The sequence below is a fragment of the Streptomyces sp. NPDC047072 genome, assembly GCF_040643855.1.
In the GTDB taxonomy this organism is placed as follows: domain Bacteria; phylum Actinomycetota; class Actinomycetes; order Streptomycetales; family Streptomycetaceae; genus Streptomyces.
On sequence record NZ_JBEYVC010000080.1, the window covers coordinates 1 to 44,350 of the forward strand.

39 protein-coding genes and 2 pseudogenes are annotated in these 44,350 nt (G+C 71.2%); 21 read left to right on the forward strand and 20 right to left on the reverse strand.

Going from position 1 to position 44,350, the window contains the following annotated elements:
• Positions 1-101: pseudogene (locus tag ABZ896_RS29230) on the reverse strand (CBS domain-containing protein); the annotation flags it as partial.
• 9 nt (positions 102-110) lie between these two features.
• Here ABZ896_RS29230 and ABZ896_RS29235 point away from each other — a divergent pair.
• Both ABZ896_RS29235 and ABZ896_RS29240 read left to right on the forward strand, forming a co-directional pair.
• The gene (locus ABZ896_RS29235) at positions 111-2,423 is read left to right on the forward strand and encodes a S8 family serine peptidase (protein ID WP_360935647.1); all 2,313 of its coding nucleotides are present in this window, start codon (positions 111-113) and stop codon (positions 2,421-2,423) included.
• Positions 2,424-2,579: 156 nt separating this feature from the next.
• The gene (locus tag ABZ896_RS29240; protein ID WP_360935542.1) at positions 2,580-5,774 is read left to right on the forward strand and encodes a family 78 glycoside hydrolase catalytic domain; all 3,195 of its coding nucleotides are present in this window, start codon (positions 2,580-2,582) and stop codon (positions 5,772-5,774) included.
• A 17-nt stretch (positions 5,775-5,791) separates the two neighbouring features.
• On the opposite strand, the gene ABZ896_RS29245 is transcribed toward ABZ896_RS29240, so the two are convergent.
• On the reverse strand, positions 5,792-7,054 hold the full coding sequence (locus ABZ896_RS29245) for an MFS transporter (RefSeq protein ID WP_360935545.1): 1,263 nt from the start codon (positions 7,052-7,054) through the stop codon (positions 5,792-5,794).
• A gap of 199 nt (positions 7,055-7,253) precedes the next feature.
• On the opposite strand from ABZ896_RS29245, the gene ABZ896_RS29250 reads away from it, so the two are divergent.
• Entirely contained in the window at positions 7,254-8,132 is an 879-nt protein-coding gene (locus ABZ896_RS29250) for a S1 family peptidase (RefSeq protein ID WP_360935547.1), read from the forward strand.
• 7 nt (positions 8,133-8,139) lie between these two features.
• Here ABZ896_RS29250 and ABZ896_RS29255 read toward each other — a convergent pair whose 3' ends face one another.
• Positions 8,140-8,562: a YjbQ family protein gene (locus ABZ896_RS29255; protein ID WP_360935550.1), complete on the reverse strand. Its 423-nt coding sequence runs from the start codon at positions 8,560-8,562 to the stop codon at positions 8,140-8,142.
• A gap of 122 nt (positions 8,563-8,684) precedes the next feature.
• On the opposite strand from ABZ896_RS29255, the gene ABZ896_RS29260 reads away from it, so the two are divergent.
• The 5 genes from ABZ896_RS29260 to ABZ896_RS29280 all read left to right on the forward strand — a co-directional run bounded on the left by ABZ896_RS29260 (position 8,685) and on the right by ABZ896_RS29280 (position 12,716).
• Positions 8,685-8,768 (forward strand): putative leader peptide, encoded by an 84-nt coding sequence (locus tag ABZ896_RS29260; protein WP_349817350.1) that lies wholly within the window; start codon positions 8,685-8,687, stop codon positions 8,766-8,768.
• A gap of 115 nt (positions 8,769-8,883) precedes the next feature.
• On the forward strand, positions 8,884-9,762 hold the full coding sequence (locus ABZ896_RS29265; RefSeq protein WP_360935553.1) for an ABC transporter permease: 879 nt from the start codon (positions 8,884-8,886) through the stop codon (positions 9,760-9,762).
• Positions 9,735-10,472: an ABC transporter ATP-binding protein gene (locus tag ABZ896_RS29270; RefSeq protein ID WP_360935556.1), complete on the forward strand. Its 738-nt coding sequence runs from the start codon at positions 9,735-9,737 to the stop codon at positions 10,470-10,472. The genes ABZ896_RS29265 and ABZ896_RS29270 overlap by 28 nt, the downstream gene beginning before the upstream one ends.
• A 40-nt stretch (positions 10,473-10,512) precedes the next feature.
• The gene (locus ABZ896_RS29275) at positions 10,513-11,535 is read left to right on the forward strand and encodes an ABC transporter substrate-binding protein (RefSeq protein ID WP_360935559.1); all 1,023 of its coding nucleotides are present in this window, start codon (positions 10,513-10,515) and stop codon (positions 11,533-11,535) included.
• A 41-nt stretch (positions 11,536-11,576) separates the two neighbouring features.
• The gene (locus ABZ896_RS29280; protein WP_360935562.1) at positions 11,577-12,716 is read left to right on the forward strand and encodes an NAD(P)-binding domain-containing protein; all 1,140 of its coding nucleotides are present in this window, start codon (positions 11,577-11,579) and stop codon (positions 12,714-12,716) included.
• Positions 12,717-12,847: 131 nt separating this feature from the next.
• On the opposite strand, the gene mltG is transcribed toward ABZ896_RS29280, so the two are convergent.
• Both mltG and ABZ896_RS29290 read right to left on the reverse strand, forming a co-directional pair.
• Complete coding sequence (gene mltG / locus ABZ896_RS29285; protein ID WP_360935565.1) at positions 12,848-13,708, reverse strand: endolytic transglycosylase MltG; 861 nt, start codon at positions 13,706-13,708, stop codon at positions 12,848-12,850.
• Positions 13,709-13,771: 63 nt separating this feature from the next.
• Positions 13,772-15,574: an ABC transporter ATP-binding protein gene (locus tag ABZ896_RS29290; protein WP_360935568.1), complete on the reverse strand. Its 1,803-nt coding sequence runs from the start codon at positions 15,572-15,574 to the stop codon at positions 13,772-13,774.
• Between the two features lie 94 nt (positions 15,575-15,668).
• Here ABZ896_RS29290 and ABZ896_RS29295 point away from each other — a divergent pair, with 94 nt between their 5' ends.
• Positions 15,669-16,106 (forward strand): MarR family transcriptional regulator, encoded by a 438-nt coding sequence (locus tag ABZ896_RS29295; protein ID WP_360935570.1) that lies wholly within the window; start codon positions 15,669-15,671, stop codon positions 16,104-16,106.
• Positions 16,107-16,369: 263 nt separating this feature from the next.
• Positions 16,370-17,218 carry a hypothetical protein gene (locus ABZ896_RS29300; protein ID WP_360935572.1) on the forward strand — a complete coding sequence of 283 codons (849 nt, stop codon included), beginning with the start codon at positions 16,370-16,372 and terminating at the stop codon, positions 17,216-17,218.
• Positions 17,219-17,315: 97 nt separating this feature from the next.
• Here ABZ896_RS29300 and ABZ896_RS29305 read toward each other — a convergent pair whose 3' ends face one another.
• From ABZ896_RS29305 to ABZ896_RS29315, 3 genes are all read right to left on the reverse strand, one after another.
• On the reverse strand, positions 17,316-18,746 hold the full coding sequence (locus ABZ896_RS29305; protein WP_360935575.1) for a cation:dicarboxylase symporter family transporter: 1,431 nt from the start codon (positions 18,744-18,746) through the stop codon (positions 17,316-17,318).
• A 172-nt stretch (positions 18,747-18,918) separates the two neighbouring features.
• Positions 18,919-20,550, reverse strand: a complete 1,632-nt coding sequence (locus ABZ896_RS29310) for a peptide-N4-asparagine amidase (RefSeq protein ID WP_360935577.1) — start codon at positions 20,548-20,550, stop codon at positions 18,919-18,921.
• Between the two features lie 57 nt (positions 20,551-20,607).
• Positions 20,608-21,330: a hypothetical protein gene (locus tag ABZ896_RS29315; protein ID WP_360935580.1), complete on the reverse strand. Its 723-nt coding sequence runs from the start codon at positions 21,328-21,330 to the stop codon at positions 20,608-20,610.
• Positions 21,331-21,509: 179 nt separating this feature from the next.
• On the opposite strand from ABZ896_RS29315, the gene ABZ896_RS29320 reads away from it, so the two are divergent.
• The 4 genes from ABZ896_RS29320 to ABZ896_RS29335 all read left to right on the forward strand — a co-directional run bounded on the left by ABZ896_RS29320 (position 21,510) and on the right by ABZ896_RS29335 (position 26,785).
• A complete protein-coding gene (locus tag ABZ896_RS29320) occupies positions 21,510-23,462 on the forward strand; it encodes an ABC transporter ATP-binding protein (RefSeq protein ID WP_360935583.1) in 1,953 nt (650 codons plus the stop codon).
• Positions 23,459-25,240, forward strand: a complete 1,782-nt coding sequence (locus ABZ896_RS29325; RefSeq protein WP_360935586.1) for an ABC transporter ATP-binding protein — start codon at positions 23,459-23,461, stop codon at positions 25,238-25,240. Before ABZ896_RS29320 ends, ABZ896_RS29325 begins: the two co-directional genes overlap by 4 nt.
• Positions 25,241-26,008: 768 nt before the next feature.
• Complete coding sequence (locus ABZ896_RS29330) at positions 26,009-26,479, forward strand: DUF5709 domain-containing protein (RefSeq protein WP_360935589.1); 471 nt, start codon at positions 26,009-26,011, stop codon at positions 26,477-26,479.
• 45 nt (positions 26,480-26,524) lie between these two features.
• On the forward strand, positions 26,525-26,785 hold the full coding sequence (locus ABZ896_RS29335) for a type B 50S ribosomal protein L31 (protein ID WP_360935592.1): 261 nt from the start codon (positions 26,525-26,527) through the stop codon (positions 26,783-26,785).
• Positions 26,786-26,807: 22 nt separating this feature from the next.
• On the opposite strand, the gene ABZ896_RS29340 is transcribed toward ABZ896_RS29335, so the two are convergent.
• Both ABZ896_RS29340 and ABZ896_RS29345 read right to left on the reverse strand, forming a co-directional pair.
• Entirely contained in the window at positions 26,808-27,524 is a 717-nt protein-coding gene (locus ABZ896_RS29340; protein WP_360935595.1) for a hypothetical protein, read from the reverse strand.
• A gap of 14 nt (positions 27,525-27,538) precedes the next feature.
• On the reverse strand, positions 27,539-28,333 hold the full coding sequence (locus ABZ896_RS29345; protein ID WP_360935598.1) for a metal-dependent hydrolase: 795 nt from the start codon (positions 28,331-28,333) through the stop codon (positions 27,539-27,541).
• Between the two features lie 145 nt (positions 28,334-28,478).
• Between ABZ896_RS29345 and ABZ896_RS29350 the strand changes: the two genes are divergently transcribed.
• Positions 28,479-30,992, forward strand: coding sequence for a DUF3516 domain-containing protein (locus tag ABZ896_RS29350; RefSeq protein WP_360935601.1), 2,514 nt, complete (start codon positions 28,479-28,481; stop codon positions 30,990-30,992).
• Between the two features lie 19 nt (positions 30,993-31,011).
• Positions 31,012-31,878 carry an acyl-CoA thioesterase II gene (locus ABZ896_RS29355; protein WP_360935604.1) on the forward strand — a complete coding sequence of 289 codons (867 nt, stop codon included), beginning with the start codon at positions 31,012-31,014 and terminating at the stop codon, positions 31,876-31,878.
• Positions 31,879-31,896: 18 nt separating this feature from the next.
• On the opposite strand, the gene ABZ896_RS29360 is transcribed toward ABZ896_RS29355, so the two are convergent.
• Positions 31,897-32,769 carry a DUF6397 family protein gene (locus ABZ896_RS29360; protein WP_360935607.1) on the reverse strand — a complete coding sequence of 291 codons (873 nt, stop codon included), beginning with the start codon at positions 32,767-32,769 and terminating at the stop codon, positions 31,897-31,899.
• Between the two features lie 125 nt (positions 32,770-32,894).
• Positions 32,895-33,308 (reverse strand): roadblock/LC7 domain-containing protein, encoded by a 414-nt coding sequence (locus ABZ896_RS29365; RefSeq protein ID WP_360935610.1) that lies wholly within the window; start codon positions 33,306-33,308, stop codon positions 32,895-32,897.
• 95 nt (positions 33,309-33,403) lie between these two features.
• On the opposite strand from ABZ896_RS29365, the gene ABZ896_RS29370 reads away from it, so the two are divergent.
• Entirely contained in the window at positions 33,404-33,832 is a 429-nt protein-coding gene (locus tag ABZ896_RS29370) for a PPOX class F420-dependent oxidoreductase (protein ID WP_360935613.1), read from the forward strand.
• Between the two features lie 29 nt (positions 33,833-33,861).
• On the opposite strand, the gene ABZ896_RS29375 is transcribed toward ABZ896_RS29370, so the two are convergent.
• From ABZ896_RS29375 to ABZ896_RS29395, 5 genes are all read right to left on the reverse strand, one after another.
• Complete coding sequence (locus ABZ896_RS29375) at positions 33,862-34,467, reverse strand: ATP/GTP-binding protein (protein ID WP_360935616.1); 606 nt, start codon at positions 34,465-34,467, stop codon at positions 33,862-33,864.
• A 204-nt stretch (positions 34,468-34,671) separates the two neighbouring features.
• Complete coding sequence (locus ABZ896_RS29380) at positions 34,672-35,088, reverse strand: DUF742 domain-containing protein (protein WP_360935619.1); 417 nt, start codon at positions 35,086-35,088, stop codon at positions 34,672-34,674.
• 25 nt (positions 35,089-35,113) lie between these two features.
• Positions 35,114-35,551, reverse strand: a complete 438-nt coding sequence (locus ABZ896_RS29385; RefSeq protein WP_360935622.1) for a roadblock/LC7 domain-containing protein — start codon at positions 35,549-35,551, stop codon at positions 35,114-35,116.
• On the reverse strand, positions 35,548-38,082 hold the full coding sequence (locus ABZ896_RS29390) for a nitrate- and nitrite sensing domain-containing protein (RefSeq protein ID WP_360935625.1): 2,535 nt from the start codon (positions 38,080-38,082) through the stop codon (positions 35,548-35,550). The genes ABZ896_RS29385 and ABZ896_RS29390 overlap by 4 nt, the downstream gene beginning before the upstream one ends.
• A gap of 62 nt (positions 38,083-38,144) precedes the next feature.
• Complete coding sequence (locus ABZ896_RS29395; RefSeq protein ID WP_360935628.1) at positions 38,145-38,918, reverse strand: MHYT domain-containing protein; 774 nt, start codon at positions 38,916-38,918, stop codon at positions 38,145-38,147.
• 152 nt (positions 38,919-39,070) lie between these two features.
• Between ABZ896_RS29395 and ABZ896_RS29400 the strand changes: the two genes are divergently transcribed.
• Positions 39,071-39,670, forward strand: coding sequence for a class I SAM-dependent methyltransferase (locus ABZ896_RS29400; RefSeq protein WP_360935631.1), 600 nt, complete (start codon positions 39,071-39,073; stop codon positions 39,668-39,670).
• 23 nt (positions 39,671-39,693) lie between these two features.
• On the opposite strand, the gene ABZ896_RS29405 is transcribed toward ABZ896_RS29400, so the two are convergent.
• Positions 39,694-40,590, reverse strand: coding sequence for an oxygenase MpaB family protein (locus tag ABZ896_RS29405; RefSeq protein ID WP_360935634.1), 897 nt, complete (start codon positions 40,588-40,590; stop codon positions 39,694-39,696).
• A gap of 100 nt (positions 40,591-40,690) precedes the next feature.
• Here ABZ896_RS29405 and ABZ896_RS29410 point away from each other — a divergent pair, with 100 nt between their 5' ends.
• Complete coding sequence (locus ABZ896_RS29410; protein WP_360935637.1) at positions 40,691-40,987, forward strand: hypothetical protein; 297 nt, start codon at positions 40,691-40,693, stop codon at positions 40,985-40,987.
• 135 nt (positions 40,988-41,122) lie between these two features.
• The gene (locus ABZ896_RS29415; protein ID WP_360935640.1) at positions 41,123-41,977 is read left to right on the forward strand and encodes a hypothetical protein; all 855 of its coding nucleotides are present in this window, start codon (positions 41,123-41,125) and stop codon (positions 41,975-41,977) included.
• A gap of 68 nt (positions 41,978-42,045) precedes the next feature.
• On the opposite strand, the gene ABZ896_RS29420 is transcribed toward ABZ896_RS29415, so the two are convergent.
• Both ABZ896_RS29420 and ABZ896_RS29425 read right to left on the reverse strand, forming a co-directional pair.
• Positions 42,046-42,228 (reverse strand): hypothetical protein, encoded by a 183-nt coding sequence (locus ABZ896_RS29420; RefSeq protein ID WP_020137233.1) that lies wholly within the window; start codon positions 42,226-42,228, stop codon positions 42,046-42,048.
• Positions 42,229-42,378: 150 nt separating this feature from the next.
• The gene (locus tag ABZ896_RS29425) at positions 42,379-43,437 is read right to left on the reverse strand and encodes an acyl-CoA desaturase (protein WP_360935644.1); all 1,059 of its coding nucleotides are present in this window, start codon (positions 43,435-43,437) and stop codon (positions 42,379-42,381) included.
• Between the two features lie 238 nt (positions 43,438-43,675).
• Between ABZ896_RS29425 and ABZ896_RS29430 the strand changes: the two are divergent.
• A pseudogene (locus ABZ896_RS29430) lies at positions 43,676-44,290 on the forward strand (ATP-dependent helicase); the annotation flags it as partial.
• Positions 44,291-44,350: the final 60 nt, after the last annotated feature.

Below are 44,350 nucleotides of genomic sequence, written 5' to 3' on the forward strand. Positions count from 1 at the left end.
TCGCGTTCCATGGCGGCGTCGCCGAGCGAGACGACGCCGACGGGCCGGCCGTCCTCGACGACCGGGATCCGGCGTACGGAGTGCTCGCGCATGAGTCCGACACGCTGTTCGTGGTCGCGGCCGGCAACGACGGCGAGTTCGGCGAGGGAACCGTCGGCTCGCCCGGCAGCGCCGACGCCTCGCTCACCGTGGGCGCCGTCGACAAGTCCGACAAGCTGGCCGAGTTCTCCAGCCGCGGCCCGACCGCCGGCGACCGCGGGGTCAAGCCCGACCTGACCGCGCCGGGTGTCGCCATCACCGCGGCCGCGGCGGCGGGCAGCGTCCTGGAGGGCGCGGTCCCCTCCGACGTGCCCGGCTATCTCACGCTCGACGGCACCTCCATGGCCACCCCGCATGTCGCGGGCGCCGCCGCGATCCTGGCCCAGCAGCACCCCGACTGGGACGGCGAGCGCATCAAGGCCGTCCTCACCGGCTCCACCGAGCCGGGGACGTACAGCTCCTTCCAGCAGGGCACGGGTCGCACCGACCTGGTGCGGGCGCTGGACCAGAACGTCATCACCCAGCAGGGGCCGCTCGACTTCGGCGAGCAGCAGTGGCCGCACGACGACGACAAGCCGGCGACCAAGCAGCTCACCTACCGCAACCTCGGTACCGAGCCGGTCACCCTCGACCTCGCCCTCGACGCGTACGCGGCGGACGGAAAGCCCGCCGCCGAGGGCATGTTCACCGTCTCCCCGCGGCGGATCACCGTCCCGGCGGGCGGCGAGGCGACCGCCGACGTCACCGCGGACACCCGGGCCGGCACCGCCGACGGCAGCTTCGGCGGCTCGGTCTCCGCGACCTCCGCCGACGGCAAGGTGCGGGTGCGGTCCGCCTTCGGCGCCGTACGCGAGGTGGAGTCGTACGACCTGACGCTCAGGCACCTCGACGAGAACGGCGCCCCGACCGGCGACGCCGTCACGTCGGTGTCGGGCTTCGCTAACGACTTCTACGCCGACTACGCCGACGCCGAGGACGGCGAGTTGACGGTACGGCTGCCGAAGGGCGACTACGTCGTCAACGGGATGATCCACCCGGACTCCACGTCGGCCACCCACGCCATCCTGGCCGAGCCGAAGGTGCGGGTGGACAAGGACACCACGATCACCGTGGACGCCCGGCAGGCGAAACCCGTGGACATCACCGTGCCGGACCCGACGGCCGAGAACTTCGACGCCACCGTCGTCATCGGCTACGAACGTGGCGAGAACCTGCGCAAGGGACTCCTCGAGTACGTGATGCCGACCTACGAGGGCGCGCGGTTCGGCCGGCTCGGCGGCGGGGAGCCCGTGGACGGGCTCTACTCCCTCTTCTCCGGCGGCTGGGCGGGCAAGGACGCCCAGGGGCGGCCGGTCGGCTACCACCTGGCCTGGCAGCGGGAGAACACCCTCGACGGCATCACCGCCACGGTCACGCCCGACCAGCTCGCCAAGATCGACCTGGAGGTGGGCGAGCCGGTCGACGGCCGTCGCATCCAGGTCATGGTGAGCCCGCATCTCCCGGACGGCGGCTTCGTGTTCCCGTACAGCGACCAGCGCGGTGGCCTGCCGTACCGCAGTACCGAGTACGTCCTCGCGAACGGCGTGAAGTGGTCGGTGCGCACCTGGCAGGTCTCCGGCGAGGGCCACGCCTCCCGCTTCGAGAACTTCCTGATGCACATGCCGCAGAGCTGGCAGGCCGGTCGCACCTACCGGGAACGCTTCAACGCAGGCGTCTTCGGCCCGGTCCTCAACGCCGCCGGACAGCCGGGCCCGCTCAACGGCTATCCCGGTGTCGTCCGCTACGGCGATGTCATCCGCGCCTACGTCCCGCTGTTCGGCGACGGATCCGGGCACTGGGGCATCAGCGACACGACCTCGTCGACGGCCTCGCTGGAGGCCGGGGGGAAGGAGATCCCGGACGGCTACGGCATCTCGCCGGCCGACGACGTCACCGAGTACACGGTCCCGGCCGGGACCGACACGTACAAGCTGACCGTCGACAACACCCGTGATCCCGCGGTCTATCCGACCAGCACCCACGTACGGGCGGAGTGGACCTTCCGGTCCGCGACGACCCCCGAGGACGAGCCCGCCGTACAGCCGCTGTCGGTGATCCGCTTCTCCCCCGCCCTCTCGCTGTCGAGCACGGCGAAGGCGGGCGAACGGTTCAGGGTGCCCTTCACCATCGAGGGCGCGGCGGCCGGACAGAAGCCGAGCAGGCTCGCCTTCCAGGTGTCGTACGACGACGGGAAGACCTGGCAGCCGACCAGGACCGTCGGCAGGCAGCTCCTGCTCCAGCACCCGGCGACGCCCGGCTCGGTCTCCCTGCGGGCCGAACTGGCCGACCGCGCCGGCAACAAGCTGGTGCAGACGATCGAGCGCGCCTACCTCACCACCGGGTAACCCCCGCACGACCCGGGACGGCCTCAGGGCCGTCCCGGGATTTAATCGTTTCAGATCCATGTCGGATCGTGTTCCGCAGACCCATTGACCACATGTGCACCGGAGTCCTAGCCTCCGGGAAACCTTCTTGAAACCTTTCACCAACCGAGGGTGCACATGTCCCAGGGTCTGTCGCGTCGAAGACTTCTCCAGCTCGGGGGCGCCACCGCGGCCTCGGTCGTCCTGACCGGTCCTGCGGCGTTCGCCGCCGACAGTCCGCGCGCCGCCGGCCGGCCTCCGGTGCCGACCGGGACCCTGACCGACCTGCTGCCGCAGGCGCTCACCGCGGGCCCCGGGCAGCGCCCGCGGTTCAGCTGGGAGGTGCCCGACTTCGGCGCCGGCACCCTCCAGCGCGCCTACCAGCTCCAACTGGCCGCCACTCCGGGCGGTTTCGAGGACGACCGGCTCGTCTGGGACTCGGGGAAGCGGACCTCGGCCGCCTCCACCGCCGTACCGTACGAAGGACCGGCCCTCCAGCCCCGTACCGCCTACTGGTGGCGGGTCTCCAGCTGGGGCGAGAAGCGGTCCGCCTGGTCCGCGCCGACCCTGCTCGCCACGTCGGTCGAGGACCAGTGGGAGGCCGACCCGATCTGGGTGCCGGGCGGGCCGGTCATGACCGACGGCACCCTCGCCGCCCGGCTGAAGATCACCGCCGTGGCCGCCGGGGTGTGGTTCCGGGCCGCGAACACCGCCAACAACTACATGTGGCAGCTGCGTGCCGGCAGCCCCGGCGTGCTGCGCAAGCACATATGCGTGAACGGCACGTACACCGTCCTCGGCGAGGTGAAGCTGCCGTTCGCCGTCACCACCGGGGACTGGCTGGACCTCGCCGTCACCATGACGGGCTCGACCTTCACCACCACGGTGAACGGCACCGTCGTCGACACCACCACCGACACCCGCTACGCCTCCGGCAACATCGGCCTGCGCAACGGTCTCACCGAGTCGCAGGTCTACGACCGGGTCACGTTCACCGCCGCCGACGGCACCGTCCTGCTCGACGACGACTTCGCCTCCGACAAGGGCACCTTCTCCGCCGGGACGGTCTCCGGCGGCCTCCTCACCTTCCCCACCGGCGCCTCCTCGCTCTCCTCCTACGGGGCCGACGACACCTGGGCGCTGCTGCGCCACGAGTACGCGACTGCGCCCGGCAAGGAGACAGCGGCCGCCGTCCTGTACGTCGCGGCCACCTCGCCGGACGCCTCACGGCAGTACGTCGCGAAGGTGTGGAGCAACGGCTCGGTCGTCGGCCACGCCTCCGTACGGTCCGGCACCGGCACCGCCTACCAGGCGTTCGACATCACCTCCACCCTGCGCGACGGCGCGGCCAACGCGCTCGCCGCGCTGTGCTGGACCACCTCGGAGCAGAGGTTCCTGGCCCAGCTGGAGATCACGTACACCGACGGCAGCCGCACCACCGTCGCCTCGGGCGACGGGTGGAAGGCGCGCCGCCAGGCCGGACTGCTGCCGTCGAAGGGCAGCGCGGGCAGCAGCTACTACACGGTCCCGCAGGAGTACTGGGACCTGCGGCAGGAGCCGGTCGGCTGGACCCTGCCCGGCTTCGACGACGGCGGCTGGCTCGCCCCGGTCGTCCGTACGGCGATCAACTCTCTCGTGCCCGCCGCGATCGAGCCCGTCCGGCTGCACGACGTCACGCCTGCCTCCGTCACCCAAGTCGCCGCCGGGCGCTGGCTGGTGGACCTCGGCCGGGAGATCGTCGGCGGTCTTGCCCTGGAGGTCACCGGCGCCGCGGGCGACACGATCGAGGTGCGGCTCGGCGAGGAGCTGAACTCCGACGGCACCGTCAAGTACCAGTTGCGCGCCACCAACACCTACCGCGAGGTGTGGACCCTGCGCGACGGCGCGCAGCGCTTCGAGCACTGGGGGTACCGCGGCTTCCGCTGGGCGGAGTTGCGTACCTCGCTGGATCTGTCCGGCGCGGTCGTCAAGGGGCGTTCCTGGAAGCTGGATTGGGACGCCTCCGAGGTCTCCTTCAGCAGTTCCGACCCCGCGCTCGACCGGGTCTGGGAGCTGTGCCGGTACTCCATCGAGGCCACCCGCGGCGACCTCTACACCGACACGCCCACCCGTGAACGCGGCCCCTACGAGGGCGACGCGCTGATCAACCAGCTCTCGGAGTACGGCGTCCAGCGCTCCTTCGCGCTGGCCCGCTGGTCGAACGACTACCTGGTCCGCAAGGGGACTTGGCCCACCGAGTACCGGCTGATGTGCGCGCTGTCCGCGTGGGAGGACTACCTCGCCACCGGTGACGACCGCCAACTGGCCAAGGACTACGACCTGTTGGCGGCGAAGAACCTCACGTCGTTCCTCGACTCGCGGGGCCTGGTGAGCAAGGCGCCGGGCAGCAGCAGCCAGGATCTGGGCGACCTCGTCGACTGGCCGGTCGCCAGCCGCGACGGCTATGTCTTCACCAACGTCAACACCGTCGTCAACGCCTTCCAGTACGCGGCCTTCGACGCCCTCGCCCGCTGTGCGACGGCGCTGGGCAAATCCGCCGACGCCCAGGCACTGCGGTCCCGCGCCGACACCCTCGCCTCGGCCATGCGCACCACCCTGCTCGACAGCACGGCCGGCCGGTTCCTCGACGGCGAGGGCACCACGCACAGCGCCCAGCACGCCACCGCGTTCCCGGTCGCGCTCGGTGTCGCGGACCCCCTGGACGACGCGGTACGGGCCCGGCTCGGCGACACGCTCGCCGCGGGCGGGATGCGGGTGAGCGTGTACGGGGCGCAGTTCCTGCTCGACGCCCTGTTCCGGCTCGGCCGGTCCGACGCCGCGCTCGCGCTGCTCACCTCGACGGCCACCAACTCCTGGCTGCACATGCTGGATTCGCTGAAGGCCACGATCGTCACCGAGGCCTGGGATCCCGCGCTGAAGTCCAACATGACGTTCTCGCACGCCTGGGCCTCGGCGCCGGCCAACGCGATCGCCCGGCACGTGCTCGGCGTCCGGGTCAGCGCGCCGGGTGCGGCGGAGTTCCTGGTCCGGCCGCGCACCGGTGCGCTGACCGAGGTGACGGGGAGGGTGCCGTCGGTGCGCGGACCGGTCGAGGTCGCCGTACGCCGGTCGGCGGACGCTCATACGATCCGGGTGACGGTGCCGCCCAACTCCCGTGCGGTGCTGGAGGTGGAGATCGGCACGGCTTCGGCCGCGGAGTACCGGGTGACGGCTTGCGCCCCGGGCGGACAAGGACAGCCGGCGGTACGGCCGTTCACCGATCTCACCGGCACGGTGCTGCGGATCGGGCCGGTCGGGTCGGGGACGACGACGGCCGAACGCACCGGGGCTTGAGCTCCGGGGCTTGACGGCTAGGTGCTGTCCGCCGTGGCAGCGCTGGGTGCCTCGGTGCCCGCGCTGCCGAACCGGATCCCCTTGGCCTCCTTGCCGACCGCGCTGAGCACGATCACCGCGACCAGGGCGGGGAGGACGGTCCAGGTCATCGCCGCCGGATAGCCGTGGCGGTCCGCGAGGGCCTCCTGGATCGGCAGATTGAGCGCGGCGATGAGGTTGCCGAGCTGGTAGGTGACGCCCGGGTAGAAGCCGCGGATCGTGTCCGGGCTCATCTCCGTGAGGTGCGCGGGGATGACGCCCCAGGCTCCCTGCACGCAGACCTGCATCAGGAAGGAGGAGAGCATCAGCCAGCCCACGGTCGTGGAGAGCACGAAGAAGGGCACCACGACCAGACCGGCGGTCGCCGCGACCATGATGGTGCGACGGCGGCCCAGCTTCTCGGAGTAGGCGCCGAGGAGCACGCCCCCGATGATCGCCCCGATGTTGTAGACCACCGCGATGGCGATGGACGTGTCCGGGGAGAGCCCCAGGCCCTTCTTGACGAAGGTCGGGTAGATGTCCTGGGTGCCGTGCGACATCCAGTTGAAGGCGGTCATCAGCGCCACGAGGTAGACGAAGCGCCGCAGCACGGCCGGGTTCCGGAACACCCGGTGCGCGGGGGTGCGGTTGAGCGCCACGCTCTTCTCCCACACCTCGCTCTCCTCCACCCGGGTGCGCACCAGCAGGGCGACCAGAGCGGGCACCAGGCTGAAGGCGAACAACCCCCGCCAGCCGAAGGCGGGTTCGATGACGAAGAAGGCCACGGCGGCGAGAAGGTACCCCAGCGAGTAGCCACTCTGCAGCAGGCCCGAGAAGAAGCCGCGCCGGGCGACCGGGATCTTCTCCATGGCGAGGGCGGCGCCCAGGCCCCACTCGCCGCCCATGCCGATGCCGTACAGCAGCCGCAGCACCAGCAGCACGGTGTAGTTCGGTGCGAAGGCGCAGGCGAATCCGACGATCGAGTAGAAGACCACGTCGACCATGAGCGGCACGCGGCGGCCGCGCCGGTCCGCCCACAGGCCGAAGACGAAGGCACCGACCGGCCGCATCACAAGAGTTGCGGTGGTCAGGAACGCCATGTCGGTCAGGGAGACGTGGAAGTCGTCGGCGATCTCGCTGTAGACGAGGACCACGAGGAAGTAGTCGAAGGCGTCCATCGCCCAGCCCAGATAGGCCGCGACGAAGGCGTTGCGCTGATCTCTCGTCAGACCCGTCGCCTGTTCCCGGACGGTCTTCAGCATGCCGACCCTCCTGCCGTTTCGCAGGTCAGGCTAGGTGCGGGAGCAAAGCCGGACAACGCATGGAGAGCAAAGCGCGCACCACAATTCCCCAAAACCGCCGGTTCGTCGACTCGGCCGAACTCCACCTACCTCGCGTCGAGCAGGGCTGGGCACACTGAGGCGTTGGACAACATGACCGACCGGCCTCGGGGGGACTTGGGTGATCGGCAAACGCCGTACGGCCAGGAGACGTTCGACGGTAGTCGCCTCGGTGGTGAGTCTGCTCGTCGGGACGGCACTGGCGGTGTCCTCCGGTGGCGCGGCCGCGACACCCGCCGCCTCCGTCTCCGGCGCGGCCGCCGCCCTGGAGTCGCTCGGGATCGCCGGGACGGCCTGGGCCGTGGACGAACGCACCGGGAAACTGCGGGTGCTCGCCGACTCCGCGGTCACGGACGCCGACCTGGCCCGACTGCGCCGTATCGACGGGGACTTCGCCGGTGCCGTCACCGTCGAGCGGCTCGACGGCCGACTGCGCACCCTCCTCTCGGGCGGCGACGGCATCTACACCACGGCCTGGCGCTGTTCGGCGGGGGTGAACGTACAGAGCGGCTCCACCTACTACTTCGTCACCGCGGGGCACTGCACCGACGGCGCGTCCACCTGGTACACCGGCTCCACCATGACCACGGTGATCGGCACCACCGTGGGCACGAGCTTCCCCGGTGACGACTTCGGAGTCGTCCGGTACTCCAACCCGGCCGTACCGCACCCCGGCACGGTCGGGGCCGTCGACGTCACCGGGACCGCGACCGCGTACCTCGGCCAGAGCGTCTGCCGGCGAGGAGCGGCCACCGGTGTCCACTGCGGTGTGGTCACCGGGCTGAACGCGACGGTCGACTACAGCGGCGGAGACGTCGTCAGCGGGCTGATCCAGACCAACATCTGCGCCGAGCCCGGCGACAGCGGCGGCCCGCTCTACGCCGGCGACAAGATCCTCGGCATCCTCTCCGGCGGCTCCGGCGACTGCACCTCCGGCGGCCGGACCTATTACCAGCCGATCCAGGAAGTACTCAACGCCTACGGCCTGTCCGTCTACTGACGAGGCATCAGGAGAGGAACGACAGCCGGACCCGCCTCTGCGGGTTGTCACGGTTCGTGTCGACCAGGCACACCGACTGCCAGGTCCCCAGTTCCAGCCGGCCGTCGAGGACCGGCAGGGTCGCATGCGGGGGCACGATCGCCGGGAGGACGTGGTCGCGGCCGTGGCCGGGGGTGCCGTGGCGGTGCTGCCAGCGGTCGTCCGCGGGCAGGAGGGTGTGCAGGGCGGCGAGGAGGTCGTCGTCGCTGCCGGCGCCCGTCTCGATGATGGCGACGCCCGCGGTGGCGTGCGGGACGAAGATGTTGAGCAGGCCGTCGCGGCCGGCCGCGACCTCGCGCAGGAAGGACTCGCAGTCGCCGGTGAGGTCGACGATCCGTTCGGTGGAGCCGGAGGAGACGTTCAGGACTCGGGTGGTGAAGGCGTCTGACATGTCTCCATCCTCGCCCCTCCGGCACCGCGGACCCGTCATCCAAGGCCCACCTCTCGATACGGCAGGTCCATTCCGCGAGACACCATTGACCGTGGACACACCATCTGGCTACGTTCTGCCCCATGTTGCGTTCAGCCCTGCTCACCACGCGCGGTCACATCGACCTGCTGCGGGTGGCCTCCGCCGCGTGTCGCCGCGGCTGCTGACGCCCTTTTCCCCTCAAGCCTGAACGCCACCGCTCCGGCACGCCCCGTCGCGATCCGGCGCCCCTGACGCGCACCCCCGCACTCCTCCGGCAGCGCTTCTCCCCGTGGAGCCCCCATGAGCATCAGCCACGCCCCACCCAGCCCTCCCGGGCCGGATATTCCCGATATATCGAGTCCGGACACAGTCCCCGTCGACCTCGAACCGATCGTCCCCAGCTCCTCCCGCCGCACCCGCGTCCCCCGCTGGCTGCGCCGCACCACCGGCCCGGTCCTGCTGCTGATCCTGTGGCAACTCCTCAGCTCCACCGGCGTGCTGGCGTCCGACGTGCTCGCCTCCCCCGGCCGTATCGCCCAGGTCGCGGGCGATCTGATCGCCGACGGCTCACTGGCCGACGCCATGACGACCTCGCTCCAGCGGGTCGCGGCCGGTCTCGTCCTCGGCACCCTGATCGGCACCGGACTCGCCCTCGTCTCGGGCCTGTTCCGGATCGGTGAGGACATCGTGGACGCGCCGGTGCAGATGCTGCGGACCGTGCCGTTCGTGGGGCTGATCCCGCTGTTCATCATCTGGTTCGGTATCGGCGAGGCGCCCAAGATCGCCATCATCACGCTGGGCGTGACCTTCCCGCTCTACCTCAACGTGTACGCCGGCATCCGCGGCGTGGACGCCCAGCTGATCGAGGCCGGCGAGTCCCTCGGGCTCTCCCGGTGGGGGCTCGTCCGGCACGTCGTCCTGCCGGGCGCGCTGCCCGGCGCCATGACCGGCCTGCGCTACTCGCTCGGCATCGCCTGGCTCGCCCTGGTCTTCGCCGAGCAGGTCAACGCGGACTCCGGCATCGGCTTCCTCATGGTGCAGGCGCGCGACTTCCTGCGGACCGACGTGATCGTGGTCTGCCTGATCGTCTACGCCTTCCTCGGCCTGCTGGCCGACTTCGTCGTCCGCTCCCTCGAAAGGCTGCTGCTGCAATGGCGACCGACGTTCACCGGCCGGTGACCACGCACGCGGTGCGCGTCGAGGGGCTGACCCGCTCCTTCGACGGCCGCGCCGTCCTCCACGACCTCGAACTCACTGTCCGGCCGGGCGAGTTCGTGGCCCTCCTCGGCCGCAGCGGCTGCGGCAAGTCCACGCTGCTGCGCATCCTCGCCGGTCTCGACCGCGACATCGAGGGCACCGTCCTGGTCCCCCGCCGCAAGGCGGTCGCCTTCCAGGCGCCCCGGCTCATGCCGTGGAAGAAGGTGTGGCGCAACGTCCTGCTGGGCCTGCCCGGCAAGCCCGAACGCGCCGTCGCCGACCGGGCCCTGGAGGAGGTCGGCCTGAGTCACCGCAGCGACGCCTGGCCCAAGACCCTCTCCGGCGGCGAGGCCCAACGCGCCTCGCTGGCACGGGCGTTGGTCCGCGAGCCCGATCTCCTGCTGCTCGACGAGCCGTTCGGCGCGCTCGACGCGCTCACCCGGATCAAGGCCCAGCGTCTGGTCGGGGAGTTGTGGCAGCGCAGGGGGTGCGCGGTGCTGCTGGTGACGCACGACGTCGAGGAGGCCGTCCTGCTCGCCGACCGGGTCCTCGTGATGGACGAGGGCGTCATCGCGCACGAGCGCACGATCGACCTGGACCGCCCGCGCGACCTCACCGATCCGCGCTTCGCCCGGCTGCGCGGTGAACTCCTGGAACTCCTCGGCGTCGACACCGCCGCCGAAGCCGCCTGAACTCCCCCACATCTGACGTACGTTCACAGATCGGATCCCCATGCGACGCCGCCTCGTCCCCGCCGCACTGCTCCTCCCCTTCGCCCTCCTGCTCACCGCGTGCGGCGGCAACGCCTCCGCCGGCGTCGGCTCCGACACCGACGGCAAGGGCTCGGTGACCCTCGACGTCGGTGACCAGAAGGGTGGTTCGGAGGCGATCCTGCGGGCCGCCGGTGAACTGAAGGACCTCGACTACAAGATCAAGTGGTCCACTTTCACCTCCGGTCCGCCGCTGCTGGAGGCCGTCAACGCCGGGGCCGTCGATATCGGCGGAGTGGGCAACACGCCTCCGGTGTTCGCCGCGGGGGCCGACTCGAAGATCAAGGTGGTGGCCGCCTGGCACGGCACGTCCAAGGGGGACGCGATACTCGTACCCAACGGCTCCAAGCTGACGGACACCCAAGACCTCAAGGGCAAGTCCGTGGCCGTGGCGCAGGGTTCCTCCGCCCACTACCAGCTGGTCGCGTCCCTCAAGGCGGCCGGGCTGAGCCTGAGCGACGTGAAGGTCAAGTACCTCCAGCCGGCCGACGCGCTGGCCGCGTTCACCTCCGGCAAGGTCGACGCGTGGGCCGTCTGGGACCCGTACACCTCGCAGATCCTGAAGTCGAAGCAGGGCAGCGTCCTGACCACCGGCGACGGCATCACCAACGGGCTCACCTTCCAAGTCGCGGCGCCGAGCGCGCTGACGGACGCGAAGAAGGCCGCGGCCGTCAAGGACTACCTGGAGCGGCTGCGGCGCGCGTACACCTGGGTCTACTCGCACGAGGACGAGTGGGCCAAGGTCTGGGCGAAGGAGACCGGGCTGCCCGAGGACGTGGCGCTGGCCGCGGTGAAGCGCACCTACACCACCCGGGTCGCGGTCGCCGTCGACCCGCCGCTCATCGCCTCCGAGCAGGAGATCGCGGACACGTTCACCGGTCTGAAGCTGATCCCGCGCAAGGTCGACTTCGCGAAGTTCACGGACACGCGGTTCAACGGAAGCCTTCCGCCGTCGACCTCGGCCGCGCGCCCGTCGGAAGGCTGAGCCCCGGGAAGATCCTCGGCCTCGCGACGGTTGGTAGAAACGTGAACAACACACGCGAGGTCGAGGTCGTCGTCATAGGCGCCGGTCAGGCGGGTCTGTCCAGCGCCTATCACCTGCGTCGCACCGGTTTCGAGCCGGAGCGGGACTTCGTGGTGCTGGACCACGCCCCCGGACCGGGCGGCGCCTGGCGGTTCCGCTGGCCCTCACTGACGTACGGCAAGGTGCACGGCATGCACGCGCTGCCGGGCATGGAGCTGACGGGCGCCGATCCCGGGCGGCCGTCGTCCGAGGTGATCACCGAGTACTTCACGGCGTACGAGGAGACCTTCGGGCTTCGGGTACGACGGCCCGTGGACGTCCTCGCCGTACGCGAGGGCGACGGCGGCCGGCTCCTTGTCGAGACCTCGGACGGGGACTGGTCGACGCGGGCCCTGATCAACGCGACGGGCACCTGGGACCGGCCGTTCTGGCCGCGCTATCCCGGGCAGGAGACCTTCCGGGGGCGGCAGTTGCACACCGCGCAGTACCCGGGGCCCGAGGCGTTCGCCGGGTTGCGGGTGGTCGTGGTCGGCGGAGGCGCGTCCGGTACGCAGCATCTGATGGAGCTCGCCCCGTACGCGGCCGCGACCACCTGGGTGACCCGGCGCGAGCCGGTGTTCCGCGAGGGGCCGTTCACCGAGGAGTTCGGCCGGGCGGCCGTGGCGCTCGTCGAGGAACGGGTCCGGCAGGGGCTGCCGCCGCGCAGTGTCGTCTCGGTGACGGGGCTGCCGCTCAACGATGCGATCCGGCAGGCGCTGGCCGACGGAGTCCTGGACCGACAGCCCATGTTCGACCGGATCACTCCCGACGGTGTGGAGTGGGCGGACGGCCGACACGTGGACGCGGACGTCATCCTCTGGGCGACCGGTTTCCGCGCCGCGATCGACCACCTCACCCCCCTGAAACTGCGCGAGCCGGGCGGCGGCATCCGCGTCGACGGCACCCGCGCGGTCGCCGACCCCCGCGTCCACCTCGTCGGCTACGGCCCGTCGGCCAGCACGATCGGCGCCAACCGCGCGGGCCGGGCAGCCGTACGGGACATCAGAAGGCTGCTGGCGGGAGAGCCGGGCGGAGGGAACGGGCCACGACGGGCACAGGAGCCGGCCGAACCGTCCCGGCCCACCGAACCGGTAGCCGTCTGACAGCCCGCCCGGCGATCGAGGACCGCTCCACCGCGGCCGGTTGGGCAGGGCCGCCCGGCCTCCACAGCGCAGGTGCACGCGACGGCCCTGCCGCCCCGCCCCTCCCCTCCCCTCCTGCGCAGCCCCTCCCGTCACCCCGACGTCTTCGCCCCCGCCCGCTGCACCTTGTTGAACTCGGCCACGTTCCGCTGGTGTTCCTCGAAGCTCGCCGTGAAGCGGGTGTCGCCCGGCTTCACGGTGACGAAGTACAGCCAGTCGCCCGGCGTCGGCGAGATCGCGGCGCGCATCGCGTCCTCGCCCGGATTGTCGATCGGGGTCGGCGGCAGCCCCATGCGCTGGTACGAGTTGTAGGGGCTGTCGACCCGGGTGTCCGCGCCGGTCGTCCGCAGCGTGGAGCGGTTCAGCGCGTAGTTGATCGTGGAGTCCATCTGCAACGGCATCCCGCGCTCCAGCCGGTTGAAGATGACCCGGGCCACCCGCCCCATGTCGGCCTTGGTCGCCGCCTCCGCCTGGACGATGCTCGCGATGGTGACGGCCTGGTAGACGTTCATCGCGTTGCGCTGCGCGCCCGCCGCGATCGGGGCGCCGTTGAACTTCTTGTTCGCCGTGTTGACCATGAACGACAGCAGCGACTCGGGTGTCCTCTTCTTCCCGTTCAGTTCCAGCGGGTACGTCGCCGGGAAGAGGAATCCCTCGGGGTTGCCCTCCGCGTCGTTCGGCAGCTTCAGGGCCGCCTTGCCCACCGCCTTCTTCGCGGTGCCGACGGGCAGGGCGAGCGCCTTGTCGACGGCCTGGTAGATCTGCCCGGCACGCCAGCCCTCCGGGATCATCAACGTGGTGGGTTTCTTCTCGGCGAGCCCGTCACCGCTGTCGAGCGTCAGCAGCGGCACCGCCACGGCGGTACCGGCCACGACGGCCCCGGTCGCGATGAGGACGAGACGGCCTCTGCGCGTCAGTCGAATCGTGCTCCGTGGCGGAGTGTTCTGGTACATGCGGGCACGGTAACCCGCATATCGTCACAAACCCGGCATATTTTCAGTTTGTCGGTTCCAGTTTCAGCTGGTCGGTTCCAGTTGGGCATCTCGGCGTACGAGCGCCGCGTACCGTCCGTCCCGGTCGAGCAGTTCCTCGTGCGTACCGCGCTCGGCGACCCGCCCGGAGTCGAGGACCACGATCTGGTCGGCGCTGCGGATCGTGGACAGCCGGTGGGCGATGGTCAGTGTGGTGCGGTTGGCCGACAACGCGTCGATGGCCTCCTGCACGGCGTGCTCGGTGCGGGTGTCCAGCGCGCTGGTCGCCTCGTCCAGGATGAGGACGGGCGGGTCCCGCAGAATGGTCCGCGCGATGGCCAGGCGCTGCTTCTCCCCGCCGGAGAACCGGTGTCCGCGCTCGCCGACCACGGTGTCGTACCCGTCGGGCAGCGACGCGATGTGGTCGTGGATCTGCGCCGCGCGTGCCGCCTGCTCCAGCTCCTCGTCGGTGGCGTCCGGCTTGGCGAAGCGGAGGTTGTCGGCGACCGAGGCGTGGAAGAGGTACGTCTCCTGCGAGACGACCCCGACGGCCCGGGCGAGGGTGTCGAAGTCGAGGTCGCGGACGTCGACCCCGTCGAGGGTGACCCGGCCGCCCGTCACGTCGTAGAGCCGCGGCACGAGGTACCCGAGCGTGGACTTGCCCGCACCGGTCGGACCGACGACCGCGAGACTGCTCCCGGCCGGGACGTCGATGTCGATGCCGTCGAGGATCGGGCCCCCCTTGCCGTCGTAGCGGAACTCGACGTTCTCCAGCCTGACCTCGCCCTTGACGCGGTCGAGGTGGACCGGGTTCTCCCGCTCGGTGATGTCGATCGGCAGGTCGAGGTACTCGAAGATGCGCTGGAAGAGGGCGAGCGAGGTCTGGATCTGGACGCCGGTCGACAGCAGGCTCACGGCCGGGCGGAACAGGCCCTGCTGGAGCGAGACGAAGGCGACGATGGTGCCGATGGAGATGCTGGGGCCGCCGGCCTGGAGGGTGACCCCCGCGGCCCAGTAGATGACGGCGGGCATCGCGGACATGACGATCCCGATCACGGCCATGCGCCAGCGTCCCGCCATGTTCGACCGCACTTCGAGGTCGACCAGGCTCTCGGACTCGTCGGCGAAGGAGCGGGTCAGCGAGTCGGAGCGGCCCATGGTGCGGCCGAGCAGGATGCCGCTGACGGAGAGCGACTCGGTGACGGTCGCGGCCATCGCGGCCATCTGCTTCTGACGCTGGGTGGTGATCTTCTTGCGTTCGTTGCCGACCCGGCGGCTGATCCACACGAAGAGCGGCAGCAGGAGCAGCGAGACGACGGTCAGCCGCCAGTCGAGGGCGATCATCGCGATGATCGTGGCGACCACGCTGGTCAGGTTGGAGACCAGGGAGGTCGCGGTGGAGGTGACGGTGGCCTGCATGCCGCCGATGTCGTTGGCGATGCGGGACTGCACCTCGCCGGTGCGGGTGCGGGTGAAGAAGGCGAGCGACATGCGCTGGAGGCGGCCGTAGACCGCGGTGCGCAGGTCGTGCATGACGCGCTGGCCGACCGTCGTGGAGATGAGGGTCTGGCCGACGCCGAAGACGCCGGTGAGGACCGCGCTCAGGATCATGCCGAGTGCCAGCAGGGTGAGCAGTCCGGTGCGGCCCTGGGGGATGGCCACGTCCAGCGTTTCCTTCAGCAGGAACGGGGTGGCGACGGTGACCAGGGAGGAGGCGCCGACCAGCAGGCCGACGACGGCGAGCTTGGCGCGGTAGGGCTTGAAGAGACGGAGGATGCGGCGCACCTGACGGGGTTGGTCGGTCGAGGTGCCGGACGAGGGGGTCCAGTCGATGTGATCGCGGGGCATGGTCTCCTGCGGAAGGTGAGGTGATGAGGACCAGCGGAGCCTAGCTCATTGTTACCTATGCTCACAATGAATTTAGTCCTGATATTGTTCCCGTATGACCACGCCCGATTCCGACGGCCTGCTCGCCGAGCAGTTGCTCCGGCTCACGCGCCGGGTGCACCGCATCCAGAAGCGCCAGCTGCACGAGCGCGGTCTCGGTGTGACCCCGGCCCAGTCCCGGCTGCTGCGCACCCTCGCGCACTGGGAGGCGCCACCGCGGATGGCCGATCTGGCGGAGCGCCTTGAGGTGGTGCCGCGCGCGGTGACGACCCTCGTCGACGGACTGGAGGCGAGCGGCAAGGTGCGGCGGGTGCCGGATCCGGTCAACCGGCGGGTGATCCGCATCGAGCTGACGGACGACGGCATGAAAACCCTGCGCGAACTCCGGGACGTACGCCGGGCCGCCGCGGAGGAGATCCTCGCCCCGCTCTCCCCCGCGCAACGCGAGGTGCTCGGCGACTTGCTGGACACACTGGTGGACTGCGGGAACTGAACGGGCCGGAACCCGCTGTCCCCGAAAGCCTCCTTGTGTCACCCCTGTCGCCCCCTGTCACCCAAAGCAGGTACAACCTGGACGAATCCCTCCCATCGGCGCACGCGCCGCTCTACCGTGGAGCGCGAGGACCCTGCCGTCCGCCCGACGGCCGCGCCGGAGGCGACAACCGCCCGCCCGCGCCGTCGCCGCCCGACCGCCGCGTCCTCGACGGGTGGAGGGGGACCGCTCCGCGCGGTCCCCGATCGATCAGGGGGAATCTCATGACGGCGTACGACACACCTGTGCCCGGACAGGGCAATGACCTGAAGATCTCCGGCGATTCGCTGGCGGTGCTGACGAACACCCGGAGCGAGGAGTTCGCGCGGGAGATGAGGGCGAGGGAGGACCGCGCACGCGTCAACGCGGCCCTCATCGAGGCGTCGGCGTCGGCGTCGGCGTCAGCGTCGGCCCGTCCCGCCCTGGCCGACGACGGGGCGGCCGTGGCCTGGCAGGACAGCGTGCGCGCGGCGATGGCACGGACACCGGAGTACACGCGCACGGACGAGACCGCGGTGCCCGACCTCCAGCTGTTCGCGCGCCCGTGGCCGTGGCAGCGGGTCAACGCGTCACCCGGCCAGACGGCCACGGCGGACCTGGGACAGGGAGAGACCCACGTCGGGCTGGGGATCTACTTCACGACCGGCGCCGCGGGCGGCGGTGCGGAGATGGGCGGCGGGTTCCGGCTCGGGAGCTTCGCCGACCACGAGTTCCGCACGACCGTGGACTACCGGTACGACTGGTACTTCTCCACCGCCATCGGCGGAGCGGACAGTCAGGGCTGGGTCTCGGTCATCGTGGACGAACTGCTCGACGCTCCGGGCGCCCAGTGGCACTCCGTACTCAACCGCAGGTTCCAGCTCTGGTCGGACTCCACCGGCAGCGGTGGGTCGGACGGGGCGACCGAACCCGGTAACCGGATCACCGTCAACGAGCGCTTCCGCGGTCGGCCGGACGCGTCCTATGTCTGGTGGGTCGGCGGCAACGAGACGATCCAGACCGAGTTCCAGGCCGCCTCCCAGGCCAACCTCTACGTCGACCTCCACTACCTCGTGGCCGTGGCACGCGTGTGAGCTGAGCGACCGTGCGGAGGCCGTGGCCTTCGGTCCGGGGATCTTTGGACCGAAGGCCACGGCTGTTGATGTTGCCGTTGCCGTTTCGCCGTTGGGGTCAGCCGACCTCGGGAGCCGGCTCCTTCGCCGGCTGCGCCGGTACGACAGCCGGTACGCCAGCCGGTGTGGCGGACTCGGGCTCGGGCTCGGGCTCGGGCTCGGTGCGCGTCTCCACGACCGCGTCCTCCTCCGAAGCCGCGACCTCGCCGTCCAGCACCTTCTTCGCCCTGTCGAGGTCCAGCGCCCCCTCCCAGCGGGAGACCGCGAAGACCGCGACACAGTTGCCGAGGAGGTTCGTCACGACGCGCATCGAGTCCATGATCCGGTCCACGCCGAGCAGCAGCGCCACCGCACCGGCCGGGATCGCGCCCAGCGAGGACGCGGTCGCGGACAGGGCGAGGAAGGCCGAACCGGGGATGCCGGCCATGCCCTTGCTGGTCAGCATGAGCACCAGGACCACCGTGATCTGCTGGCTCAGGCTGAGGTCGACGCCCACGGCCTGCGCGATGAACAGCGTGCCGATGGAGAGGTAGAGCGAGGCGCCGTCCAGGTTGAAGGAGTAGCCGGTCGGCAGCACCAGGCCCACCGCGTCGTCCCGGGCGCCCGCCTTGCGCAGCTTCTGCATCACCCGCGGCATGACGGACTCGGTGGAGGCGGTGCCGAGCGCGAGCAGCATCTCCTCGCGGATGTAGCGCAGGAACTTCCAGAGGCTGAGCCCGGTGACCATGCGGAGCGCCACCGCGAGCAGCGCGATGAACAGGGCGGCGGCGACGTAGCACAGGACGATCAGCTTGGCGTAGGTCTCGATGACGCCGAGGCCGTAGTTGCCGATGAGGACGGCCATCGCGCCGAAGACCGCGATGGGGGCGAGGCGCATGATGAAGCCGACCACCGCGAAGATGATCTCCTGGGCCTGCTCGATCGCGGGCAGCACCTTCGGCACCTTGGTGTGGCCGAGGTGGAGCAGTGCGGCGCCCACCAGGCAGGCCAGGATGAGCACTTGGAGCAGTTCGTTCTCGGCGAAGGCCCCGATGAAGCTCGTCGGGATCGCGTTGACGATGAACTCGGTCGTGGAGGGCAGGTGCCCGCCGCCCGTCTTGGCGTCCACGGCCGCGGAGTTGAGCGTCGAGGGGTCGACGTTCATCCCCGAGCCGGGCTGGACGACGTTGGCGGCGACCAGTCCGATGATCAGCGCGAGGGTGCTCGCGACCTCGAACCAGATCAGCGCCTTGAGCCCGATCCGGCCGAAGGCCTTGAGGTCACCGGCCTTGGCGATACCGACGACCACCACACAGAACACGAGCGGCGAGATGATCGTCTTGATGAGCCGGGTGAAGCCGTCGCCGAGCGGCTGGAGGTCCGCGGCGAACCCGGGCCACAGCTTTCCGACAACGATGCCGAGCACGAGCGCGCAGAGGACCTGCGCGAAGAGAGAGGTACGCAGTATGTGTGCGACGCGTCGCGGCAGGGACGGGACGGACGGCGGCACGGGCACTCCTTGTGGGGGACGTTGACGCACAGAAGCACGGACGGGGAACTTCTGCGATACGGAAAGCGGATTCCGTGTCGATCACTTTGAAGGTGCCGTTGATCCCGCACAAGACCGCCGTGTTTCAGCCAGGTAAATCACGCCGCCTGTGACACATCGCACACAACTGGCCTCAGCAGCGGTCGCGTTCCTCCGTGAGCACCCCCTGGACGGTGGTCAGGGTCCGGTCGTAGCAGCCGCGGGAATCGCTTTGGCCGCCGTACAGCCGATAGTGCTCGCTCGTCGTGCCGACCGCGTGCCGCTGGTCGCGCGGGACGTTGATGGTGTATGTCGCGTCGCCCTTGTAGGTGTCGTCGAGCCGTGACCACGCCGTGCGCCGGCCGCCCCACGTCTCCGTGACGGTGGCCCGGTCACCGAGGGTCAGCACCGTCCGGAGCCGGTCGCCCGCGCCGATGGTGGTCGTGCCGTCCATCGTGTACGTCCGTTGCGTGCGCGTGGTGTGCGCCGGTCCCCGCCCGTCGACGGTGACCGACTCGTCGTCCGTCCAGGTCGCTGTGAGCGCGTCCGGGTTCTCGCCGTCGGCCCACCGGTGGACGGAGGTGTTCGCCAGCGAGCGGCGCACGGTGGTCGTCACCCGCCCGTGCGAGGTGTCGACGTACCCCGAGACCGTCAGCCGGTGGTCACCCTCGGTGTCCACACGGTGCTCCGAACCGGGCGTGTACGTCGAGGAGTTGGCGAGGGCCGAGCTGTCCTGGGCGATCAGCTTCCCGGTGACGTGCGCGCGCTTCGCGTCCTGCCACACGAGGACGTTCACCGGCGCGCTCCACCCGCTCTGCCCCTCGGGCACCCCGACGACCCCGACCTCGATCCGGTGCGGGCGCCCGTCGTTGAGGAGTCCGGCGAAGGGGGTCAGGTCGTATTCGATCGGCTTGACGTCGAAGGCGCGGGGGCCCGGAACGACGTACCAGAGGAAGGGGTTGGACCAGCCGCCGGTCCACACGGTCGGGAACGGCGCGGCGATCCCCGCGAGTTGGCCGTCGACCTTGACCTGCACCTCGCGGTAGGGACCGCCGTCGGCCTGGCAGGAGTACGGCGCTGTCGACGGCACCGTGAGGTACCAGTACTCCTCGCAGCCGCCGCCGGAGCCGGTGGCGTACACCTCGGCGACGACGCGCTCGGTGTTGCGCGGGGTGGTGAGGGTGTTGTCCGCGCCGAGGGTCAGCACCCGGTCCGGAGTGCTCGCGGGAGCGGGCGCGCCCTTGTAGAACGTCAGCGTCACCTTGACGTCGATGATCCCGGTGTACGTGTCGTCCACGACGTTCCCGATGAGCATCTCCACGTCGTGGCCGGAGCGGAGGGTGTCGCTGTAGCGCGTGACGTCCTTCTCGACGGACCACTCGATGCCGTCGGGCGAGGGCTGCGGGGTGGACGTCCGGAAGATCTCGACCCCGCCGATGTGCAGGTAGCCGAGGCGGTCGTACTGCCGCCCCTTGACCTTGCCGTCCATACGCAGCACGACCTTGCTCCAGCGGTCGCCGCAGCCCGTGGGAGGTGTGTAGGTGCCGGTGTACGGGGTGAAGTCGCGGAACTGGGCCTCGGCGACGGTGACTTGGCAGGACTTGCCGGAGGGCTTAGCGATCGGCGGGGCCGCGGTGACCGGGTCGTGCCAGTCGGTGCCGAACTCGGCGGGGACGTCGGCCGATTGGGCAGGGACGTCAGCCGATTGGGCGGGGGTGGCCCCGAGCAGTGTGCTCGCCAGGAGGGTCGCTCCTGCGAGCATGGACATGATGATCCGTCTCTTCATGGCCGGTGTTCTACGGCGAGTCGGGCGCCCCCCGCAATGCCGCCTCCCCCAACGGCCTTACGCCCGCAGGTCCGCCCTGTCCCCCATCACCACCACCGGATGCCGGTCCGGTGCGAGCGTGCGCAGCAGATACGCCATCGCCTCCTTCGGCAGACTGACGCAGGCGGACGTACCGCTGCCGTGATCCAGGTGCAGCCAGATGCCGCCGCCCTTGGAGTAACCGGCGGGGCGTCGCTGGTCGTTGGGCGGGGCGCCCTTGACGCGGTTGTAGTCAATGGCGATGACGTAGTCGAAGTCGTGCCAGTAGGACTTGGGCCACCAGCGGGGGGCTGCCATGGCGGCCGAGCGGGTGTACGGCAACCTGGAGGAGGGGTCAGGGAGCACGCCGCCCGCGTCGGTGAGGGTGAACACGCCCACGGGGCTGCGCTTGTCGCCCTCGCGGTGGTCGAGGGTCCAGCCCTTCTTGCCGTTGTGCGCGGACCACCTGCGGGTGGGCTCCCAGGTGGTACCGCTCTTGCTGTAGAGAACGACCGTCGCGTCCGGGGAGTTCCTGCCGTCGCCGTAGACCGCGACGACCTGCCGGGAGTCGGCGGGGATGCGGCGCCGCCAGCGGTCGCCGACGCCCGGGATGCCGATGGGCTCTTCGATGACCGGCCTTCGAGAGGGTGGCGCGTCGGGGTGCGCCCGGCCGTCCGGGCCGCCGCACCCGCCGAGGACCGTCACCAGAGATCCCAGGGCCACCGCCGTCACCACGACTCGCCGTGTTCCGCGCCTGCGCATCGTTCCATGCTCGCACCGCGCCCCTTCACCGGCCGATCACGACGCACAGCCGGATCTGTACGCCCCGTGGAAAACCGGTTGCCCCCGACCACGCTCCGACGCGAACCTTGCACGGTTTGCAGCCGCCGCGCGCGGCGTCCTCCACCCCCCTGACACGAGCCACTGGGACGTCATCCGTCATGCAGATCCAAGACCTTCCGTATCCCGACCCGGGTGTGCCGGACGCGCGCTCGGGTCCCCGGTTCCTGTGGTGGCTCTTCAGGAACCAGCTGGGCGGACAGCTCAAAGCACTGGCCTGGGGACTGCTGCACTTCCTCTCCGTCTCGGCGCTGCCGTTCTGCGTCGGCGTCGCCGTCCAGGCGGTCGTCGACCGCTCCGGCCGCAGGCTCGCCCTCGCGGGTGGACTGCTGGCGCTGTGCTGTGTCGGCAACGCGCTCGGCGACACCTTCCTGCACCGCACCGCGGTCACCAACTGGATCACCGCCGCCGCCCGCGTCCAGCAGCTCCTGGCCCACAAGACGGCCCGGCTGGGGTCGGCGCTGACCCGCCGGGTCGCGGCCGGTGAGGTGGTGGCCGTGTCCACGGGCGACGTCGAGAAGATCGGCTGGTTCGTGGAGGCCTGGTCGCGGTTCACCGCGGCGGCGGTCACCATCGTGGTGGTCTGCGTCGGACTGGTCTTCTACCAGCCCGCGCTGGGCGTGGTGGTCGCCGTGGGCCTGCCGGTGCTGGCCCTCGCGGTGCTACCGCTGCTGCCCCGGGCGACCCGGCGCGCCGACTTCCAGCGCGAGAAGGCGGGCCGCGCCACCGAGCTGGCCTCCGACACCGTCGCCGGGCTGCGGGTGCTGCGCGGCATCGGCGGCGAGGAGCTGTTCCTCGACCGCTACCGCAGCGCCTCCCAGGAGGTCCGGCACGCGGCCGTGCGCAGCGCCCGGATGTGGTCCCTGATCTCCGCGATCCAGGTCCTGCTGCCGGGACTGCTGCTGATCGCGGTCGTCTGGTACGGCGTCCATCTGGCCCGGCAGGGCCGCGTCGAGGTCGGCGAACTGGTCGCCGTCTACAGCTCGGTGATGATCCTGACCTATCCGCTGCGGCACTTCGAGGAGATCGCCATGGCGTACTCCTTCTCCCGCCCGTCGGCCAAGCGGGCGGCGCGGGTGCTGGCGCTGGAGCGGGCGGTGTCGGCGGAGGGTTCGCAGGGGACGGCGGAGTTGAAGTCCGGCGAGGATTCGGGGAGTACGGCGGGACTGTCGTCCGGCGAGGACTCGCGGGGCGGGGCGGAGGCGCCGGCCGGTGCGGAGTTGTCGGCCGGTTTGGAGTCGTCGGCCGGTGCGGGCTCGCGGGATGCGGTCGCGCTGCCGTCCGGGGACCTCTACGACCCGGCGACCGGGCTGCTCGCCCCCTCCGGTCGGCTGACCGCCGTGGTGTGCGGTGATCCGGACGCGGCGGGGCTGCTGGCCGAGCGGCTGGGCGGGCATCCCGCGGAGGCGGGCACGTCCGTGCTGCTGGGCGGGGTGCCGCTGGACGAGCTGCCGCTCGACTCGGCGCGCACGGCCGTCCTGGTCCAGGACAAGGACCCGGTCCTGCTCTCCGGCACCCTCCGCGACCTGCTCGACGTACCCGCCTCGGGTGACGTCCGCCCCGAGGACGCGCTCGCGGCGGCGCAGTGCGAGGACGTGCTGGCCGCACTGGTGCAGGGATCACTCGATGCCGAGGACGCGATGGACGCGCGGATCACCGAACGCGGCCGGTCCCTCTCGGGCGGCCAGCGTCAGCGCCTCGCCCTGGCGCGGTCGCTGATCACCGACCCGGAGGTGCTCGTCCTGGACGAACCCACCTCCGCCGTCGACTCGCACACCGAGGCACGGATCGCGGACGGCGTACGGGAGCTGCGGACCGGCCGCACGACCGTGGTGTTCACCTCCTCACCGCTGCTCCTGGACCGCGCCGACCGTGTCGTGCTCGTCCACGAGGGCGAGGTCGCGGCGGTCGGCGTGCACCGCGAGCTCGTGCACAAGGAACCGCGGTACCGGGCCGTCGTGACCCGCGAGACGGACGAGGAGACCGCGCTGAAGGACGTACTGGACGAACAAGCCGTACTTCAGGAACTGGAAGAGATCGAGGAGTCAGCATGATCGGCGTGGCGCCACCGGCATACGACCCGGCGGCACCGACGACGGCGAACACCCTGCCCGTCGGCGCCACCGCGACCGTACGCGCCTACGTGGCCGAACTGTTCCGTCGGCACCGCCGTGCCTTCACGCTCCTCGTCGCCGTCAACACGGCCTCGGTCGTGGCCTCCATGGTCGGCCCGTGGCTGCTCGGCGACCTGGTCGAGCGGGTGTCGGACGGGGCGCGCGAACTCCATCTGGAGCTGACGGCCGGCCTGTTCGTGGTCGCGCTCGCCGTCCAGGCCGTCTTCGTACGGCAGGTGCGGCTGCGCGGCGCGATGCTCGGCGAGCAGATGCTGGCGGACCTCCGCGAGGACTTCCTCGTACGGTCGGTCGGCCTGCCGCCGGGCGTCCTGGAGCGGGCCGGGACCGGTGACCTGCTCTCCCGGATCACCACGGACATCGACCGGCTCGGCAACGCGATGCGCGAGGCCGTACCGCAGCTGGCCATCGGCGTGGTGTGGGCGGCCCTGCTGCTCGGCGGGCTCGTGATCACGGCACCGCCGCTGGCGGCCGCCGTGCTGCTCGCCCTGCCGGTGCTGATCGTCGGCTGCCGCTGGTACTTCAAACGGGCGCCGTCCGCCTACCGCTCGGAGGCCGCCGGGTACGCCGCCGTCGCCGCGGCCCTCGCGGAGACCGTGGACGCCGGACGCACCGTCGAGGCGCACCGGCTCGGCGACCGCCGCATCGAGCTGTCGGAGCGGCGGATCAAGCAATGGACCGCATGGGAGCGGTACACGCTGTGGCTGCGGTCGGTGCTCTTCCCGTGCATCAACGTCAGCCACGTCATGATCCTTTCGTCGGTGCTGATGGTCGGCGGGGTGTTCGTGCTCCATGGCTGGATCGACGTCGGCCAGCTGACGACGGGCGCGCTGATCGCCCAGATGCTGATCGACCCGGTCGGGCTGATCCTGCGCTGGTACGACGAGCTCCAGGTGGCCCAGGTGTCGCTGGCCCGGCTGGTGGGCGTACGGGACATCGAGCCCGGCGGCGGGGACACGGAACTCGCCCCCGACGGCCGTGACGTGCACGCCGACCGGATCCACTTCGGCTACCTGGAGGGCGTGGATGTCCTTCGCAAGGTCTCCCTGGAGGTCGCACCCGGCACCCGGCTGGCGCTGGTCGGCCCTTCGGGCGCCGGCAAGTCCACGCTGGGCAGGCTGCTGGCCGGCATCTACGCGCCCCGGGAGGGCCGGATCACCCTGGGCGGCGCCGAGCTGTCCCGGATGTCCGCCGAACGCGTCCGCGAGCACGTGGCCCTCGTCAACCAGGAGCACCACGTCTTCGTGGGCTCCCTGCGCGACAACCTCCTGCTCGCCCGGACGTCCGCGACGGACGCGGAGCTGTGGGCGGCGCTCGGGGCGGTGGACGCGGACGGGTGGGCCCGCGCGCTCGACGACGGCCTCGACTCCGAGGTCGGCTCCGGCGGCCTGACCGTCACCCCGGCCCAGGCCCAGCAGGTCGCCCTGGCCCGCCTGGTCCTGGCGGACCCGCACACGCTGGTCCTGGACGAGGCGACGTCCCTGCTGGACCCCCGCGCCGCGCGCCACCTGGAGCGTTCCCTGTCCCGCGTCCTCGACGGCCGCACGGTGATCGCCATCGCCCACCGCCTCCACACGGCCCACGACGCGGACGTCATCGCGGTGGTGGAGAACGGCCGCATCAGCGAACTGGGCAGCCACGAGGAGCTGGTCGCGGCGGAGGGGGCGTATGCGGCGCTGTGGAGGTCTTGGCATGGGTGAGTGAAGGGGGGCGGGGAGTCGCCGGGTGAGTGGTGAGGGCGGTCCTCGGGGCGGGGGCGCGGGCTTGATCGGGGCCGGTGACGGTGCCGGGGCCGGCCCGGGGGGGGTGAGGTCGGGATCGGTGCTGGGACGGGGCGGCGAGGGGCCGCGGACCGGAACCGGCGCCGGGACCGGCACGGAGCCGGGAGCCGGGATCGAGAGCGCCACGCCGGACCCGGCCTGAGCCCGGCTCCCGGCTCCCGGCGGAGCAGCCCTCGGGGGGGTTCGCCGGTCACACGTCTCTTCCTGTTCGGCCCATTCACATCAGGTCACCCGCACGGATCACACCTCCGTCGCTGCACACACCGCTCTTCCAGCCCTGCAAGCGCCCCGAACCCGGCCGACGTACCCCTCAGCCCGGTCGACTCCTCCGCCCCTGTCGGCACCCCAGCCTGGTCCGCCCTGCAAACCTGTCAGCACCCCCAGCCTGGTCGGCACTCCACCCCTCGGCGCACCATCCCCGGCCCCGCCACCTCCCGGCCCCTCCCGTCCCCCACACCGCCCCACCCACGCCCCCCCCGCGCCACACCCTCCTCGCCACCGCCCACTCAGCGCCTGCCGTTGCGCCCTGGCGAAAGTCGGTGGAAGGCTGGACGCAGCACCGGCTCAGGGAGCGTCCGCGGCCGGCACGGTCGGACGGCGGGCGCGGCAAGTGCCCCGTGACCCCGCGCAGCCCTCGCCAGGGCTGTCGGAGCCGACGGGTCCGTCCCCACCCACCTGGAGGTATCCGTGACCAGCTCCGACGGATGGGGAGACGACGTCTACCAGCCCGACGGCTCCGAGATCCAGGACGACGCGGGCCTGCTCGACTCCGAGGACACCCTGGACTACGACGGAGTCGGCGACCCCCTCGACCGAGGCTGGTCCCCACCGGAGCGCCCCTGGGCGGTGGAGCACACCGGAGTCACGGCCGCCGAAGGCCACCGGGGCGAGACCCTGGACCAGCGCCTCGCCGAGGAACTCCCCGACTACGGCTCCCCCGACGGCGACGGCCTCGGCGACTCCGACAGCACGGACGGCGAACTCCTCGACAACGAGGTCGGCGCCTTCCGCTCCGGACGTCTCGTCGCCCCCGACGAAGGCGCCCACGAGGACGAGGAGAGCGCCCTCATCGCCACGGACGTCGGCATCGACGGCGCCGCCGCCTCCGCCGAGGAGGCCGCGATGCACATCGTCGACGAGGACACCCTCGACGACTGACCCCGCCCGCCCACCTCACCCCGCCGTACGGAGGAGCAGCCAGCCATGCAGCAGGACAAGCAGCCCGACTACCACCCGGTCGTCTTCCGTGACCGCTCCGCCGGCTACGCCTTCCTGACCCGGTCCACCGCGACCAGCGACCGGACCATCGAATGGGACGACGGCGAGACCTACCCGGTCGTGGACGTCGAGATCTCCTCCGAGAGCCACCCCTTCTACACCGGCAAGGCCCGCACCGTGGACTCGGAGGGCCGCGTCGCCCAGTTCGAGCGGCGCTACGGCGGAGGCACGACCCCGGGCGCCTGAGAGCGGACGTGCCGGGGGCCGCTCAGTTCCGCGTGGCCATGGCGTGTGCGGCGCGTATGGGTTCCGGCACCCGCCCCCGGAACGGCCAGTCCAGTGCGTAACCGTGCTCGGCGGCCCACGCCCGTATGACCTCGTAGTCCGGGTCCGGGCCCAGGTCGACCCGGCCCCGGACCGTGTACGCGGGCAGCGCCGCCCGGCGCACGCTCTCCCTGGGCAGGCACCACCCGAAGTGCTCCCCGATCACGGCGAGGGCCGACCGCGCCGAACCGTTCCCGGCCCCGTCCGAGCCCAGCACACCGCCCGCGACCAGCACCGGCAGCAGGTGGTCAGGGTCGTCGCCCCACCGCTGCGACTCCTCCCCGATCCCGAACCCGCACACCTGTCGCCCGTCACGGCAGTACGAGAACTGCGACGGCGGATGCCACGGCATCGGCTCGTAGTGCACGACGTCGACACCCCCACGCGAGGCCGCGATCGCCAGGCTCCCGCTCTCGTAGCCGGTCTGCGGCAGTACCGCGAAGGCCCAGCCGCCGCACTCCCCCACCCGGGCGACCATCGTGTCGGCGATCTCCGCATGCCCGATGAGCCAGTCGACCTCGGCCCCGGTCAGCTCGACACCGCCACCGGGCGTACCGCCCATCCGCACGGCCAGCTCCTCGGCGCCCAGCCCACGGGCGAACACCACACTGCCCAGCTCGTCCTCGTACTCGGACAGCAGGCCGATCCCCTCACCGCACACAGGTGCCCCGCTTCTCAGATGAAGTTCAGGGCGGCCGCGCAGCCCACCCCGCCCAGCAGCATGAACGCCGGCATCAGCACCTTCAGCTCCACCCAGCTGCCCGCCCGGAACCGCATCGCCTTCGGCGGGCCGATCGGGTACCAGCGCTTGCGGCCCACCGGGATCGGCCACAGGATCGGGCAGCCCGAGACCGTCAGCGCGTCCCCGATGTCGTGCACGAGCGCACCCAGCACCACCGGCAGCCCCAGCCACAGGTACTCCTGACCGGGCTGGGTGAACAGCCAGTCCGAGCCGTTGCCGGGCTTGTCGAGGACACCGGCGATGATCCAGGCGCTGGTCGCGGCGAGCAGCCAGACCAGGATGTCGGCGCTGGAGCCGCGCGTGGCCCGCCACAGCAGTCCTTCGATGGCCAGCACCATGTGCACGAACAGGATCGCCAGCACCGCCCAGCGGCCCCCGGTGATCGCCGCGACCGAGCAGCCCGCGCCGATCAGCGCCGCCCACAGCCATGTGTGGGTGAGCGTCCGGTGCCCGCCGGAGCGACGCGGGTCGCCCTGCTTCTTGGTCGCCTTGTAGACGGCGTAGGAGAGTTTGTCCACGATCTCGCACAGCGCCCGCGAGACCGGCCCGAAGGCCCGCGAGATGGTGGCCGCCTTGTGGTCGAGGTCGGGGGCGAGCGCGGCCCCGGCACAGATCAGGGCTCCGGCCAGCAGAACGGGCCAGGGCATAGTGTGCCCCGTCGCGGCGGCGGCCGCTCCGACGCCGAGCCAGGCGGCGGCCCCCGACAGTGAGTGTGCTGGTCCCATCATGGCCGTTGTCCGCCCCATTCCTCGTGTGCCGCTGTCCAGTTGACCGGGTGCGCTGACGCTCCGTCGGCGACACAGCGTACTGGCCGTGATCTTCGTCCCCGCATCCGATTCCCCCCTCGGGCATCCGGGCAGGCAAGATGGGTGGGTGACCCTCATCGATCAGCTGCCTAAGACCGCAGACCCCGACGCCCTCTACGAAGCCTTCGAGTCGTGGGCGCAGGAGCGCGGTCTCACGCTCTACCCCCATCAGGAGGAGGCGCTGATCGAGGTGGTCTCCGGCGCGAACGTGATCGTGTCGACGCCCACCGGCTCCGGCAAGAGCATGATCGCCGCGGGTGCCCACTTCGCCGCGCTCGCCCGCGACGAGGTCACCTTCTACACAGCGCCGATCAAGGCCTTGGTGTCGGAGAAGTTCTTCGAACTGTGCAAGATCTTCGGCACGGAGAACGTCGGCATGCTGACCGGCGACGCCTCCGTCAACTCCGACGCGCCCGTCATCTGCTGCACCGCCGAGGTGCTGGCGTCGATCGCGCTGCGCGACGGCAGGCAGGCGGACGTCGGCCAGGTCGTCATGGACGAGTTCCACTTCTACGCGGAGGGGGACCGCGGCTGGGCCTGGCAGATCCCCATCCTCGAACTGCCCCAGGCGCAGTTCGTCCTGATGTCCGCGACCCTCGGCGACGTCTCGATGTTCGAGACGGACCTCACCCGGCGCACCGGCCGTCCCACCTCGGTGGTCCGCTCGGCGACCCGGCCGGTCCCGCTCTCCTACGAGTACCGCCTCACCCCGCTCACCGACACCCTGACCGAACTGCTGGAGACCAAGCAGGCGCCGGTCTACATCGTGCACTTCACGCAGGCGCAGGCCGTGGAGCGAGCGCAGGCGCTGATGAGCATCAACATGTGCACGCGCGAGGAGAAGGACCAGATCGCCGAACTGATCGGCAACTTCCGCTTCACCACCAAGTTCGGCCGCAATCTCTCCCGTTACGTGCGGCACGGCATCGGTGTCCACCACGCCGGCATGCTGCCCAAGTACCGGCGCCTGGTGGAGAAGCTCGCCCAGGCCGGTCTCCTCAAGGTCATCTGCGGCACCGACACCCTCGGCGTCGGCGTCAACGTCCCTATTCGCACCGTGCTGTTCACGGCCCTGACCAAGTACGACGGCAACCGTGTGCGCACCCTGCGCGCGCGTGAGTTCCACCAGATCGCGGGCCGCGCCGGGCGGGCCGGCTTCGACACGGCCGGGTTCGTGGTCGCGCAGGCGCCCGAGCACGTCATCGAGAACGAGAAGGCGCTCGCCAAGGCGGGCGACGACCCGAAGAAGCGCCGCAAGGTGGTCCGCAAGAAGGCGCCGGAGGGGTTCGTCGCCTGGTCGGAGAACACCTTCGAGAAGCTGATCGCCTCCGAGCCCGAGCCGCTGACCTCCCGCTTCCGCGTGACGCACACCATGCTGCTGTCGGTGATCGCCCGTCCGGGCAACGCCTTCGAGGCGATGCGGCACCTCCTGGAGGACAATCACGAGCCGCGCAAGCAGCAACTGCGGCACATCCGGCGCGCGATCGCCATCTACCGCTCGCTGCTGGACGGCGGCATCGTCGAGAAGCTCGACGAGCCTGACGCCTCCGGCCGTATCGTCCGTCTCACCGTCGATCTCCAGCAGGACTTCGCGCTCAACCAGCCGCTGTCCACGTTCGCCCTGGCCGCGTTCGAGCTGCTCGACCCCGAATCGCCGTCCTACGCCCTGGACATGGTCTCCGTCGTCGAGTCCACGCTGGACGACCCGCGCCAGATCCTCGTCGCCCAGCTCAACAAGGCGAAGGGCGAGGCCGTGGCCGCGATGAAGGCCGACGGCGTGGAGTACGAGGAGCGCATGGAGCGGCTCCAGGACGTCTCGTACCCGAAGCCCCTGGAAGAGCTGCTCTTCCACGCGTACAACACCTACCGCAAGAGCCACCCCTGGGTCGGTGACCATCCCCTCTCCCCGAAGTCGGTCATCCGGGACATGTACGAACGGGCCCTCTCCTTCACGGAGTTGGTGTCCTACTACGAGTTGGCCCGCACCGAGGGCATTGTCCTGCGCTACCTCGCCAGTGCCTACAAGACGCTCGACCACAACATCCCCGACGACCTGAAGTCCGAGGACCTCCAGGACCTCATCGAGTGGCTCGGCGAGATGGTGCGCCAGGTCGACTCCAGCCTCCTGGACGAGTGGGAGCAGCTGGCCAACCCGGAGGAGATGACCGCCGAGGAGGCCCAGGAGAAGGCCGACGAGGTCAAGCCGGTCACCACCAACGCGCGCGCCTTCCGCGTCCTGGTCCGCAACGCCATGTTCCGCCGCGTCGAGCTCGCCGCCCTCGACCACGTCGAGGAACTCGGCGAGCTGGACGCCGAGTCCGGCTGGGACGCCGACGCCTGGGGCGAGGCCATGGACAAGTACTGGGACGAGTACGAGGACCTCGGCACCGGCCCCGACGCCCGCGGCCCCAAGCTGCTGCGGATCGAGGAGGAGCCGGAGAACGGCCTGTGGCGCGTCCGGCAGACCTTCGCCGATCCGAACGGCGACCATGACTGGGGCATCAGCGCGGAGATCGACCTCGCCGCCTCCGACGCGGAGGGCCGTGCGATCGTACGCGTCACCGACGTCGGCCAGTTGTGAGCCAAGGAGAGACGCACGCATGACGAACCCGGCCGAGAGCCTCGTGGACCTGCTCGACCTGGAGCAGATCGAGGTCAACATCTTCCGCGGCCTGAGCCCGAACGAGTCCCTCCAGCGGGTCTTCGGCGGCCAGGTCGCCGGCCAGGCACTGGTCGCCGCCAACCGCACCACCGACGGCGACCGTCCGGTGCACTCGCTGCACGCGTACTTCCTGCGCCCGGGCCGGCCGGGCGTGCCGATCGTGTACCAGGTCGAACGGGTCCGGGACGGCAGGTCGTTCACCACCCGCCGGGTCACCGCGGTGCAGCAGGGCCGCACGATCTTCAATCTCACCGCCTCCTTTCACAAGCCTGAGGAAGGTCCCTTCGAGCACCAGCTGCCACCCGCCCGCAAGGTGCCGGACCCGGACTCCCTGCCGAACGTCTCGCAGGAGATCCGCGAGCATCTGGGCGCGCTGCCGGAGCAGTTGGAGCGGATGGCTCGCCGCCAGCCCTTCGACATCCGCTATGTGGACCGGCTGCGGTGGAGCGCGGAGGAGGTCAAGGGCTCCGAGCCGCGCAGCGCGGTGTGGATGAGAGCGGTCGGGCCGCTCGGCGACGATCCGGTCGTGCACACCTGCGCGCTCACCTACGCCAGTGACATGACCCTCCTGGACGCCGTCCGCATCCCCGTCGAACCGCTGTGGGGCCCGCGGTCGTTCGACATCGCTTCGCTGGACCACGCCATGTGGTTCCACCGGCCGTTCCGTGCGGACGAGTGGTTCCTGTACGACCAGGAGTCGCCGATCGCGACGGGCGGGCGTGGCCTGGCCCGCGGCCGGATCTACGACCTGGAGGGCCGCCTGCTGGTGTCCGTCGTCCAGGAAGGGCTGTTTCGAACCCTGTAGCCCGCCGGGGCCTGTGCGTCAGCTGCTGCGCCTGAGCCACCGCAGCAGTCCGCGGGCCGGTTCCTGGGCCGGCGGCTCCGGCGGGACCGAAGGGGCCTGCCGGGCCGTGGGGCGGGGTGCGGGCCGGAGGCGGCGGGCGTCCTCCAGGGCGCGGGTCAGGTCGGCCCGCAGCCAGCCGATCTCGTCGGGATCGTCCGCCGTCATGATCTTCTCGACGAGGTGCGCGGCGGGTGAGCCCAGCGCGCCGTGCACCGGCGGTCCGGGCCGGAACCGGATGAGATGGGACCGCTCGTAGGGATCGGGAACGATCTCCGAGATCTGCGCGGGATCGAGGAAGGCGGCGAGGGCTCCGACGCTCTCCCACGGGTCCTCGGCCAGGCGCAGCAGGAACCCGCGGTGGCGTCCCCGCCAGTTACGGGCCCGCAGGTCCACACCCGCGTCCAGCATGGCCCGCAGCCCTTCGGGCATCCGGCGTCCGGTCAGCAGCGGGGAGTTCTCCTCGGCGGACGCGAACCGCTCGAGGTCGTCGGCCAGGTACAGCCACACCACGGCCCGGTACCGGTTGAGATAGAAGCGCACCGGGGACACCACGCCCAGGCGGGCCAGCCGTGTGAACCTGGTGGCGGGGATGCGCATGAGGTCGGCACCCTCGGTGGTGCCCACGACCTTCACGCGCTGGTGCAGCGAGTCGGGATGGCCTTCCGTCGCCAGCAACCGGTCGATCTCGGCGCGGCTGACGCGGCGGCCTCCGCCCCCTTCGTCGGGCAGGGTCCGAATGTGCCCGAGGTGTACGGCGAGATCGAACTCGCTGCGCTTGAGGCCGAGTTCGCGGGCCGCGCGGCTCGGTGCGTAGGACTGCTGGTGGCGTTCAGTGATGGTGGTTGCCGACATGGTCGCTCTCCCCCGTGAAGTGTCTGCTCACGCTCTGCGCGTTCGCCGTGACACCACGTTATCCGCTTCGCCGGGACGCGGGGCGGGCCTGTGGATAACTTCGTCGGCACCCGGGAAACCGCAGGTCAGAGGTCTCGTGCCGGGCTCCGCTCGGGATGACGGGCGTCCACGTCGAGGTGCTCGCCGACCCGGTTGACGAGCAGGGTCATCTCGTAGGCGATCTGGCCGATGTCGGCGTCGGCGCCGCTGAGCACGCACAGACAACTGCCGCTGCCGGCCGCGGTGACGAACAGCACGGCGTCGTCGAACTCGATCATCGTCTGCCGGACACTACCCGCGCCGAAGTGACGTCCCGAGCCCTTGGCCAGGCTGTGCAGTCCGGACGAGACGGCGGCGAGATGTTCGGCGTCCTCTCTGCGCAGTCCCGTGCTCGCCCCGGTGACCAGACCGTCGTTGGACAGCACCAGCGCGTGCCGCACCTGCTCGACGCGTTCGGTCAGGTCGTCCAGCAGCCAGCCGAGCCCCTGGTTCTCCGGCATGTTTTCCCGACTCCCCGTGTGACGTCACCTCCTGAGCGGAGGATCTCCACACAAGCCTTCCCCACCACCGTGTCCGGAGCAAGGAGGATGGGGACATGGCGCAGAAGATGACCGACGAGGAATGGCGGGAGTTCGTCTCGCAGGGCACCCGCACCGGCAAGCTGTCGACCGTCCGGGCGGACGGAAGCCCGCACGTGGCCCCGATATGGTTCCTGCTCGACGGCGACGAACTCGTGTTCAACACCGGCAAGTCCACGGTGAAGGGCCGCAATCTGGTGCGGGACGGCCGGGTCGCCCTGTGCGTGGACGACGACCGGCCGCCCTTCGGCTACGTGGTGCTCCAGGGATCGGCGCGCGTTTCGGAGGATCTCGACGAGGTCCGGCGGTGGGCCGGGCGGATCGGGGCGCGGTACATGGGTGAGGAGCGGGCCGAGGAGTTCGCCGCCCGCAACGGCGTACCGGGGGAACTCCTGGTCCGGGTGAGGATAGACAAGGTGCTGGCGGAGAAGGCCGTCTCGGAGTGAAGTGCCCTCCGGTCGGCGCGAGTTGACGCTCAGCCCACCGAGTCCAGGAGCCGGGCGGTGTGCATCCGCCCGGCGTACTCCACCAGTCGGATCAGCACCTCCTTCCCCGAGTCGCGGTCCCGTGCGTCGCAGAGCACCACGGGGGTGCCCTGGTCGAGGTCGAGGGCGCGTGAGACGTCGTGGGCGCCGTATGTCCGGGAGCCGGTGAAGCAGTTGACGGCCACGACGAACGGGATGTGACGGTGCTCGAAGTAGTCCACGGCGGGGAAGCAGTCCTCGAGACGACGGGTGTCCGCGAGGACGACCGCGCCGAGGGCTCCTTGCGACAACTCGTCCCACAGGAACCAGAACCGGTCCTGGCCGGGGGTGCCGAAGAGGTACAGCGAGAGGCCGGAGCGGATGGTGATGCGGCCGAAGTCCATGGCGACCGTGGTGGTGACCTTCTGGTCCACCCCGTCGGTGTCGTCCACCAACTGGCCTGCCTCACTGAGCAGTTCCTCGGTGCGCAGCGGCTTGATCTCGCTGACCGCGCCCACCAGGGTGGTCTTGCCCACGCCGAATCCGCCGGCGACCAGTATCTTCAGCGCCAGCGGTGCCGTCTCGTCCGCCTGGGCGTCGGAGTGCTCGGAGACCATCGATCACTTCTCTCGGGAGTGCCTGCAACGGGCGTCGGCGGTGTGCGAAGGCAGCATCATGGCAACTGGTGCGCCTCTGCGGGGGATTGGACCGCTTTCTGCCCGTTGTGACCGACTCGCGGCCGGTCGGTGTGGTAAGGGTGCGCGAGTCGGTGCCGTACCGGACCGCGGTGGTTCTCGTCTGTCGTCCACGGCGACCGCTGTCTACAGCGCTCGCAGTCCTTCGATCACCTCGCGCAGAATCCGTTCGTCGGGAAGCTGGGCGGGCGGCACCGGACGGCTGACACCGACGCGGCCGAGTTCCAGGAGGTCGCCCAGGAGCACCCGGACCACGCCGACGGGCAGGTCGGCCCCCGCGGCGAGTTCGGCCACCGACTGCGTCTCGACCCGGCACAGGTCGACGAGTGCCCGGTGCTCCGGCAGGAGCGAGGGGTCGTCGTCGACACCGGGCGGTGCTCCCGCGTCGAGCGTGACGAGGGCGATCAGGTCGAAGCGCACTCCGGTGGGGCCGGGCCTGGTGCGCCCTCCCGTCATGGCGTAGGGGCGTACCAGGGGGCCCGCCTCGCCGTCGTACCACTGGCTGCCCGGCTCCTGCGGGACGCCGGTCATGTCCTCGGTCATCCGTGCCGACCGCCCTTCCGTCTCTTCATCCGGCGGCGGGCGGCCGCGCGCCGACGCGCGGCGGTGTGTAGAGGTGCTCGCCGACCCGCTTGATCAGGCGCGCCATCTCGTAGGCGACCAGGCCTATGTCCGCGGTCACGGCGGTGAGGACGGCGAGACAGGAGCCGTCCCCCGCGGCGGCCACGAACAGGAAGCCGTCGTCCATCTCGACCATGGTCTGGCGCACTCCTCCGGCCCCGAAGTGGCGGCCCGCGCCCTTGGCCAGGCTGTGGAAGCCGGAGGAGACCGCCGCGAGGTGTTCCGCGTCCTCGCGGCGCAGGTCCGTGGAGGAACCGACGGCGAGGCCGTCGTTGGAGAGCACCACGGCATGCCGTACCTCGCTCACGCGCAGTACCAAGTCGTCCAGCAGCCAGTCGAGTTCGCCGGAGCGTTGACCGGCCCTCGTGCTCGGATCCTGGATCATTCACGCTCTCCTTCACTGCTGTCACTGCCCGCTGAGGGGCCTGGGGTGGCGCCACGGCCGGGCTGTCTGCCGCCCCCGCGCGCCCAGCCGTCGCGGTACGCCGCCATGCGGTCACGTACCAGTTCGGGTGTACGGGAGTCGTCGTCCCGGCCGGCCGCCGCGGGGGCCGGTTGCTCGGAGCGCGGTTCGCGCAGTTGGGGGGCGAGGCTGGCCTGGCGTACCCGGCGCGGGAGTTCGTCGGAGTCTGCGGGTTCCTCGGGGACCTCGGGCTGGCGGTGCAGGCGCAAGGCGGTGACTCCCGGGGGCGGTGTGTCGCTCGTCGTCCGGTCGGCCGCGACGGGCACGGGCGCGACCAGGGCGGGCCGCTCGGCCGGGGCGGACACGGACTCCTGTTCGCGTTCGACGGCGGGCACGCGCGCGTACTCGCGTTCCGCGGGTCGGTGGGTGTCCTCGGCCCGGGCGGGGGAACGTTCCGCCGCCTTGCCGTGCAGTAGGGCCGTGGGCAGCAGGACGACCGCGGTAGTGCCGCCGTAGGGCGAGGTGCGCAGATGGACCTTGATGCCGTGGCGGGCGGCGAGCCTGCTGACCACGAACAGGCCGAGCTGGTCGCTGTCGAACAGGTCGAGGGCCTCGGACTGTTCGATACGGCGGTTGGCCTCCGTGAGCGTGTCCTTGCCCATGCCGAGACCACGGTCCTCGACCTCCACGGCGTATCCGTTGCCGACGGGCTCGCCGGTGACCCGCACGCGCGTGTGGGGCGGCGAGAACTGGGCGGCGTTCTCGATGATCTCGGCCAGCAGGTGGGTGAGGTCGGCGACGGCCGCCCCCACGACGGCCGCGTCGGGCAGTTGACGCACCTCCACGCGCGCGTAGTCCTCGACCTCGGAGACGGCCGCGCGGACCACGTTGGTCAGCGAGACCGGCATGCGCCAGGCCCGGCCGGGTGCCGCTCCGGAGAGGATGATGAGGCTCTCCGCGTGACGGCGCATGCGGGTGGTGAGGTGGTCGAGCCGGAAGAGGTCGCTCAGCTCGTTGGGGTCGTCGGAGCGCCGCTCCATGCTGTCGAGCAGGCTCAGTTGGCGGTGCACGAGGACCTGGCTGCGCCGGGCGAGGTTGACGAAGACCCCGGAGATGCCGCTGGCGAGCTCGGCGCGCTCGACGGCGGCCCGCAGGGCGGCCCGGTGGACGGTGCCCAGGGCTTCGGCGACCTGGCCCGCCTCGTCCTCCGCGGGCGGCCCGGGCGGGGCCTCGGCCCGTACGTCGATCTCCTCGCCGGCCCGCAGCCGTTGCATGGCCTCGGGCAGCTTGCGGCGGGCGATCTCCAGGGCGCTGTTGCGCAGGCTCACCAGCTCGACGACGAGACCGCGTCCGATGCGCACGGAGATCACGAGCGAGGCGGCGACGGCGATCAGGCCGAGGAGGACCGCGGCACCGGCCGGGCTGAGCAGACCCCGGGTGAACGGATCGGCGCGATGGGCGACGCCGCCGCCCGCGTCCCGCTCGATGGCCCGCATGCCGTCCTGCACACGCGCGTGTGCGGTCTGCCAGGCGACCTCGGTGGTCGTGTAGACGGCGCGCGTGCCGGGGGCGGCGGCGAGGGTGCGGTCCTCGGCGGTGGTCACGGTGGTGTAGGCGCCGCTGCCCGCGAGCGCCCGCCAGGCGGCCTGGTCGGAGCCGCGCAGATCGACCACGGCGGACTCGGTGAGGGCGCGCCGGGTGTCGACGGCCCCGGTGAACAGCCGCAGCCGCTCCCCGCTGAGGCCGCCCGCCAGCCGGGCGCTGGCCAGTACGGCGTCCTCCTGGGCCAGTGCCTCGCCCGCGCGGGAGAACTCCAGCAGCACGCGCGCGTCGGAGCCGAGTTCGGCGTCCTGGATGCCGGTGAGGGCACCACCCACCGCGAAGGCCCCGGCGATGGTCCGGGTGTAGCGGCCGTACGTCTCGTCCCATCCCGCGCGCTGTTCGAGCACGGCGGTGCGCAGCGGACGCAGTTGCTCGACGCCGGTCACGAAGGTCTCGAGCCGCTGGGCGACTCCGGCGGGCAGCTCCTCGCTGTCGGCGACGGTGTTGCCGTCCCCGAGGCGGAGCGCGGCGACCGCGCGATCGGTGCGTGCGGCGAGCGTGCGCAGGTCCTCGCCCTGGCCGTCGGAGGGATCGGTCGCGTACCGGACGGCGGCCGCGCGTTCCGCCTGGAGGGCGGTCACGGCGTCGGCGACGGGTGTGCGGATGGCGGCGTCGACGCGTTGTGACTGCCGTAGCCGGGAGACGTCCTGGGCGGTGGTGACGGTCGCGTACGCCCACAGGGCGAGCAGCGACACGACGGGCACCATCAGCAGGCAGACGATCTTGGCTCGGACCGTGCGCGGTCGTATCCGCCAGCCTCCGGCGGGCGCGGGTATGTCCTCCGTCACCGGGTCCGCGGAGTCGTCCCGGCCTTCGTCGGCCGGGGGTCCGGCGTGTGCGCGGCGGCCGCGCATGGGCGCCGGAAGCGGTGTCTCGGTGCCTGCTGTGGGGGTCCTACGCGGTGTACGCATGGCCTCCTCGCTCGGAAGTGGTCGGGGGGTGCCGTCGGGGTCGCCCGGGCCCGGTCGCACGGCTAGGGGGCGACGCTCTCGACCGGTCGCTGGGCGGAGGCGGATGCCTCGCGCTCTCCCGTGGTGGGCGACAGGGCGACGAAGGCCGAGGTCAGGAACAGGTAGGAGCCGAGGCCCACGGCGAGCGGGAAGATGAACTGCATGGCCGTGGCCCCGGGCAACGCGGCGCCGGAGGGCGAGACCCGCACGCTCACCGCGAACATCCCGGTGTAGTGCATGCTGCTGACCGCGGCCCCCATGATCAGGGAGGCGATGGTGACGGCGACGGGCGACTTGATGTTGAGCGCTGCCCACAGGGCCGCCGTCGCCGCGACGACGGCGATGACGACGGAGAGCGCGACGAGCACCGGGTCGTAGTGGACGTCACCGTGCAGCCGTACGGCGGCCATGCCCAGGTAGTGCATGCTCGCGACGCCCAGGCCGGTGGTGAGCCCGCCGAGCAGGAGTGCGCGGATCCGGTCGCGGCTGTAGCCGACGGCGAAGACGCCGGCGCAGACGACGACCATGGCGACGAGGAGGCTCACGATGGTGAGCGGTACGTCGTAGCGGATGTCGGTGCCCGAGACGCTGAAGCCGAGCATGGCCACGAAATGCATGGTCCAGATGCCCGTGCCGATGGCGGAGGCAGCGGTGACGAGCCAGTTGCGGCGCGAGCGTCCGGTGGCGCCGAGGGCGCGCACGGTGCAGCGCAGGCCGAGCGCGGCGCCTATACAGGCCATCACGTACGACAGCGCGGGTGTCAGCCAGCCCAGGGCGGCGTGGTCCAGGTGTCCCATGGCCACGGGACGCTAGTCCGGGCACGGGCGCACAAAGAGGGCGCATTTCGAAAGCTGTTGCAATATGACGCAGACGGACACGTGAACGATCGCGTGACGCTCGAACGTGTGCGTAGGTATGTCATCCGTGTCGGTGAGGGATCATGCGGAACATGAGCGACGACCACACACATGTCCAGGAGTTCTTCGGCGCTCGCGCCGCCGACTGGGACAGCAGGTTCCCGGACGACGGCCCCGCCTATGCCGCCGCGGTCGCCGAACTCGGCCTGCGCGCGGGCGATCGCGTCCTCGACGCCGGGTGCGGCACGGGGCGGGCCCTGGCGCCCCTGCGTACGGCCGTGGGGGCCTCCGGAGTGGTCGTGGGGGCCGATCTGACGCCGGCCATGCTGCAGGCCGCCGTACGGGCGGGACGGGACCGGGACGGCCGGTTGCTGCTCGCCGACGTGGCCGCGCTGCCGTTGCGCTCCGGATCGCTGGACGCCGTTTTCGGAGCGGGGCTGATCTCGCATCTGCCCCGACCGGCCGACAATCTGCGCGAGTTGGCGCGCGTGGTGCGGCCCGGCGGGGTCCTCGCCCTGTTCCACCCGATCGGCCGGGCGGCCCTGGCCGCGCGCCAGGGCCGGCAGATCACTCCGGAGGACCTGCGCTCGGAGCCCAATCTCCGCCCCCTGCTGGCCGGTTCGGGGTGGCGCATTACGTCGTACGTCGACGAGGACACCCGCTTCCTGGCCCTGGCCGTCCGCGAGGCCTGACCTCACTGCGGGAGACCATCGCGTCATTCAGCCGCTGAACGCCCCCCGTGGCGCACCGGGCAGCCCCGTATCCCCGGCACCGGCCACGTGCCCAGCTCGTCGAGCCGGTAGCCGTTCGGGTAGCCCTTGACCTCGCGGTTCTGGCGGGCGTGGTGCGGCTCACGGCGGGGTGGCAGCAGGCGGACCAGACGGCCACGCGCGCGTACCGCACCGCGCGCGAGCGAGCGGGTGACGGCGCTCGGGGCCGGATAGCGGAAGGCATCCAGGAGGGGGTCGTCGAGCAGGGCGAGCGTCGAGGTGCGCAGCAGCGGAGCGAGGGGGCGCGGGTACCAGGAGGCCATGAGGGCGAGGGTGGCGTCCGAGACCCGTCGGCCCCCTTCGTCCCAGCCGAAGTGGGCTTCCTCGTAGGCGTCCAGGAAGGTCTCGAACTCCTCGTAGGACTCGAGTATGTCCTTGATGCCCATGTGCTGCCCCAGGGCGCGGTAGTGGCCCACGGAGGCGACGATCTCGTGCCGCGACAGCCTGCGCCAGCCGTAGGCGTCGATCCAGCGCCGGGGCATCACGACGAACGTGGACAGGACGTACCGCATGTCGTCGTCGGCTATGTCGTACCTGCGGTGCATCTGGTTGATGCGGCGGACGGCGGTGGTGCCCTGCACGCTGTCGAAGCCATGCTCCACGATCGCGTCGAGGAGCAGCACGGTGTCGTCGTAACGTTTCTGTGGATGTTCCGTGAGCTCCGCCGTCTCGGCGAGGAGCCGCCCGATGCGGGGCACGGCATAGGTGCGGTAGAGGGCCAGTTCGAGGGCGCGGGTGTAGTCCCAAGGGAACTCGTACGCCGAGCTGATGCGGTAGATCTCCGAGGCGTCCTCGTGCGGGTCCATCCGCCGGATCTGTTCGAGTCGCTCGAACCGCTTCACCGGGCCGTCCCCCTTCTGCCGCCGAGGCTCCAACTCTACGTTGAAGAGCAGGAGATGAACGTCGAGCGAGACCACACGACACTGGGGGAAGGTGGTCGGCATGTGGGGCCGGATCCGCAAGTCCAGCACCAGATTCGTCAATTCCCTGCGCACCGAGGCGCGCACCGGCCGGGAACCCCGCCCGCACAACCTGTTCGAGGCGGCCGCCGCATACGTCTCGGCCTGCGCGGAGGACGACCAGGACCGGGTCGAGGAGGCGGCGGCCTGGGTCTCTCCGGAGGCTCTGTCGTTCGGGGTGAACGAACTCGCGTGCCGGGCGGTCATCGCCCTCGCGCGAGAGCGCGACGAGTCGCCGCGTACGGTGGCACGTGCACTTCTGGGGCTGCCCGCGGCCTGACCGGTCGCCCACAGGTGGTCGTTTCGCCCCGTCCAGCCGGAAAACTGCAGCTCCGGGTGTGCTTGGGAGTCGTGACAAGCGCCTTCCGGGCGCACTAGGGTGCGCGCCGTTGGACGAACCGATGGGGAGGCTGGGATGGCCGGGACGGACGAGGACGTCGTCGCCGCCGCGGACGACGCGCTCTATGTGCTGACGGCGGTGCTACTGACGCCTGCGCAGTTCCCGAGCGTGCTGGGCGACGACTATCCGGAGGCCTGTGCCGCGCTCGGTCTCGCACCGCTCGCCGACGGCTACGGCCTGGTGATCGGCCAGGACGGGAGCGGCGCCCGGTGGACCGTGGTCGTCGACGACGTCTCCCTGGTCGCCGTCGCCATCGCGTCGTGGGACTGCGGGATGGAGTACGACCTGTCACCGGAGGAGCACACGGTCGTGGCCGCGCTGGCCGGCTGGCCGCTTCCGGTCGCCGTCGCCGCGCCGGGTGTGCCTGCGCCGCACGACCCCGATCCCGAGATCGCCGACGGCCCGCCGCTCGCGCCGCCGGACACCTCGACCTGGGGATCGGCCCAGCGGCGTCTGGGGGCCGACGAGATCGCGCTGCAGTGGGCGACATGGCGGTCGCAGATCGACGACGCGGCCTTCTCGAACCCCGACGGCGGCTCCGCCGAGGACGACGGCTCCGCGGACGAGGCCGAGGCCACGGTCGAGACCGAGGCGCCCAAGAGGCACAGCGGCATCCGGCGCGTGCTCGCGGAGGCGCGGGCCTATGTGGAGTCGCCGCCGCCCCTGGGGCGCGTCCGGTCGTCCTTCGCGTCGGGTGAGGCGCGGACGCTGCGCGCCGACGGTCCCGGCTGGTCGCTCGTGGCCAGGACCGACGACATCGCCTTCGTGCTTCTCGACGACGAGCCCGGAGAGGTGCTGCCGGTGGGCCGGGGCCCGGAACTGCCCGGCCTTCTGGACGCGCTCGACAAGATGGCCGTACGACCGAGCTGAGCACCGCGGGCGGGACCCCGGTCGGCCATGGCGCACCGGCCGGCCGGAGACCGCCCGCGGACGGTGCGTCAGCGGCCGAGTTCCTTGCGGGTGACGCGGCGCAGCCTGCGCCGCTGCGAGGGGTCCAGCGTGAGGTAGGCGGCGGCCGGGACTCCCAGGACGATCAGGAGCGCGGCCCACCACGGCAGCCAGATCAACAGCAGGAGTCCGACCGCCACACCCCCCGCGGCGATCTTCGCGTTCTTCGACATGTGCGTCGCCTCCTTCGCGGCCATTGCCGCTCTCTGTCCAGAAAAACGGGCCCGCGCTGCGTGCAGTTCCGGACCGCGACCCTGAGACATCCCTGAGACCGGATCCCCGAGACACCCCTGAGACCGCGCCCCGGGCACCAGGGTCCACCTTTACCGCTCCGTCCGCAGCGGCTCGCCCACCTCGTGCAGGTGACGCAGCGCCTGCCGGTAGGAGTCCACGAGTCCGGTCTCCGTGTAGGGGATACCCAGCTCCCGGCAGTGGGCCCGCACCAAGGGGCGGGCCAGACGCAGATGGGGCCTGGGCATGCTGGGGAACAGGTGGTGCTCGATCTGGTAGTTGAGGCCGCCGAGGAACCAGTCGGTCACCGCGCCGCCCCGGATGTTGCGGGAGGTGAGCACCTGGCGGCGCAGATGACCCCAGGACTCGCCGTCCGGGTCCGGCATCTCCATCCCCTTGTGGTTGGGCGCGAAGGACATGCCCAGGTGCAGTCCGAAGAGCGCCTGGTGAAGCGCGGCGAAGACCAGCGCCTTGCCGGGGGACATGACGGTCAGCAGCAGCGTGGCGTAGGCGACGAGATGGGTGATCAGGAGGGCGCCCTCCACCCTGCGCTCGCCGGGTGTCTGGCGGCGCAGGTCCCGGAAGCTCTGGATCTTGAGGGCGACGCCTTCCAGGAGGGTGAGCGGGAAGAAGAGCCACGCCTGGTTGCGGGTGAGCCGGCGGCGGAAACCGGTGCGGTGCTTCGCCTGTTCACCGGTGAAGACGAGGACGTCGGCGGCGACGTCGGGGTCCTTGTCGATGTGGTTGGGGTTGGCATGGTGCCGGTTGTGCTTGTTGTTCCACCATCCGTAGCTCATGCCGAGCAGCAGGTTGCCGTGGACGAGGCCGACGATCCGCCCGGTCGCCTTGTCGCCGGTGATCTGCGCGTGGCCGGCGTCGTGGCCGATGAAGGCGGTGCGGGCGGAGAACACCGCCAGGAGGGGCGCGAGGAGGACGGTCCACCAGGAGTTCCCGACCATGACGACCGCCGTGACGATTCCCGCGAGGGCGAGCGCGTTGCAGGCCATGACGCGGGCGTACCAGCCGTGCCTGCGGTCGAGGAGACCCTGGCCCTTGACGGTGCGCAGCAGGGGCGCGAACTCGCTGCCGCCGGGCGGCGATCCGGGCCGCTCGCGCGGATGGACGGCCACAGGCGCGCTGGTTTGCGACATGTCCGGACTCCGGCTCTCTCGGGAAACGGGCTGACCTCAGAAAACGTACGAATCAGCGGCCGCCCCCGACCATGAGGACGCCCCCCGTCTGTGTGCGGGGGTCAGCACCGGCGGCACAGGGGGGTTGGCAACACCCCGCTCCGGATCGCCCTTCGCCCGGACGTTCCGAGGTGCTGTACCCTCGACCACTCCCCGCCGGTAGTCAAACTTGAGGAGCTCTGCGATCGCCGCCCAGAGTCTGCCAGCGACAACGCCCGCCGAGATCTCCGAACTGGCTTCGTGCTGTGCCGTGTTCCTGCCTGGCGAGCTGCCCGCCGTGGCCTTCTGGCGCCCCGACGGCGCCGCGCCCGCGACGGTCGCCACGGGCACCGTCGAGGACCTGACCGTGGTGGTACCCGGCGCCGAGGGGGTGGAGGCGGTGGACCTGCCTGCCCTGGTCCTGCCGGTACGCGCCGCCCTGCCGGTCCTCACGCGTGCGCGTACCTCCCCGCACGGACACCGGGCGACGGTGTTCTGGGGCGCCGCGACCGTGCTCGCCCTCCAGTACGTGGCGCGTGGGCTGCTGCTGCCCGGCCTCTCCCCGACCGACCACGACGCCTGGCGCATGGGCCCCCTCGGCCCGGCGGACGTCGAACAGGTGCGCCGCCTCGCCGCCTCGATGCCGCCGGAGGCACACGCCGTACCGCTGGACACCGCGGTACCCCTGCGGCTGCCCGACCCCGAACGGCTGTTGCGCGCCTTCCTGGACGCCGTCGCGGACGCCCTGCCCCGCTCGCCCGCGGCGCGGCTCGTCACGGGCGGGCCCGCCTACGCCGCACCGGAGCGCCAGCACCTGCCAGAGCACCGCGCGTGGGACAGCCCTACGGAGTGGAGCCCACCGGCGACGGGAACAAGCCCACCAATGGGGTTGCGC

Excerpts from the sequence above, each read along its gene's own strand:
- mltG (WP_360935565.1), bottom strand. The coding sequence starts at position 13,708 with ATGTACCAGAACACTCCGCCACGGAGCACGATTCGACTGACGCGCAGA.
- ABZ896_RS29395 (WP_360935628.1), bottom strand. The coding sequence starts at position 38,918 with ATGGGACACCTGGACCACGCCGCCCTGGGCTGGCTGACACCCGCGCTG.
- ABZ896_RS29420 (WP_020137233.1), bottom strand. The coding sequence starts at position 42,228 with ATGTCGAAGAACGCGAAGATCGCCGCGGGGGGTGTGGCGGTCGGACTC.
- ABZ896_RS29295 (WP_360935570.1), top strand. The coding sequence starts at position 15,669 with ATGACCACGCCCGATTCCGACGGCCTGCTCGCCGAGCAGTTGCTCCGG.
- ABZ896_RS29390 (WP_360935625.1), bottom strand. The coding sequence starts at position 38,082 with ATGCGTACACCGCGTAGGACCCCCACAGCAGGCACCGAGACACCGCTT.
- ABZ896_RS29240 (WP_360935542.1), top strand. The coding sequence starts at position 2,580 with ATGTCCCAGGGTCTGTCGCGTCGAAGACTTCTCCAGCTCGGGGGCGCC.
- ABZ896_RS29310 (WP_360935577.1), bottom strand. The coding sequence starts at position 20,550 with ATGAAGAGACGGATCATCATGTCCATGCTCGCAGGAGCGACCCTCCTG.
- ABZ896_RS29415 (WP_360935640.1), top strand. The coding sequence starts at position 41,123 with ATGGCCGGGACGGACGAGGACGTCGTCGCCGCCGCGGACGACGCGCTC.
- ABZ896_RS29360 (WP_360935607.1), bottom strand. The coding sequence starts at position 32,769 with ATGTCGGCAACCACCATCACTGAACGCCACCAGCAGTCCTACGCACCG.
- ABZ896_RS29260 (WP_349817350.1), top strand. The coding sequence starts at position 8,685 with ATGTTGCGTTCAGCCCTGCTCACCACGCGCGGTCACATCGACCTGCTG.
- ABZ896_RS29345 (WP_360935598.1), bottom strand. The coding sequence starts at position 28,333 with ATGATGGGACCAGCACACTCACTGTCGGGGGCCGCCGCCTGGCTCGGC.
- ABZ896_RS29425 (WP_360935644.1), bottom strand. The coding sequence starts at position 43,437 with ATGTCGCAAACCAGCGCGCCTGTGGCCGTCCATCCGCGCGAGCGGCCC.
- ABZ896_RS29380 (WP_360935619.1), bottom strand. The coding sequence starts at position 35,088 with ATGACCGAGGACATGACCGGCGTCCCGCAGGAGCCGGGCAGCCAGTGG.
- ABZ896_RS29245 (WP_360935545.1), bottom strand. The coding sequence starts at position 7,054 with ATGCTGAAGACCGTCCGGGAACAGGCGACGGGTCTGACGAGAGATCAG.
- ABZ896_RS29275 (WP_360935559.1), top strand. The coding sequence starts at position 10,513 with ATGCGACGCCGCCTCGTCCCCGCCGCACTGCTCCTCCCCTTCGCCCTC.
- ABZ896_RS29315 (WP_360935580.1), bottom strand. The coding sequence starts at position 21,330 with ATGCGCAGGCGCGGAACACGGCGAGTCGTGGTGACGGCGGTGGCCCTG.
- ABZ896_RS29325 (WP_360935586.1), top strand. The coding sequence starts at position 23,459 with ATGATCGGCGTGGCGCCACCGGCATACGACCCGGCGGCACCGACGACG.
- ABZ896_RS29335 (WP_360935592.1), top strand. The coding sequence starts at position 26,525 with ATGCAGCAGGACAAGCAGCCCGACTACCACCCGGTCGTCTTCCGTGAC.
- ABZ896_RS29365 (WP_360935610.1), bottom strand. The coding sequence starts at position 33,308 with ATGCCGGAGAACCAGGGGCTCGGCTGGCTGCTGGACGACCTGACCGAA.
- ABZ896_RS29265 (WP_360935553.1), top strand. The coding sequence starts at position 8,884 with ATGAGCATCAGCCACGCCCCACCCAGCCCTCCCGGGCCGGATATTCCC.
- ABZ896_RS29400 (WP_360935631.1), top strand. The coding sequence starts at position 39,071 with ATGAGCGACGACCACACACATGTCCAGGAGTTCTTCGGCGCTCGCGCC.
- ABZ896_RS29320 (WP_360935583.1), top strand. The coding sequence starts at position 21,510 with ATGCAGATCCAAGACCTTCCGTATCCCGACCCGGGTGTGCCGGACGCG.
- ABZ896_RS29385 (WP_360935622.1), bottom strand. The coding sequence starts at position 35,551 with ATGATCCAGGATCCGAGCACGAGGGCCGGTCAACGCTCCGGCGAACTC.
- ABZ896_RS29255 (WP_360935550.1), bottom strand. The coding sequence starts at position 8,562 with ATGTCAGACGCCTTCACCACCCGAGTCCTGAACGTCTCCTCCGGCTCC.
- ABZ896_RS29410 (WP_360935637.1), top strand. The coding sequence starts at position 40,691 with ATGTGGGGCCGGATCCGCAAGTCCAGCACCAGATTCGTCAATTCCCTG.
- ABZ896_RS29300 (WP_360935572.1), top strand. The coding sequence starts at position 16,370 with ATGACGGCGTACGACACACCTGTGCCCGGACAGGGCAATGACCTGAAG.
- ABZ896_RS29355 (WP_360935604.1), top strand. The coding sequence starts at position 31,012 with ATGACGAACCCGGCCGAGAGCCTCGTGGACCTGCTCGACCTGGAGCAG.
- ABZ896_RS29290 (WP_360935568.1), bottom strand. The coding sequence starts at position 15,574 with ATGCCCCGCGATCACATCGACTGGACCCCCTCGTCCGGCACCTCGACC.
- ABZ896_RS29270 (WP_360935556.1), top strand. The coding sequence starts at position 9,735 with ATGGCGACCGACGTTCACCGGCCGGTGACCACGCACGCGGTGCGCGTC.
- ABZ896_RS29375 (WP_360935616.1), bottom strand. The coding sequence starts at position 34,467 with ATGGTCTCCGAGCACTCCGACGCCCAGGCGGACGAGACGGCACCGCTG.
- ABZ896_RS29370 (WP_360935613.1), top strand. The coding sequence starts at position 33,404 with ATGGCGCAGAAGATGACCGACGAGGAATGGCGGGAGTTCGTCTCGCAG.